The sequence below is a fragment of the Kitasatospora sp. NPDC048296 genome (genome assembly GCF_043201815.1).
Taxonomy (GTDB): Bacteria; Actinomycetota; Actinomycetes; order Streptomycetales; family Streptomycetaceae; genus Kitasatospora.
Genome location: NZ_JBICZB010000007.1, coordinates 1 through 57,671, shown reverse-complemented (window position 1 = coordinate 57,671; position 57,671 = coordinate 1). Strand labels below are relative to the sequence as shown.

General features: G+C 72.4%; 25 protein-coding genes and 4 pseudogenes (1 of these 29 running past the window's edge). 21 read left to right on the top strand and 8 right to left on the bottom strand.

Annotation, left to right across the window (positions count from 1 at the left end; genetic code table 11):
• Window positions 1–543, bottom strand: partial view of an ATP-binding protein gene (locus ACGF12_RS07375; protein ID WP_393026998.1) — the beginning only. It extends 2,364 nt beyond the left edge of the window; 543 of the gene's 2,907 nt are visible here — the first part of the coding sequence; it begins with the start codon at window positions 541–543; the stop codon falls past the left edge of the window.
• Window positions 544–1,164: 621 nt separating this feature from the next.
• On the opposite strand from ACGF12_RS07375, the gene ACGF12_RS07370 reads away from it, so the two are divergent.
• From ACGF12_RS07370 to ACGF12_RS07330, 9 genes are all read left to right on the top strand, one after another.
• Complete coding sequence (locus ACGF12_RS07370; RefSeq protein ID WP_393026829.1) at window positions 1,165–6,651, top strand: SDR family NAD(P)-dependent oxidoreductase; 5,487 nt, start codon at window positions 1,165–1,167, stop codon at window positions 6,649–6,651.
• Window positions 6,651–11,402: a type I polyketide synthase gene (locus ACGF12_RS07365; RefSeq protein ID WP_393026826.1), complete on the top strand. Its 4,752-nt coding sequence runs from the start codon at window positions 6,651–6,653 to the stop codon at window positions 11,400–11,402. Before ACGF12_RS07370 ends, ACGF12_RS07365 begins: the two co-directional genes overlap by 1 nt.
• 72 nt (window positions 11,403–11,474) lie before the next feature.
• Window positions 11,475–26,909: an SDR family NAD(P)-dependent oxidoreductase gene (locus ACGF12_RS07360; protein ID WP_393026823.1), complete on the top strand. Its 15,435-nt coding sequence runs from the start codon at window positions 11,475–11,477 to the stop codon at window positions 26,907–26,909.
• A 14-nt stretch (window positions 26,910–26,923) separates the two neighbouring features.
• Window positions 26,924–30,844 (top strand): type I polyketide synthase, encoded by a 3,921-nt coding sequence (locus tag ACGF12_RS07355; RefSeq protein ID WP_393026820.1) that lies wholly within the window; start codon window positions 26,924–26,926, stop codon window positions 30,842–30,844.
• A 234-nt stretch (window positions 30,845–31,078) separates the two neighbouring features.
• Window positions 31,079–31,879 (top strand): ABC transporter ATP-binding protein, encoded by an 801-nt coding sequence (locus ACGF12_RS07350; RefSeq protein ID WP_393026817.1) that lies wholly within the window; start codon window positions 31,079–31,081, stop codon window positions 31,877–31,879.
• A complete protein-coding gene (locus ACGF12_RS07345; protein WP_393026814.1) occupies window positions 31,879–34,392 on the top strand; it encodes an ABC transporter permease in 2,514 nt (837 codons plus the stop codon). Before ACGF12_RS07350 ends, ACGF12_RS07345 begins: the two co-directional genes overlap by 1 nt.
• Before the next feature lie 338 nt (window positions 34,393–34,730).
• Entirely contained in the window at window positions 34,731–36,038 is a 1,308-nt protein-coding gene (locus tag ACGF12_RS07340; protein WP_393026811.1) for a sensor histidine kinase, read from the top strand.
• Window positions 36,002–36,646: a response regulator gene (locus tag ACGF12_RS07335; RefSeq protein ID WP_393026808.1), complete on the top strand. Its 645-nt coding sequence runs from the start codon at window positions 36,002–36,004 to the stop codon at window positions 36,644–36,646. Before ACGF12_RS07340 ends, ACGF12_RS07335 begins: the two co-directional genes overlap by 37 nt.
• 353 nt (window positions 36,647–36,999) lie before the next feature.
• The gene (locus ACGF12_RS07330; protein ID WP_393026805.1) at window positions 37,000–39,942 is read left to right on the top strand and encodes an amino acid adenylation domain-containing protein; all 2,943 of its coding nucleotides are present in this window, start codon (window positions 37,000–37,002) and stop codon (window positions 39,940–39,942) included.
• A gap of 258 nt (window positions 39,943–40,200) precedes the next feature.
• Here the strand turns inward: ACGF12_RS07330 and ACGF12_RS07325 are convergent, their stop codons facing one another.
• The 3 genes from ACGF12_RS07325 to ACGF12_RS07315 form a co-directional block, all read right to left on the bottom strand.
• Complete coding sequence (locus tag ACGF12_RS07325) at window positions 40,201–40,602, bottom strand: YccF domain-containing protein (protein ID WP_393026802.1); 402 nt, start codon at window positions 40,600–40,602, stop codon at window positions 40,201–40,203.
• A gap of 146 nt (window positions 40,603–40,748) precedes the next feature.
• Window positions 40,749–41,357: a hypothetical protein gene (locus tag ACGF12_RS07320; RefSeq protein ID WP_393026799.1), complete on the bottom strand. Its 609-nt coding sequence runs from the start codon at window positions 41,355–41,357 to the stop codon at window positions 40,749–40,751.
• Window positions 41,358–41,457: 100 nt separating this feature from the next.
• Entirely contained in the window at window positions 41,458–42,504 is a 1,047-nt protein-coding gene (locus ACGF12_RS07315; RefSeq protein ID WP_393026796.1) for a YncE family protein, read from the bottom strand.
• A gap of 135 nt (window positions 42,505–42,639) precedes the next feature.
• On the opposite strand from ACGF12_RS07315, the gene ACGF12_RS07310 reads away from it, so the two are divergent.
• Complete coding sequence (locus ACGF12_RS07310) at window positions 42,640–43,536, top strand: LysR family transcriptional regulator (protein ID WP_393026793.1); 897 nt, start codon at window positions 42,640–42,642, stop codon at window positions 43,534–43,536.
• 147 nt (window positions 43,537–43,683) lie between these two features.
• Here the strand turns inward: ACGF12_RS07310 and ACGF12_RS07305 are convergent, their stop codons facing one another.
• Window positions 43,684–46,101, bottom strand: a complete 2,418-nt coding sequence (locus tag ACGF12_RS07305) for a collagenase (RefSeq protein ID WP_393026790.1) — start codon at window positions 46,099–46,101, stop codon at window positions 43,684–43,686.
• A gap of 250 nt (window positions 46,102–46,351) precedes the next feature.
• Here ACGF12_RS07305 and ACGF12_RS07300 point away from each other — a divergent pair, with 250 nt between their 5' ends.
• Complete coding sequence (locus ACGF12_RS07300) at window positions 46,352–46,531, top strand: hypothetical protein (protein ID WP_393027004.1); 180 nt, start codon at window positions 46,352–46,354, stop codon at window positions 46,529–46,531.
• A 75-nt stretch (window positions 46,532–46,606) separates the two neighbouring features.
• Here the strand turns inward: ACGF12_RS07300 and tnpA are convergent.
• A pseudogene (tnpA, locus tag ACGF12_RS07295) lies at window positions 46,607–46,988 on the bottom strand (IS200/IS605 family transposase); the annotation flags it as partial.
• A 74-nt stretch (window positions 46,989–47,062) separates the two neighbouring features.
• Between tnpA and ACGF12_RS07290 the strand changes: the two are divergent.
• The 3 genes from ACGF12_RS07290 to ACGF12_RS07280 all read left to right on the top strand — a co-directional run bounded on the left by ACGF12_RS07290 (window position 47,063) and on the right by ACGF12_RS07280 (window position 51,650).
• Window positions 47,063–48,235: an RNA-guided endonuclease InsQ/TnpB family protein gene (locus ACGF12_RS07290; protein WP_393026787.1), complete on the top strand. Its 1,173-nt coding sequence runs from the start codon at window positions 47,063–47,065 to the stop codon at window positions 48,233–48,235.
• A gap of 571 nt (window positions 48,236–48,806) precedes the next feature.
• A complete protein-coding gene (locus tag ACGF12_RS07285; RefSeq protein ID WP_393026785.1) occupies window positions 48,807–50,741 on the top strand; it encodes an amino acid transporter in 1,935 nt (644 codons plus the stop codon).
• A gap of 147 nt (window positions 50,742–50,888) precedes the next feature.
• Entirely contained in the window at window positions 50,889–51,650 is a 762-nt protein-coding gene (locus ACGF12_RS07280) for a methyltransferase domain-containing protein (protein ID WP_393026782.1), read from the top strand.
• Window positions 51,651–51,755: 105 nt separating this feature from the next.
• On the opposite strand, the gene ACGF12_RS07275 is transcribed toward ACGF12_RS07280, so the two are convergent.
• A complete protein-coding gene (locus ACGF12_RS07275; RefSeq protein ID WP_393026779.1) occupies window positions 51,756–52,433 on the bottom strand; it encodes a transglycosylase family protein in 678 nt (225 codons plus the stop codon).
• Between the two features lie 223 nt (window positions 52,434–52,656).
• On the opposite strand from ACGF12_RS07275, the pseudogene ACGF12_RS07270 reads away from it, so the two are divergent.
• The 3 genes and pseudogenes from ACGF12_RS07270 to ACGF12_RS07260 all read left to right on the top strand — a co-directional run.
• A pseudogene (locus ACGF12_RS07270) lies at window positions 52,657–52,872 on the top strand (5'-methylthioadenosine phosphorylase); the annotation flags it as partial.
• A 274-nt stretch (window positions 52,873–53,146) separates the two neighbouring features.
• Window positions 53,147–54,529: a rhodanese-like domain-containing protein gene (locus tag ACGF12_RS07265; protein WP_393026776.1), complete on the top strand. Its 1,383-nt coding sequence runs from the start codon at window positions 53,147–53,149 to the stop codon at window positions 54,527–54,529.
• A gap of 274 nt (window positions 54,530–54,803) precedes the next feature.
• Window positions 54,804–55,368: pseudogene (locus ACGF12_RS07260) on the top strand (TetR/AcrR family transcriptional regulator).
• A 3-nt stretch (window positions 55,369–55,371) separates the two neighbouring features.
• Here ACGF12_RS07260 and ACGF12_RS07255 read toward each other — a convergent pair.
• Entirely contained in the window at window positions 55,372–55,698 is a 327-nt protein-coding gene (locus ACGF12_RS07255) for a hypothetical protein (RefSeq protein ID WP_393026773.1), read from the bottom strand.
• Window positions 55,699–55,857: 159 nt separating this feature from the next.
• Between ACGF12_RS07255 and ACGF12_RS07250 the strand changes: the two genes are divergently transcribed.
• From ACGF12_RS07250 to ACGF12_RS07235, 4 genes and pseudogenes are all read left to right on the top strand, one after another.
• Window positions 55,858–56,709, top strand: a complete 852-nt coding sequence (locus tag ACGF12_RS07250) for a helix-turn-helix domain-containing protein (protein ID WP_393026770.1) — start codon at window positions 55,858–55,860, stop codon at window positions 56,707–56,709.
• A 14-nt stretch (window positions 56,710–56,723) separates the two neighbouring features.
• A complete protein-coding gene (locus ACGF12_RS07245; RefSeq protein ID WP_393026767.1) occupies window positions 56,724–56,921 on the top strand; it encodes a DUF397 domain-containing protein in 198 nt (65 codons plus the stop codon).
• A gap of 21 nt (window positions 56,922–56,942) precedes the next feature.
• Window positions 56,943–57,365: pseudogene (locus ACGF12_RS07240) on the top strand (restriction endonuclease); the annotation flags it as partial.
• A 67-nt stretch (window positions 57,366–57,432) separates the two neighbouring features.
• Window positions 57,433–57,671 (top strand): transposase (locus tag ACGF12_RS07235; protein WP_393026765.1); only part of this gene is annotated, 239 nt, incomplete at its 3' end.

The following is a 57,671-nucleotide window of genomic DNA, read 5'->3' as shown; positions in this document are numbered from 1 at the left end:
CTGCTCCCAGCCGGCACAGACCACCGTGATCCGCTTGTTCCTGATCCGCCGCAGGAGGTACAGCAGGGTCTGAAGGGACTGGGTGTCCAGGAGATGGGCGTCGTCGATGAGGATGACCAGAGGCCGTTCTCTGGCCAACTCCAAGATTGATGTGGACACGGCTTGGGGGAGGGTTTCCGGGGCGTATTGTGTGCCGCCGTGGTCCAGTCGACCCGATGCCGTCCGGTATCGGGCACCTGACGCTAAGTTGACTTCGGTATCAGGCTGTAACGAGTCTTCCAGAACATCCGTCGGGAGCTCGCCGCTGTGCAGGAGTTCGCGGATGGCGCTCATCGGCTGGGCCCGCTTCTGAAGGCAGCCGACGGTGGTCAGCAGCCGGGCGCCGGTCCTGCCCGCGGCGTTCGCGAACTCGTGGAGCAGCTCGGTCTTCCCGACCCCCGGGCCGCCGGTGACGATGACAAGCTGCCCTGCTCCGGCGACGCACTCGGCGAACGCGTCGCGTAGGGTCTCAAGCTCTCGATGGCGCTCGAATAGGCGCACCATGACCTCCCCCGTGATGGCCTCCCCCGTGGCCATCATTCTTGGATTGAATCCGCAAAAGACTTTACCGGGGCCGCCCACCCTCACGGATCCCCGGGGGCATTATCTTCGCTGCGCGACGACAAGCCCTGGAAACGCGGAAGTGAAATCTTCTCTACAGCAAAAGGTCGTATGCATGTCATCATTTGAATTGCCCGCCCCCGTCAGCGTTTCACGTGGCGTGGGCGGCGGAGATGGCACTGTTGTCTTGGGATGGTCCAGACCTTCCGGGGTTGGGCCGGCTTGCCGGGACACTCCGGGCCGATCGTGGACTTGTGGCTGTTCAGGGGGTCTCCTCCCGTTCCCCAGAGCCGACTTGACGTTATGTTCGGTTTGCCGACGTTGTCAACATCGACCTCGCCGGATGGTCGGCGGTGGCGATCCGCGCGGGTCCGATGGGGGTGGTCGCCATGTCGGCGGGCCAATCGGCGCGGCATTCGACATGCTTCGGAAAGTGGGGGCCGGTTCACTCCAGGGGGCGGTAGGGGGTGACCCCGACACCCCCTGATCCCTAGCCTCCCAAAGGCGGGGACATGGACCGACGAGCCGGGATCCCGCGTTTCCGAAGGCTTCGATCCCGATCGGATGACTGCGTTGGCGAACAACGAGGACCGACTGCTCGACTATCTCAGGCGAACCACTTCGGATCTGCGCGAGACGCGGCGCAGGCTGCGCGAGTCGGAGTACCGCGCGCACGAGCCGATCGCGATCGTGGGGATGGCCTGCCGGTACCCCGGCGGGGTCGCCACGCCTGAGCAACTGTGGGACCTGGTGGTCGCCGGCGCCGACGCGGTGTCGGACTTCCCGGCCGACCGGGGCTGGGACGTCGAGTCGCTGTACGACCCCGACCCCGCGCGGGCGGGCAAGACCTACGCCCGGACCGGGGCCTTCCTGCACGACGCCGCCGACTTCGACCCGGACTTCTTCGGCATCTCGCCGCGCGAGGCGCTGGCGATGGATCCGCAGCAGCGGCTGCTCCTCGAGATCTCCCACGAGGCCTTCGAGGATGCCGGCATCGCCCCCGCGGCGCTGCGCGGCTCTCGTACCGGCGTCTTCGTCGGCGTCATGTACAACGACTACGCGACCCGGCTGCTCTCGGTGCCGGACGACCTCGACGGCTATCTGGCCAACGGCAGTGCCGCCAGCGTCGCCTCGGGCCGGGTGGCCTACACCTTCGGCCTGGAAGGGCCCGCCGTCACCATCGACACGGCCTGCTCGTCCTCGCTGGTGGCACTGCACTGGGCGGTCAAGGCGCTGCAGTCGGGCGAGTGCACGTTGGCGCTGGCCGGCGGTGTGACCGTGATGTCCACCCCCGAGACCTTCATCGACTTCAGCCGTCAGCGCGGCCTGGCTCCCGACGGCCGCTGCAAGGCCTTCGCCGAGGGTGCCGACGGCACCGGCTGGGGCGAGGGCGCGGGCATGCTGCTGGTCGAGCGGCTCTCCGACGCCCAGCGGCTCGGCCACCGGGTGCTGGCCGTGGTCAAGGGCACCGCGATCAACTCCGACGGAGCCAGCAGCAGGCTCACCGCACCCAACGGCCCCTCCCAGCAGCGGGTGATCAAGCAGGCGTTGGCGAGCGCCGGCGTCTCCCCGGCGGACGTCGACGTGGTCGAGGCGCACGGCACCGGTACCGCGCTGGGCGACCCGATCGAGGCGCAGGCCCTGCTCGCGGCCTACGGTCAGGACCGGCCCGAGGGGCGGCCGCTGTGGCTCGGCTCGATCAAGTCCAACCTCGGGCACACCCAGGCCGCCGCGGGCGTGGCCGGGGTGATCAAGATGGTGCAGGCGATGCGGCACGGCGAACTGCCCAAGACCCTGCACGTGGACCGCCCCTCCACCCAGGTGGACTGGACGGCGGGCGAGGTCCGGCTGCTGACCGAGGCCCAGGAGTGGCCCGAGAGTGGACGGCCCCGGCGAGCGGCGGTCTCCTCGTTCGGGATCAGCGGCACCAACGCGCACGTGGTCCTCGAACAGGCCCCGGCGCTCGAACCGCAGACCGAGGCGGACAGTGAGCCGCGGACCGAGCCGCAGACCGGGGCTCAGGGCGAGGCGGAGACCGCGAAGAGCCAGGCGCAGGTTGCCGAGTCGCAGAGCGCCGACGCCCCGGCGGTGACCCCCGCACCCCGGCTGGACGCCGTGCCGTGGCTCCTGTCGGCACGCACCCCCGAGGCGCTCGCCGAGCAGAAAAGCCGCCTGCGCGCCTGGGTCGAGGCCCGCCCCGAGCTGGACCCGGCCGAGGTGGCCTTCTCGCTGGCCTGCGCCCGCTCCTCCTGGGAGCACCGAGCGGTGGCCGTCGGCAGCTCCACCGAGGAGCTGCTGGCAGCCCTGGCCCTGGCTGCGGGCACCGTGGTCGGTAGCGGGAAGCTGGCGTTCCTCTTCACTGGGCAGGGCTCGCAGCGCCTTGGCATGGGGCGGGAGCTGTACCGGGCGTTCCCGGTCTTCGCGGCCGCCTTCGACGAGGTATCCGCCTTGCTGGATACGGAGTTGGAGACTCCGCTCGCCCGGGTGATCGAGGCGGAGCCGCAGCTGCTGAACCGCACCGACTACGCCCAGGCGGCGATCTTCGCCGTCGAGGTGGCGCTCTTCAGGCTGGTGGAGTCGCTGGGCGTGCGCCCCGACTACCTGGTCGGCCACTCGGTCGGCGAGCTGGCCGCCGCGCACGTCTCCGGCGTGCTGTCGCTGGAGGGCGCGGCCGCCATGGTGCTGGCGCGCGGCGGCCTGATGAGCCGGCTGCCCGCGGGTGGAGCGATGGTGGCGATCCGGGCCGCCGAGGCCGAGGTGCTGCCGCTGCTCTGCGAGCGGGTGGGCCTGGCCGCGGTCAACGGGCCGCGCTCGGTGGTGGTCTCGGGCGAGGAGGAGGCGGTGCTGGCGCTCGCCGCCCGGTTCGAGAAGAGCACCCGCCTGACCGTCTCGCACGCCTTCCACTCCCCGCTGATGGAGCCGATGCAGGCCGAGTTCGCCCTCGTCGCCAAGGCGCAGTCCTACGGCGCGCCGGGCATCCCGATCGTCTCCACCCTGACCGGCGCCCTGGCCGGCGCCGAGGAGCTCGGCTCGCCGGACTACTGGGTCGACCACGTCCGCCGGCCCGTGCGGTTCGAGCCGGCGCTGTGCGCGCTCGGGGCCCTGGGCGTGCGCAGGCTCCTGGAACTGGGACCGGACGCGGTGCTGACCGCCATGGCGCAGGACTGCCTCGACGGTGACCTGGCAGCCGCCGCGACCATGCGCCGCGACTCAGCCGAGACGCGGGAGCTGCTGGGCGGCCTGGGGCGGTTGCACGCCGACGGCGTGCCGGTCGACTGGGCCGCGCTCTTCGAAGGCCGTCGCCCGAACCGGGTCGACCTGCCGCTCTACCCGTTCCAGCGCACCAGGCTCTGGCTGGAGGCCACCGCCGCCGGCGGCGACCCGAGCGGCCTCGGTCAGCTCCCCGTCGAGCACCCGCTGCTGGCCGCGGCGACCGAACTGCCCGACTCGGGCGGGCTGGTGCTGACCGGGAGGCTCTCCCGCTCCGCCCAGCCCTGGCTGGCCGACCACGCCGTGCACGGCACGGTGCTGCTGCCCGGTACGGCCCTGGTGGAGCTGGCGGTCCAGGCCGGCGACCGGGTCGGCTGCGCCCTGCTGGAGGAGTTGACGCTCCAGGCGCCGCTGACCTTGCCGGAGCAGGGCGCGGTGGCGGTGCAGGTCGCGGTCGGCGCTGAGGACGCCGGGCGGCGCACGGTCGCGGTGTACTCCCGGCCCGCGGACGCGCCGGACGCGCCGTGGATTCAGAACGCCGCCGGACTGCTCACCGGCGCCGGCGAGGAGCCGCAGTTCGACCTGCGGGTCTGGCCGCCCGAAGGGGCCGAACCCATCGAGCTGGGCGAGCTCTATCCCAGGCTCATCGGGGTCGGCTACGGCTACGGCGAGGTGTTCCAGGGACTGCGCGCGGCGTGGCGGCGCGGCGAGGACCTGTTCGCCGAGGCCGCCCTGCCCGACCGTGCCCGGGCCGCGGCCGCCGCCTTCGGTCTGCACCCGGCGCTGTTGGACACGGCCCTGCACGTCAACCTGCTCGACCTGGGTGACGGCCAGGCGGTGCTGCCGTTCAGCTGGGGCGGGGTCACCCTGCACGCCGGCGGGGCCGGTGAGTTGCGGCTGCACGTCGCCAAGGCCGGCCAGGACGCAGTCTCGCTGGCGGTCGCGGACGGCACCGGCGCGCCGGTGGCCACCGTCCGCACGCTGGTGGCCCGCCCGGTCTCGGCGGGGCAACTGGCCGCCGGACCAGGGGAGTCGCTCTTCCGCCTGGAGCAGGTTCCGCTCGACCCCACCTCGGCCGAAGCCCTGCCCGCGGACGTCGTGGTCTGCGGCCCCGACGACCTCGCTCTCGGCGTGCCGGTCCACCCGGACCTGGCGTCGATCGAGGCAGCGCCGAGCCTGATCGTCCTGCCGGCGGCCACGGTCGCCGGTGAGGTGCCCGCGGCGGTGCACAGGAGTGTCGGCGAGACCTTCGCCGTCCTCGGGGCCTTCCTCGCCGACCGGCGCTTCGACCACTCCCGGTTGGCGGTGGTGATCCGGGCCGGTGAGCTCGCCCACGCGCCGCTGGCCGGACTGGTGCGGGCCGCCGAGTCGGAGAACCCCGGTCGCTTCCTGCTGGTGGACAGCGACGGCACCGCGGGCCTGGCCGCCGCGCTGGCCTGCGGCGAGCCCGAGGTCGCGGTGCGCGAGGGCGAGCTGTCGGTGCCCAGGCTCGCCAGGGCGAAGCCGGCGCAGCCGCCGCACTTCGACCCCGAGGCGTACGTGCTGATCACCGGCGGCCTCGGCGGCCTGGGGCAGCTGATCGCCCGTCACCTCGCGGGCTCCCACGGCGTCCGGCGGCTGCTGCTGACGAGTCGGCGCGGCGCGGACACCCCCGGCGCGGCCGAGCTGCGGGCCGAGCTCGAAGGGCTCGGCGCCGAGGTCGCGCTGGCGAGCTGCGACGCGGCCGATCGCGGCCAACTCGCGGAGCTGCTGGGCCGCTACCAGGTCGGCGCCGTGGTGCACTCGGCCGGCGTGGTCGACAACGGGATGCTCGCCGCGCTCAGCCCCGAGCAGGTCGAGCGGGTGCTGCGGCCCAAGGTGGACGCCGCCTGGAACCTGCACGAACTCACGCAGGGCCGCGAGCTCAGCGCCTTCGTGCTGTTCTCCTCCACCGCCGGCCTGCTGGTCGGTGGCGGCCAGTCCAACTACGCGGCCGCCAACGCCTTCCTGGACGGCCTCGCGGCCCACCGCAGGGCCGCCGGGCTGCCCGCCGTCTCGATGGCCTGGGGCCTGTGGTCCGAGGTCGGCGGTCTGGCCGACCAGGTGGACGCCGGCGACCTGGAGCGGATGCACCGGATGGGCCTGCCACCGCTGCCCGCCGCCCAGGGCCTGGAGCTGTTCGACGCCGCCCTGGCCGCCGAGGACGCCCTCGTGGTGCCGATGCGCCTGGACGTCGCCGCGGTGCGGGCCAGGACCGACGGCGTCCCGACGCTGCTGCGCGGGCTGGTCCGCGGCGCCTCGCGCCGCGCCGCCGGCGCCGCGGGCACCTCCCGCGCCGATGCGCAGAGCGGATGGCGCGAGCGCCTCGCCCCGCTGCCGGACGCCGACCGCGACCGCCTGCTGCTGGAGTTGGTGCTCACCGGGGTGGCCGCCGTACTCGGCCACACCTCGGCCCAGGCGCTCGACCCGAACAAGGCATTCCAGGAGATGGGCTTCGACTCGCTGGCGGCGGTCGAACTGCGCAACCTGCTCGGGGCGGCCACCGGCCTCTCGCTGCCCGCCACCCTGGTCTTCGACCAGCCGGCACCGGCCGTCCTGACCGCCTACCTCAAGGCCGAACTCGTCCCCGGCCCGGCCGACCAGGCCCGGCTGATGGTCGCCGAGGTCGACCGGCTCGAAGTCGCGCTGACCGCACTGCCGGACCAGGACGGCTCACACGCCCGGATCACCGCGCGCCTCGAAGCGCTGCTGCGGACCTGGCGTGACACCCACAGCACGGGCGGCGAGGCGCCGGACGACTTCGACACCGCCACCGACGAAGAACTCTTCGCGACGATCGACAACGAATCTGGAGTCCAGTGATGGTAGACCCGGCCAACGTCGACAGGCTCCGCGACTACCTGAAGCGGGCCACCAGCGAGCTGGAGCGCACCCGCCGCCGGGTGCGCGAGCTGGAGGAGCTCAACCGCGAGCCGATCGCGATCATCGGGATGGCCTGCCGCTACCCCGGCGGCATCCGCTCGCCCGAGGACCTCTGGCGGATCGTCAGCGAAGGCACCGACGTGATCTCCGGTTTCCCGGTGGACCGCGGGTGGGACGTGGAGAACCTCTACGACCCCGAGGTCGGCAAGCCCGGTAAGAGCTACGTGCGCCAGGGCGGCTTCCTGCACGACGCCGCCGAGTGCGACCCCGCGTTCTTCGGCATCAGCCCCAAGGACGCGCCCGGCACCGACCCGCAGCAGCGGATGCTGCTCGAGACCTCCTGGGAGGCTTTCGAGCGGGCCGGGATCGACCCGCAGTCGATGAAGGGCACCCCGACCGGCGTCTTCGTCGGCCTGATGCACCACGACTACGTGGGCGGCACCATCTCCGGCAGCATCGTCTCGGGCCGGATCGCCTACACGCTGGGCCTCGAGGGACCCGCGGTCACCATGGACACCGCGTGCTCCGCATCGCTGGTGGCCCTGCACCAGGCGACCCAGTCGCTGCGCCGCGGCGAGTGCGAGTTCGCCCTGGTCGGCGGTGCCGCGGTGATGGCCAGCCCCGAGATGTTCATCGAGTTCAGCGAGCGGCGGGCGCTGTCGGCCGACGGGCGCTGCAAGTCCTTCTCCGAGGACGCGGACGGCGCCGCCTGGTCCGAGGGCGCGGGTGTGCTGCTGGTGGAGCGGCTCTCGGACGCCCGGCGCAAGGGGCACCGGGTGCTCGCCGTGATCCGGGGCAGCGCGATCAACCAGGACGGCGCCTCCAACGGCATGACCGCGCCCAGCGGCCCGGCCCAGATCCGGGTGATCCAGTCGGCGCTGGCCGACGCCCAGTTGTCGCCGAACCAGATCGACGTGGTGGAGGCGCACGGCACCGGCACCAAGCTCGGCGACCCGATCGAGGCCCAGGCGGTCATCGCCGCCTACGGGCAGAACCGGCCCGAGGGCCGGCCGATGTGGCTGGGCTCGATCAAGTCCAACATGGGCCACCCACAGGCCGCCGCCGGAGTGGCAGGCGTGATCAAGATGGTCATGGCGATGCGCCACGGGGTGCTGCCCAAGTCGCTGCACTCCGAGCGCCGCACCTCCGCAGTGGACTGGTCGGCGGGCGAAGTCGAGCTGCTGACCAAGGCCCGGACGTGGCAGACCTACGGTCAGCCGCGCCGCGCCGCCGTCTCGGGCTTCGGGATCAGCGGCACCAATGCGCACACCATCCTCGAGGAGGCCCCGGCCGAGGAGGTGGCGGAGCGGGCGCCGCGCGCCGCCCTGCCGGCCGTGCCCTGGGTGCTCTCCGCCAAGACCGCAGAGGCGATCAAGGACCAGGCGAGCCGGCTGATCGCCGCGGCCGATGACCTCGACGTGCTGGACGTCGGCTTCTCGCTGGCCACCACCCGCGCCCTGCTCACCCACCGCGCCGCGGTGGTCGGCCACGACCGCGCCGAACTGCTGGAGGGGCTGCGCGCGCTGGCCGAGGGCCGGGAGCTGCCGCAGGTCGCCGCCGGCCCCGGCAAGCTCGCCATGGTCTTCTCCGGTCAGGGCTCCCAGCGCCCCGGCATGGGACGCGAACTGATCGAGAGCTTCACCGAGTTCGCCCGTGCCTTCGACGAGATCTGCGCCGAGTTCGACCAGCACCTGGAGCGGCCGCTGCGTGAGGTGGTGCTGGACACCGAGTCCGAGCTGCTGAACCAGACCGTCTTCACCCAGGCCGGCATCTTCGCCTTCGAGGTCGCGCTCTACCGCCTGCTGGAGTCCTGGGGCATCCGCCCCGACCTGCTCGGCGGGCACTCGATCGGCGAGGTGGTCGCCGCCCACGTCGCCGGTGTGCTCTCGCTGAGCGACGCCGTCACCCTGGTCGCCGCGCGCGGCCGGCTGATGCAGGCGCTGCCCGCCGGCGGCGCGATGGTCGCCATTCGGGCCGGCGAGGCCGAGGTCGCCCCGCTGCTCACCGAGGGCGCCGACCTCGCCGCGGTCAACGGCGAGCGCGCGGTGGTCGTCTCGGGCGACGAGGAGGCGGTGCTCGCGGTTGCCGCCCGGTTCGAGAAGACCACCAGGCTGAAGGTCTCGCACGCGTTCCACTCGCACCGGATGGACGACATGCTGGAGTCCTTCCGGGCCGTGCTCGACAAGCTGGAGTTCCACCAGCCGCAGCTGCCGGTCGTCTCCAACCTGACCGGATCGCTCGCCGACGAGCTGACCTCGCCCGACTACTGGGTGCGCCACGTACGCGAGGTCGTCCGGTTCCACGACGGTGTGCGCACCCTGGCCGCCGAGGGCGTCACCCGGCTGCTGGAGGTGGGCCCCGACTCGGTGCTCACCGGCATGTCCCAGGACATCGTGGCCGAGGTGGTCGCCACCCAGCGCCGCGACCAGGGCGAGGCCAAGGCGCTGCTGACGGCGCTCGGCCGACTGCACGTCAGCGGCCTGAGCCCGGACTGGTCGGCGATGTTCACCGGCGCCCGCGTCGTGGACCTGCCGACCTACCCCTTCCGGCGCGACCGGCACTGGGAGAACGCCCCGTCCATCACGGCGGCCACCGCCCCGGGCCGCGGCGGCGACGAGGGCGGCGAGTTCTGGGAGCTGGTCCGGGAGCAGGACGTGGCCGCGGTCGCCGCCACCCTCGGCGTGGACGACCAGGCCCCGGTGGCCGCGCTGATTCCGGCGCTGGCCTCCTGGTACGACCAGCGGCAGGCCAACTCCACCGTGGACGGCTGGCGTTACCGCGTCGGCTGGCGGATGCTGCCCGGCTCCGAGGACCGCGCCGCCGTGTTCCGCTGGCTGGCCGTGGTCTCCGAGGCCCTGGCCCAGGACCCGTGGGTCGAGGCCGCGCTGACCGCGCTGCGCGAGCGCGGCCACCAGGTCGAGCTGCTCGCCGTGCCCACTGCCGCGCAGCAGCGCACCGCCCTGGCCGAACTGCTCGACGGTCACGGTGCGGTGGACGGCGTGCTCTCCCTGCTGGCGCTCGACACCCGGACCGCCGTGACCGCCGCGCTGATCCAGGCACTCGGCGACGCCGGGATCGAGGCCGGGCTGTGGGCCGTCACCCGGGACGCGATGGCCCACGAGTCCTCGGCCCGCCCGAGCGGATTCAGCCAGGCCGAGGTCTGGGGCCTGGGCCGGGTGGCCGCGCTGGAGCACCCCGGGCGCTGGGGCGGTCTGCTCGACCTGCCCGCCGAGCTCGGCCCGCTCACCCTGGCCCGACTCGCCACCGCGCTCACCGCCTACGGCGACGAGGACCAGCTGGTCCTGCGCGAGTCCGGCCTGTTCGCCCGCCGCCTGGAGCACGCGCCGGCGCGGCCCGGTACCCCGTGGCAGCCCACCGGCACGGTGCTGGTCACCGGCGCCACCGGCGCGGTCGGTGCCCGGGTGGCGAGCTGGCTGGCCGAGCAGGGTGCGGAGCACCTGCTGCTCACCAGCCGCCGCGGTGAGGCGGCGCCCGGCGCCGCCGAACTGCGGCAGGAGCTGGCCGCGACCGGCACCGAGGTCACCTTCGCGGCCTGCGACGCGGCCGACCGCGAGAGCCTGGCCGCGCTGCTGGCCACCGTCCCGGCCGAGCATCCGCTGACCGCCGTGATCCACCTGGCCGGCGTGCTGGACGACGGCGTGCTGGACGCGCTCACCCCCGAGCGCTTCGCCACGGTGCTTCGGCCCAAGGCGCAGGCCGCCCTGAACCTGCACGAGCTCACCGCGGAGCTGGACCTGTCGGCGTTTATCCTCTTCTCCTCGCTCACCGCCACCGTCGGCGGCGCCGGGCAGGCCAACTACGCGGCCGCCAACGCCTTCCTGGACGCGCTGGCCGAGTACCGGCGCGGCGAGGGCCTGGCGGCCTCCTCGATCGCCTGGGGCCTGTGGGGTGGCGGCGGCATGGCCGACCACGACGCCGTGCGTGACGCGGGCCGCAGCCTCGGCATCTCGGCGATGAACCCCGACCAGGCGCTGATCGCGCTGCGCCGGGCGCTGGAGAGCGGCGAGACCACGCTGACCGTGGCCGACGTGGACTGGACCCGGTTCGCGCCCGCCTTCGGCGCCGCCCGGCCCAGCCCGCTGCTGGCCGACCTGCCCGAGGTCCAGGGCCTGGCGGCGTCCGGCGGCGGTGACAACGCGGTCCCCGACGGCTTCGCCCAGAAGCTGGCCGCCCTGACCGGCGGCGAGCGCAAGCGCGCTCTGGTGGACCTGGTCTGCACCCAGGCCGCCACCGTGCTCGGCTACGGCGCGGCCGGCGGGATCGAGCCCAGCACCGCGTTCCGTGACCTCGGCTTCGACTCGCTGACCTCGGTGGACCTGCGCAACCGGCTCAGCACCGCCGCCGGGGTGGCCCTGCCGGCCACGCTGATCTTCGACTACGCGACGCCCGCCGCGTTGGCCGAGCACCTCGGCACCGAGCTGGGCGAGGGCGAGAGCGGCTCCTCGGCCGACGTGCTGCTGGCCGAACTCGACCGGCTGGAGGCCGCGTTCGGCGGGCTGAAGGTCGAGGAGATCGAGCAGGGCCGGTTCACGGCCCGCCTGCAGGCGATGCTCAACGGGCTGACCGAGACCCTGTCCGCCGCCGGCGGCGAGTCGGTCGCGGGGCGGCTGGAGAACGCCTCCGCTGACGACGTCTTCGCCTTCATCGACAACGAGCTCGGCACGGCGTGACGACGTGAGCACGACCGCCGACCCCGCCCCGCACGCCGGCCTGAATCTTTCGCACAGAAGTGGCGACACTCGATGACCAACGATGACAAGCTGCTCGACTATCTGAAGAGGGTCACCGCTGATCTGGCCCAGACCCGGCAGCGGCTGCGCGACGTGGAGACCGAGGAGAAGGAGCCCATCGCCATCGTGGCGATGAGCTGCCGGTTCCCCGGTGGCGTCAGTACCCCCGAGGAGCTCTGGCGGCTGGTCGACGAGGGCACCGATGCCATCACGGACTTCCCGGACAACCGGGGCTGGGACGGCGCCGCGCTCTACGACCCCGACCCGGACGCCGCCGGCAAGAGCTATGTGCTGCGGGGCGGGTTCCTGCACGAGGCCGCCGACTTCGAGCCGGACTTCTTCGGCATCTCGCCGCGCGAGGCGCTGCTGATGGACCCCCAGCAGCGGCTGCTCCTCGAGGTGGCCTGGGAGGCGCTGGAACGCGGCGGCATCGCGCCGGACTCGGTACGCGGCGCCCGGATCGGGGTGTTCGCGGGCACCAACGGCCAGGACTACCGCGACGTGCTGGCGAAGCTGCCGAAGGACCCCGAGGCGGCGCTCGGCACCGGCGTGCTGGCGGCGGTGATGGCCGGCCGGATCTCCTACACCCTCGGCACCGAGGGGCCCGCGGTCACCATCGACACCGCGTGCTCCTCGGCCCTGGTCGCGCTGCACCTGGCGGTGCAGGCGCTGCGCCAGCGCGAGTGCACGCTGGCGATGGCCGGCGGTGTCTCGGTGATGTCCACCCCGGGCGCGTTCATCGCCTTCAGCCGTCAGCGCGGGCTCTCCCCGGACGGCCGGTGCAAGTCCTTCGCCGATGAGGCGGACGGCACCGGCTGGGGCGAGGGCGCCGGGATGCTGCTGCTGGAGCGCCTCTCGGACGCCCGGCGCAACGGGCACCAGGTGCTGGCCGTGGTCCGTGGTTCCGCGGTGAACCAGGACGGTGCCTCCAACGGGCTGACCGCGCCCAACGGGCCGTCCCAGCAGCGGGTGATCCGTCAGGCGCTGGCGAGCGCGGGGCTCTCGGCGAGCGATGTCGACGTGGTGGAGGCGCACGGCACCGGTACCACGTTGGGTGACCCGATCGAGGCGCAGGCGCTGCTGGCCACCTACGGCCAGGGCCGGTCGGCGGACCGGCCGTTGTGGTTGGGGTCGATCAAGTCGAACATCGGTCACACCCAGGCGGCCGCCGGTGTGGCCGGGGTGATCAAGATGGTGCAGGCGATGCGCCACGGCGTGCTGCCCAAGACCCTGCACGTGGACGGGCCCTCCAGCAAGGTGGACTGGTCGGCGGGCGAGGTCCGGTTGCTGACCGAGGCCAGGGCCTGGCCCGAGGTCGAGCGGCCGCGCCGGGCCGGGATCTCCTCCTTCGGCGCGAGCGGCACCAACGCGCACACCATCATCGAGCAGGCCCCCCTCGAGGAGGCCGCCGAGCGCGAGCCGCGCAGTGCGCCCTCGACCATCCCGTGGCTGCTCTCCGGGCGCACCCCAGCGGCCCTGCGCGAGCAGGCGCGGCGGCTGGCCGCCGTGGCGGACACGCTGGACCCGGTGGACGCCGGTTTCTCGCTGGCCACCACCAGGACCGCCCAGCAGTACCGGGCCGTGGTGCTCGGCCAGGACCGCGAACAACTGCGCGGCGGCCTGAACGCGCTGGCCGAAGGCGTGCCCGGGGTGCTCCAGGGCCGTACCGTCAAGGGGCTGACGGCCTTCCTGTTCACCGGGCAGGGCGCGCAACGCCCGGGTATGGGCCGGGAGTTGTACCAGGAGTTCGAGACGTTCCGGCAGGCCTTCGACGAGGTCTGCACCCACTTCGACGGCGGCCTCAAGGACCTGGTCTTCGGCGCCGACGCCGAGCCGCTGAACCGGACCGCCATCACCCAGGCCGCCCTCTTCGCTTTCGAGGTGGCGCTGTTCCGGTTGTTGGAGTCCTGGGGTGTGGTGCCGGACTTCCTGGCGGGGCATTCGATCGGTGAGGTGGCGGCCGCGCATGTGGCCGGGGTGCTGTCGCTGGTGGACGCGTGCCGGTTGGTGGCGGCTCGGGGTCGGTTGATGCAGGCGCTGCCGGTCGGTGGGGCGATGGTGGCGGTGCGGGCGAGTGAGGCCGAGGTGCTGCCGCTGCTGACCGAGGGGGTCGGCATCGCGGCGGTCAACGGGCCGCGGGCGGTGGTGGTCTCGGGTGTCGAGGCGGAGGTGTTGCGGGTCGCGGAGTCGTTCGCGAAGTCGAAGCGGTTGAAGGTCAGCCATGCCTTCCATTCGCCGTTGATGGAGCCGATGCTCGCTGAGTTCCGTGAGGTGGCGGCCGGTCTGACGTACGGCCGGGCGACCGTGCCGGTGGTCTCCAACCTCACGGGTGAGCTCGCCGGCGAGGAGTTGGCCGATCCGGAGTACTGGGTGCGTCACGTGCGCGAAGCCGTCCGCTTCGAGGCCGGGATCCGCACGCTGGCCGAGGCCGGGGTCACCCGTTTCGTGGAGCTGGGCCCCGACGCGGTGCTGACCGCGATGGCCCGCGAGTGCCTGGACTCCGAGGAGGCCGTGCTCGCCGCCGCCACCCGGCGCGAGCGCCCCGAGCCGGACACCCTGCTCACCGCGCTGGCCCAACTGCACATCGGCGGCTGCTCGCCCGACTGGGGCACCCTGTTCCCGGGGGCCGCCCGGGTTGACCTGCCCACCACTGCCTTCCAGCGCAGCCGATTCTGGGTCGAGGTCCCGGCCTCGGTCGGCGACGTCGCCTCCGCCGGCCTGGACTCCACCGAGCACCCGCTGCTCGGCGCGGCCACCATGCTGGCGGACTCGGACGGCGCGGTGCTCACCGGGCGGCTCTCGGTGCGCACCCACCCGTGGCTGGCAGACCACGTGGTCGGCGACCGGGTCGTGGTGCCCGGCACCGCCATGGTCGAACTGGCCATCAGGGCCGGCGACCAGGTCGGCTGCGGCCACCTGGAGGAGCTCACCCTTGAGGTGCCGCTGGTCCTGCCCGAGCAGGACGGCATCCGGGTGCAGGTCACCGTCAGCGCCACCGACGCCGCCGGCAGCCGTACGGTGTGCGTCTACTCGCGCGCCGAGAGCGCGGCCGCCGAAGTCCCGTGGACCCTGCACGCCTCCGGCCTGCTCGGCCAGGTGCCCGCGCGCACGGGTGAACGCCTCACCGAGTGGCCGCCGGCCGGTGCCGAGGCGCTGGAGACCGCCGGCCTCTACGAGCGGCACGCCGCCTCAGGCCTGCACTACGGTCCGACCTTCCAGGCCCTGCACGCCGCCTGGCAGCGCGGTGACGAGTTGTTCGCCGAGGTCCGCCTGGCCGATCGCCCGGCCGCCGACGCGGGCCGGTTCGGCCTGCACCCGGCCGCCTTTGACGCCGCACTGCACGCGCTCGCCCTGCTCGGTGACGGCTCCGACGACGAGACCGCCCGCCTGCCCTTCATGTTCTCCGGCGTCTCGCTGCACGCGGTCGGCGCCTCGGTGCTGCGGGTGCGGCTGCTCGCCACCGGAGCGCACTCCTTCGCCGTCGACCTGGCCGACGCCACCGGCGCCCCGGTCGCCTCGGTGACCTCGCTGGCCTCCCGCCCGCTGACCAACCTGCGCCAGGAGCAGGGCGTTTCGAGCGACGCGCTGTTCCGGCTCGGCTGGAGCCCGATCCAACTGGCCGAGACGGCAGGCGAGGCCGACTACCGCCTCCTGCACAGCGTGGCGGGCAACGATGCCGAGGCCGTCCGGGTGGCCGTCCACGTGGCGCTGGCCGCGGCGCAGGACGAGGACCCGCGCCCGCTGATCGTGGTCACCCGCGGCGCGCTCTCGCTCGCCGGGGAGGAGGTGGCCGACCTGGCGGGCGCCGCGGTGTGGGGCCTGCTGCGCTCGGCGCAGTCGGAGAACCCCGACCGTTTCGTGCTGCTGGACCTCGATGCGGACGCCGACGCCAAGGCGCTCGCCGCCTCCGTACTGGCCAGTGGTGAGCCGCAGGTGGCGATCCGTGCCGGCGCGGCCCACGCCGCCCGGCTGACCGCCGCCGAGCTCACCGCCGAGGCCGCGCCGGAGCTCGCCCCCGAGGGCACCGTCCTGCTGACCGGCGCGACCGGGGGCCTTGGCCCGGTGCTCGCCCGGCACCTGATCACTGCCCTCGGCGCGCGCCACCTGCTGCTGCTCAGCCGGCGCGGCGGCGGGGACGAGCTGACCGCCGAACTCACCGAGCTCGGCGCGCAGGTCACCGTCCGGGCCTGCGACGTGGCCGACCGCGCCGCGCTCGCCGAGGTGCTGGCCGAGATCCCGGCCGAGCATCCGCTCACCGCCGTGGTACACGCCGCCGGGCTGCTCGACGACGGCGTGGTCGCCTCGCTGACCCCCGAGCGGATCGACGCCGTGCTGCGGCCCAAGGTGGACGGCGCGCTCAACCTGCACGAGCTCACCGCGGACGCGCCGCTGCGCGCCTTCGTGCTGTTCTCCTCGGTCGCCGGGCTGGTGGGCGCACCGGGTCAGGGCAACTACGCGGCCGCCAACGCCTTCCTGGACGCGCTGGCCGCCGGGCGACACGCGCTCGGCCTGCCCGCCCTCTCGCTGGCCTGGGGGCCCTGGGCCCCGGTCGGCGGCATGACCAGCTCCCTGGAGGAGGCCGACCGGGCGAGGATCTCGCGCGGCGGCATGACCGAGCTGTCCGCCGAGGACGGCGTGGCGCTCTTCGACCTGGCCCGGGCCACCGGGCTGGCGGCCCTGGCCCCGGTGCGGCTGAACCTGGCGGCGCTGCGTCGCCAGGGCGCCGCGCTCGCCCCGGTGTTCCGCTCCCTGGTGGGCCGTACGGTGCGCCGCGAGGCGGTGGCGGTCGAGGGCTCGGAGTTCTCCTTCGCCGACCGGATGGCCGAACTCGGCGAGCGGGAGCGCGCGGACGCGCTGCTCCAGCTGGTCCGGGTCCAGGTCGCGGCCGTGCTCGGGCACGCCTCCGCGGAGGCGATCGACCCGGGCCGGGCCTTCCAGGACCTCGGCTTCGACTCGCTGGCCGCCGTCGAACTGCGCAACGCCCTGACCACCGAGACCGGCCACCGGCTGCCCGCCACCCTGGTCTTCGACTACCCGTCACCCGAGGCGCTGGCCGGCAACCTGGTCACCCGGTTCAGCGGCGTCAAGTCCGGCCCGCGCAAGGCCGCCCGGGCGAGCGCCGCCCGTACCGACGAGCCGATCGCCATCGTCGGCATGGCCTGCCGCTATCCGGGCGGGGTGACCTCGCCGCAGGAGCTGTGGGACCTGGTGATCGGCGAGAGCGACGCGATCAGCGCCTTCCCGGACAACCGGGGCTGGGACATCGACCGGATCTACGACCCGACCCGCGAGCGCCCCGACACCAGCTACGTCCACGAGGGCGGGTTCCTGCATGACGCCGGCGCGTTCGACGCCGAGTTCTTCGGGATCTCGCCGCGTGAGGCGCTGTTGATGGATCCGCAGCAGCGGTTGCTGCTGGAGAGTTCCTGGGAGGCGTTGGAGGGCGCCGGGATCGATCCGGTCTCGCTGAAGGGCAGCCGCACCGGTGTGTTCGCCGGGGTGATGTACCACGACTACTTCGGCGCGTTCGGTAGTGGCAGCATCGTGTCGGGCCGGGTGGCTTACACCCTCGGGCTCGAGGGGCCGACGCTGTCGATCGACACGGCGTGCTCCTCCTCGCTGGTGGCGCTGCACCTGGCGGCGCAGTCGCTGCGCGGCGGCGAGTCCACCCTCGCCCTGGTGGGCGGCGTCGCGGTGATGTCGACCCCGGACCCGTTCGTGGAGTTCAGCCGCCAGGGCGCGCTCGCCCCCGACGCGCAGTGCCGCCCGTTCGCCACCGGCGCCGGCGGCACGGTCTGGGGTGAGGGCGTCGGTGTCCTGGTCCTGGAGCGCCTGTCGGACGCCCGGCGCAACGGGCACCAGGTACTGGCCGTGGTCCGCGGCACCGCCGTCAACCAGGACGGTGCCTCCAACGGGCTGACCGCGCCCAACGGGCCCTCCCAGCAGCGGGTGATCGAGCAGGCCCTGGCCAACGCCGGGCTGTCGGCCGCCGACGTCGACGTGGTCGAGGCGCACGGCACCGGTACCACGCTGGGCGACCCGATCGAGGCGCAGGCCCTGCTGGCCACCTACGGCCAGGACCGTGGTGAGGACCGACCGCTCTGGTTGGGCTCGATCAAGTCGAACATCGGTCACACCCAGGCGGCCGCCGGTGTGGCCGGGGTGATCAAGATGGTGCAGGCGATGCGCCACGGCGTGCTGCCCAAGACCCTGCACGTGGACGAGCCCTCCACTCACGTGGACTGGACGGCCGGCGAGGTCCGGTTGCTGACCGAGGCCCGGGCCTGGCCCGAGGTCGAGCGGCCGCGCCGGGCCGGGATCTCCTCCTTCGGGATCAGCGGCACCAACGCCCACACCATCATCGAACAGGCCCCGGCCGCGGCCGAGCAGCCGGAGACGAGCGCGGCGCCGACCACGGCCCCGTGGCTGCTCTCCGCGAAGTCCCGAGCGGCGCTGCCCGCCCAGGCCGAACGGCTGCTGGCCTTCGTGGACGCCAACCCGCGGCTCGCGCCCGCGGACCTGGCCCACGCACTGGCCACCACCCGTGCCCACTTCGAGCACCGCGCGGCCATCGCCGGCGCGGACCGCGCCGAACTGCGCGACTCGCTGGCCGCGTTGGCCGCCGGGCGCACCGCTCCCGGGCTGGTCGAGGGCACCGCCACCGGCTCCCGCCCGGTCTTCGTGTTCCCGGGCCAGGGCTCCCAGTGGCAGGGCATGGCCACCGAACTGCTGGTCTCCTCGCCGGTGTTCGCGGCCGCGATGGCCGAGTGCGCCGCCGCCTGCGCGCCGTTCACCGACTGGGACCTGCTGGCCGAGCTGAACGGCCCGCTCGACCGGGTGGACGTCGTCCAGCCGCTGCTCTGGGCCGTCATGGTCTCGCTGGCGCGGACCTGGATCTCGTACGGGGTGCGCCCCGCCGCGGTGATCGGGCACTCCCAGGGCGAGATCGCGGCGGCCGTGGTGGCCGGTGCGCTGTCGCTGGAGGACGGCGCCCGGATCGTCACCCTGCGCAGCCAGGCCATCGCCCAGGACCTGTCCGGCGGGGGCGGCATGATGTCGGTCGCGCTGCCCGTCGACCAGGTGGAGGAACGACTGGCGGCCTTCGACGGCCGGCTCTCCGTCGCCGCGCGCAACGGGTCGGGATCGGTCGTGGTCGCCGGCTTCGTGGACGCCCTGGACCTCCTGCAGGCCCAGCTCAAGGACGAGGGCGTGCGGGTCAAGCGGCTGCCGGTGGACTACGCCTCGCACTCCGCGCAGGTCGAGGCGATCCGGACCAGGTTGCTGGAGACCCTGGCGGAGGTCTCGCCGCTCCCCGCCGAGGTGCCGTTCTACTCGACCGTCACCGGCGAGCTCGTCGACACCACCGAGCTGAACGCCGAGTACTGGTACACCAACCTGCGCCGGACCGTGCTCTTCGAGCAGGCCGCCGGGGCCGCGGTCGGCAAGGGCCACGGAGTGTTCATCGAGTGCAGCCCGCACCCGGTGCTCACCGTCGGCCTCCAGGAGACCTTCGACGGCGTGCGGGCGCTGGGCTCGCTGCGCCGCGAGGAGGGCGGCCCGGCCCGGTTCGCCGCCGCGCTCGGCGAGGCCTTCGCGCACGGCGTCGCGGTCGACTGGCGACAGGTCTTCGATGGCCTGCGCCCGCGCCGCGTCGAGCTGCCGACCTATGCCTTCCGGCACGAGCAGTTCTGGCTGGACAGCGTCTCCGGCAACGCCGACGTCACCTCGGCCGGTCTCACCCGGACCGACCATCCGATCCTGAGTGCGGCGATGACCCGCGCCGACACCGACGGCACCGTCCTCACCGGCCGTCTCTCGCTCGGCACCCACCCGTGGCTGGCCGACCACGTGGTCGGCGGGGAGTTGCTGTTCCCCGGCACCGGCTACCTCGAGCTGGCCCTCCAGGCCGCCGATCAGGTGGGCCTGGGCCGGGTCGCCGACCTCACCCTGCACGCCCCGCTGGTCTTCCCCGAGCACGGTGCGGTGCAGCTGCAGGTCGTGGTCGGCGCGGTGGAGGAGTCCAGCCGCCCGGTCGGCATCTACTCGCGCCCCGAGAGCGAGGCCGACGACGAGCCCTGGATCCGGCACGCCGACGGTGTGCTCGCCCCGGGCGGCGCGCCCGCCGAGCCGGAGCTCACCCTCTGGCCGCCCACCGGCGCCGAGCCGATCGATCTCGACGGGGTGTACGAGCAGCTCGCCGAGGCCGGACTCGCCTACGGGCCCGCCTTCCAGGGCCTGCGCGCCGCCTGGCGCCTGGGCCAGGAGGTCTACGCCGAGGTGGCCTTCGCCCAGCAGGTGGACGGCTACGGCCTGCACCCGGCCCTGGCGGACGCCGCCCTGCACACGGTCGGCCTGACCGGCGTCGCCGAGGACGAGGCGCTGCTGCCGTTCGCCTGGTCCGAGGTGCACCTGCACGCGACCGGCGCCAGGGAACTGCGGGTCCGGGTCAAGCCCTTGGGCCAGAGCGGCGCGGTGGAGCTGACGTTCGCCGACGCCGGCGGCGCGCCGGTGGCGAGCGTCGGCTCGCTCGCCCTGCGCCCGATCCCGGCCGAACAGCTCGCCGCCGCCGCCAAGTCGGCGCGGGCGGGCGCGCTCTACCAGGTGGAGTGGATTACCGCGCCGAGCCCGGCCGTCGACCCCGCCCACGACCCGGTGGTGCTGCGCAGCCCGGCGGGCACCAGCGCAGACGAGGTACGGGCAGCCGTGCACACCGTCCTCGACCAGCTGCGTGAGCAACTGGCGGGCGAGGCCACCGTGCTGGTGGCCACCGGCGCCGACCTGGCCGGTGCGGCGGTGGCCGGACTGGTCCGCTCGGCGCAGTCGGAGAACCCGGAGCGGATCGTCCTGGTCGAGCTCGACCAGGACCCGGCCTCCGAGGCGCTGCTGCCCACCGCCTCGGCCGTGGGCGAGCCGCACCTGGCGATCCGGGGCGGCGCCATCCAGCTGCCCCGGCTGGTCCGGGCCGAACCGGCCGCCGACCAGGAACGGTTGGAGCTCGACCCCGCGGGCACCGTGCTGCTGACCGGCGCGAGCGGCGCACTGGGCACCCTGATCGCCCGACAGCTGGTCACCGAGTGGGGGGTGCGGCACCTGCTGCTGCTCAGCCGCCGCGGCGCGGCCCCCGAGCTCGTCACCGAGCTCACCGAACTCGGCGCCGAGGTCACCGCCGCCGCCTGCGACGTGGCGGACCGCGCGGCGCTGGCCGAGGTGTTGGCACAGGTCCCGGCCGAGCATCCGCTGACCGCGGTGGTGCACGCGGCCGGGGTGCTCGCCGACGGCGTGCTCTCCTCGCTCACCGCCGAGCGGCTGGACGCCGTGCTGCGCCCCAAGGTGGACGCGGCCTGGTACCTGCACGAGCTGACCGCCGGTCTCGACCTCAAGGCGTTCGTCCTGTTCTCCTCGGCCGCCGCCACCCTCGGCTCGCCGGGGCAGGCCAACTACGCCGCGGCCAACGCCTTCCTGGACGCGCTGGCCGGCCACCGCCGGGGGCTCGGCCTGCCGGGCCAGTCGCTGGCCTGGGGCCTGTGGGCGCAGGCCAGCGGGATGACCGGCACGCTGGACGACACCGACCTGTCCCGGATCTCCCGGGGCGGCGTGGCGGCCCTGGCCACCGATGAGGGCTTGGCGCTCTTCGACGAGGCGCTGCACTCCCGGCACCCCGCCGTGCTGCCGATGAAGCTGGAACCGGCCGGACTGCGGGCCCAAGGTGACGTCCTGTCACCGCTCTTCCGCGCCTTGGTGCGCTCCCGGCGCCAGGCCGTCTCCGGTCAGCCGGCCGCCGGCGCCGACTCGCTGCGCGGCCGGCTGGCCGCCCTCGCCGAGGTCGAACGCAAGCCCTTCCTGGTGGAGTTGGTCCGCACCCAAGCCGCCTCGGTGCTCGGGCACCGCTCGGCGGAGGCGGTCGAAGCGCACAAGGCTTTCCGCGAGCTGGGCTTCGACTCGCTGGCCGCGGTCGAGTTGCGCAACGGCCTGGCGGCGGCCACCGGGCTGCGCCTGCCGGCCACCTTGGTGTTCGACTACCCCAACCCCCTCGAACTGGCCGGCTACCTGCTCGAGCAGCTGGTCGGCAACCTGGCGGCCGTGCCGGTGCAGGCCGCGCCCGCCGGCTCGGAGGAGCCGGTCGCGATCATCGGGATGAGCTGCCGCTACCCCGGCGGCGTGAACTCGCCCGAGGACCTGTGGAAGCTGGTCGTCGGCGAGGTGGACGCCATCGGCGAGTTCCCCACCGACCGAGGCTGGGACCTGGAGTCGCTCTACGACCCGACCCTGGACCGCCCCGGCACCAGCTACGCCAAGCACGGCGCGTTCCTGTACGACGCGGGCGACTTCGACGCCGACTTCTTCGGCATGGATCCGGAGGAGGCGCTGGTCACCGACCCGCAGCAGCGGGTGCTGCTGGAGACCGCCTGGGAGGCGCTGGAGCGGGCCGCCATCGACCCGGTCTCGCTGCGCGGCAGCGCGACCGGGGTGTTCGCCGGCGTGATGTACCACGACTACTTCGAGAGCTACGGCTCCGGCAGTGTGGTCTCGGGCCGGGTCGCCTACACGCTCGGTCTGGAGGGGCCGACGCTGACGGTGGACACCGCCTGCTCCTCCTCGCTGGTCGCGTTGCACCTCGCGGTGCAGTCGCTGCGCCAGGGTGACTGCACCCTGGCACTGGCCGGCGGGGTGACGGTGATGGCCACCCCGGGGACCTTCGTCGAGTTCAGCCGGCAGCGCGGCCTGTCGCGCGACGGGCGCTGCCGCCCGTTCGCGGACGCCGCCAACGGCACCGGTTTCGGCGAGGGCGCGGGCGTCCTGCTGCTGGAGCGGCTCTCGGACGCCCGCCGCAACGGCCACCAGGTGCTGGCCGTGGTGCGCGGCACCGCGATGAACCAGGACGGTGCCTCCAACGGCATCACCGCCCCCAACGGCCCCGCCCAGCAGCGGGTGATCCGCCGCGCGCTGGCGGCGGCGGGTGTGCCCGGCGGCGAGGTCGACCTGGTCGAGGCGCACGGCACCGGCACCACGCTGGGCGACCCGATCGAGGCGCAGGCCCTGATCGCGACCTACGGCAGCGAGCACACCGAGGAGCGCCCGCTCTGGCTCGGCTCGATCAAGTCGAACATCGGTCACACCCAGGCCGCGGCCGGGGTGGCCGGCGTGATCAAGATGGTGCAGGCGATCCGCCACGGGGTGCTGCCCAAGACCCTGCACGTGGACGAGCCGTCCCGGCACGTCGACTGGACGGACAGCCACGTCCGGCTGCTCACCGAGTCGCTGGCATGGCCCGAGTACGACCACCCGCGCCGGGCCGGGATCTCCTCGTTCGGGATCAGCGGCACCAACGCGCACGTGGTGATCGAGGCCGCGCCCAGCGCTCCCGGTGAGGAGGCTGCCGCGCTGGTGGCGCGGCAGCCGCAGGCCCCGCTGCTGCTTTCGGGCCACAGCCCGCAGGCGCTGCGCGAGCAGGCCGAGCGGCTGCTGAGCCACCTGGGCGAGCGGGCCGAGCTCGATCCGCGCCAGGTCGCGGCGGTGTTGGCGAGTGCCCGCGGCCACCACGCCCACCGGGCGGCGGTGAGCGGCGGTGACTGGGACGAACTCCTGCGCGGCCTGCGGTCGTTGGCCGAGGGTCAGGCCTCGCCGAGCGTGGCGCTCGGCACTGCGGCAGCGGGTCGCACCGCGTTCCTGTTCTCCGGCCAGGGCTCGCAACTGGTCGGTATGGGCGAGGAGTTGATCGAGACGTTCCCGGCCTTCGCGGCCGCCTTCGAGGAGGTGTGCGAGCGGCTGGACCCGCTGCTCGACCAGCCGCTGCGCGAGGCGCTGTCCTCGGCCGAGCTGCTGGACCGCACCGAGTACACCCAGCCCGCCCTGTTCGCGCTCGAAGTCGCGCTCTTCAGGCTGCTGGAGTCCTGGGGCATCCGCCCCGACCTGCTGGCCGGGCACTCCATCGGCGAGTTCGCCGCCGCTCACGTGGCCGGGGTCTGGTCGCTGGCGGACGCCGCCCGACTGGTCGCCGCGCGCGGCCGGCTGATGCAGGCGCTGCCCGCCGGCGGTGCGATGGTGGCGATCAAGGCCACCGAGGCCGAGATCGAGCCGCTGCTGACCGAGCGGGTGAGCATCGCGGCGGTCAACGGGCCGAGCTCCGTGGTGATCTCGGGCGAGGCGATGGCGGTGCGCGCGATCGCCGAGCGGTTCGAGCGGGCCAGGGAGCTGACGGTCAGCCACGCCTTCCACTCGCCGCTGATGGAGCCGATGCTCGCCGAGTTCCGCGAGGTCGCCGCCGGGCTGGAGTACCACCCGCCGCGGATCGCCGTCGTCTCCACCCTGACCGGAGCGCAGGCTGCCGCGCAGGAGCTGTGCTCACCGGAGTACTGGGTGCGCCACGTGCGCGAGGCGGTGCGCTTCGCGGACGGCGTGCGGGCGCTGGAGGAGGCCGGCGCGCGCCGGTTCGTCGAGATCGGTCCGGGCGGGGTGCTGACCGCGCTGGCCGCCGAGAACCTGGCCGAGGGTCCGAGCGGTGACGCCGCGCTGATCCCGCTGCTGCGCAAGGACCGGCAGGAGTCGGCGGCGGTGCTCACCGCCCTGGGCGCCTTCCACGTCCACGGCGGCGCGGTGGACTGGGCGCGGCTGCTGCCGGCCGGTGCCGCGGTCGAGTTGCCGACGTACGCCTTCCAGCGCCGCCGGTACTGGATGGCGAGCGAGCCCGCGGGCTACCGGGCGACGGCGGACCACCCGCTGCTGGGCAGCGCCGTGGACCTCGCGGGAGGCGAGGGCACGCTGTTCACCGGACGGCTCTCGTTGCAGAGCCACCCCTGGCTGGCCGATCACGCGGTCGGCGGGGTGGTGCTGCTGCCCGGCACGGCGTTCGTCGAGATGGCGCTGGCGGCCGGCGCGGACCTCGGGGCCGGCGCGGTCGAGGAACTGACCATTGCCGAACCCCTGCTGCTGCCCGAGCAGGGCACGGTCCGGCTGCAGTGCACGGTGCGTCCGGCCGATGCCGGGACCTGGACGTTCCAGGTGTACTCCCGCACGGCGGACGAGTTGGGGGCACCTCCCGGTCACCAGGCCGGGGGACCGTGGACCTCGCACGCCACCGGGCTGCTGCGGGCCGCTTCGGCCCCGGCGCCCGGCATGCCGCAGGCCTGGCCGCCGGTCGGCGCCGAGGCGCTCGACCTGGCGGGGACCTATGAGCGCCTGGCCGAGCTCGGCGCCGAGTACGGCCCGCTGTTCCAGGGGCTGCGGGCCGCCTGGCGGCTGGCTGACGAGGTCTTCGCCGAGGTCGAACTCCCGCTGGAGACCGATCGGTTCGGCATTCATCCGGCGCTGTTCGACGCCTCGCTGCACGCGATCGGACTGCGGGCGGGTGCGGCGCAGCGGATGAGCCTGCCGTTCGCCTGGAACGGGGTCGAGCTGTACGCCGTGGGCGCGCGGACGCTGCGGGTGCGGATCAGCCCGGCCGGCTCGGACGCGGTGCGGATCGAGCTCGCGGACGGGGCCGGTGCCCCGGTGGCCCGGGTGGAGTCGCTGGTGCTGCGCGAGGTCGCGGTGGACCGGCTGGCAACGGCCGGCGGCAACGACTCGCTCTTCGCCCTGGAGTGGACCAGGCTCACCGGCGGCGCAGTGCCCTCGGGCGGACACTGGGCGGTGCTCGGTACGCGCCGTCGGCGGCTGCTGGACGCCTTGGCGGTGCAGGTCGCCACGGTCAGTACGGTCGCCGACCTCGACGAGCTCGCGGCGCTGGCCGACCCGGTGGACGTCCTGGTGCTGCCCTGGGCGGGCGGTGACGATCCGCGGGCGGTCCACGAGGGCCTGGCCGCGCTGCTCGGCCGCCTGCAGTCCTGGCTGGCCGACGAGCGGTTCGCGCAGGCGACCGTGGTCGTGGCGACCAGTGGCGCGGTCTCGCCTACCGGTGAGGACGTCACCGACCTGGCCGCCGCGGCGGCCTGGGGGCTGATCCGTACGGCGCAGTCGGAGAACCCCGACCGGATCGTGCTGATCGACCTGGACGACCACGATGCCGACGACGAGGCGGCCCCGGGTTGGCACCTGCTGCCGGCCGCCGTCGCCTGCGGCGAGGCGCAGCTCGCGGTGCGTTCGGGTGCGCTCAACGCGCCGCGGCTCACCAGGGCGGCGAAGGCCGTACCGGACGCCCCCGTCGAGTGGAGCGGCCGGGTGCTGCTCACCGGCGGCACCGGGGCGCTGGGGCGCCTGGTGGCCCGTCACCTGGTCACCGAGCACCAGGTGTCGAGTCTGCTGCTGCTCAGCCGACGCGGCGAGGCGGCGCCCGGCGCCGCCGAGCTGCACGCCGAACTCACCGGCCTGGGCGCCGAAGTGACCATCCTGGCCTGTGACCTGGCCGACCGGGAGGAGCTGGCCGCAGTACTGGCGCGCTACCCGGTCTCCGCGGTGGTGCACTCCGCGGGCGTGCTGGACGACGGGACGCTCGCCTCGCTGACGCCCGAGCGGCTGTCCGCCGTGCTGCGACCCAAGGTGGACGCGGCCTGGCACCTGCACGAGCTGACCAAGGACCGACAGCTGTCGGCGTTCGTCCTGTTCTCCTCGGCGGCCGGTCTGCTCGGCAGCCCCGGGCAGGCGAGTTACGCCGCCGCCAACGCGTTCCTCGACGGCCTGGCCCTGCACCGCAGGGCGGTCGGCCTGCCGGCCACCTCACTGGCCTGGGGCGCGTGGTCGGGCAACGGCGGCATGGCCGACCGGCTCAGCGAGGCCGACAGCCGCCGGATGGCCCAGTCGGGGGTGGGCAGCCTCAGCGAGGAGGCTGGTCTGGCCCTGTTCGACGCCGCGGTCGGCCGGGCGGAAGCCGTCCTGATGCCCGCACACCTCGACCTGGCCGCACTGGCCCGGGGCAACCGGGTCCCGCCGCTGTTGAGTCGGCTGGTGCGCTCCTCGTCCGCGCGGCGGGTGGCGCAGGCAGCCTCCACGGCCTCGGCCGCGCTGCGGCGCAGCCTGGCCGGGCTGGTCGGCCAGGAGCGGATCGCGCTCCTGCTCGAACTGGTCGGCACCCAGGCGGCCGGGGTGCTCGGGGTCACCGAGGTGGCCCTGGACCGGGCGTTCAGCGAACTCGGCTTCGACTCGCTGACGGCGGTGGAGTTCCGCAACCAGCTCAACGAGGCCACCGGGCTGCGGCTCTCGGCCACGTTGATCTTCGACTACCCGAACCCGATGGTGCTGGCCCGGCACCTGGAAGCCGAACTGGCCCCGGCCGAGGGCTCGGCCGGGGAAGTGCAGGAGGCCGCCGTGCGCCAGGCGCTGGGCGCGATCCCGCTGGCCCGGCTGCGCGACGCCGGCCTGCTGGACAGCCTGCTCGAACTGGCTGGGCTCAAGGCCGAGTCCGCCGCCGAGTCGAAGGACGACGACGGCGAGAGCGGCGAGTCGATCGACACGATGGACATCGAGAGCCTGATGAACCTGGCCCTTGACGACCTCGGCGGACAGGAGGAGCTGTGACAGGGGGTACTCCGGTGGCGAAGAGTGAGAGCAAGGAACAGCCGCAGAACCCGGGCACCAGGATGGTCGACGCCCTGCGGGCCTCGCTGAAGGAGACCGAACGGCTGCGGGAGCAGAACCGCAAGCTGACCGCGACCCTGCGCGAGCCGATCGCGATCGTGGGCATGGCCTGCCGCTATCCGGGCGGGGTGACCTCGCCGCAGCAGCTCTGGGAGCTGGTGACCGAGGGCGGGGACGGCATCACGCCGTTCCCCACCGACCGGGGGTGGGACGCCGACCTCTACGATCCGCGGCCGGGTCTGGAGGGCAGGTCCTACACCGCCGAGGGTGGGTTCCTGCACGAGGCCGGCGCGTTCGATGCGGGGTTCTTCGGGATCTCGCCGCGTGAGGCGCTGTTGATGGATCCGCAGCAGCGGTTGCTGCTGGAGAGTTCCTGGGAGGCGTTGGAGGGGGCCGGGATCGATCCGGTCTCGCTGAAGGGCAGTCGTACCGGTGTGTTCGCCGGGGTGATGTACCACGACTACTTCGGTGCGTTCGGTAGTGGCAGCATCGTGTCGGGCCGGGTGGCTTACACCCTCGGGCTCGAGGGGCCGACGCTGTCGATCGACACGGCGTGCTCCTCCTCGCTGGTGGCGCTGCACCTGGCGGCGCAGTCGCTGCGCGGCGGCGAGTGCACCCTCGCGCTGGCCGGCGGTGTGACGGTGATGGCCTCGCCCGGCACCTTCGTGGAGTTCAGCCGTCAGCGCGGGCTCTCCCCGGACGGCCGCTGCAAGGCGTTCGCGGAGGGCGCGGACGGCACCGGCTTCGCCGAGGGCGTCGGTGTCCTGGTGCTGGAGCGGCTCTCGGACGCCCGGCGCAACGGGCACCAGGTGCTGGCCGTGGTCCGTGGTTCCGCGGTGAACCAGGACGGTGCCTCCAACGGGCTGACCGCGCCCAACGGGCCGTCCCAGCAGCGGGTGATCCGTCAGGCGCTGGCCGGTGCCCGGCTGTCGGCCGCCGATGTCGACGTGGTCGAGGCGCACGGCACCGGTACCACGCTGGGCGACCCGATCGAGGCGCAGGCCCTGCTGGCCACCTACGGCCAGGACCGTGGTGAGGACCGGCCGCTCTGGTTGGGCTCGGTCAAGTCGAACATCGGTCACACCCAGGCGGCCGCCGGTGTGGCCGGGGTGATCAAGATGGTGCAGGCGATGCGCCACGGCGTGCTGCCCAAGACCCTGCACGTGGACGGGCCCTCCAGCAAGGTGGACTGGTCGGCGGGCGAGGTCCGGTTGCTGACCGAGGCCCGGGCCTGGCCCGAGGTCGAGCGGCCGCGCCGGGCCGGGATCTCCTCCTTCGGGATCAGCGGCACCAACGCCCACGTCATCCTCGAACAGGCCCCGGCCGCGGCCGAGCAGCCCGAACCCGACCCGGCACCGCCGATGGCCCTGTGGCCGCTCTCCGCCCGCACCCCGCAGGCACTGTCGGCCCAGGGCGAGCGGCTGCGCGCCTTCGCCGCCGACCGCCCTGAGCTGAAGGCGGGCGCGGTGGCCAGGTCGCTCGGCACCGAACGCGCCGTCTTCGAGCACCGGGCCGCCGTCCTCGGCCCGGACCGCGACCGACTCCTCGACGGGCTGGCGCTGTTGGGCGCCTCGGACGACTCGCCGTCGGTGCTGCGCGGCCGGGCCCGCACGGGGGTCAAGACCGCCTTCCTGTTCACCGGGCAGGGCGCCCAGCGGCTCGGGATGGGCGCGGAACTGCGGGCCCACTACCCGGTGTTCGCCGAGGCCTTCGACGAGCTGAACGAACACCTCGGGGTCGGCACCGCCGAGGTCCTCTTCGGCACCGACCCCGACCAGGTCGATCGGACCCTGTACGCGCAGACCGGTCTCTTCGCTTTCGAGGTGGCGCTGTTCCGGTTGTTGGAGTCCTGGGGTGTGGTGCCGGACTTCCTGGCGGGGCATTCGATCGGTGAGGTGGCGGCCGCGCATGTGGCCGGGGTGCTGTCGCTGGTGGACGCGTGCCGGTTGGTGGCGGCTCGGGGTCGGTTGATGCAGGCGCTGCCGGTCGGTGGGGCGATGGTGGCGGTGCGGGCGAGTGAGGCCGAGGTGCTGCCGCTGCTGACCGAGGGGGTCGGCATCGCGGCGGTCAACGGGCCGCGGGCGGTGGTGGTCTCGGGTGTCGAGGCGGAGGTGTTGTGGGTCGCGGAGTCGTTCGCGAAGTCGAAGCGGTTGAAGGTCAGCCATGCCTTCCATTCGCCGTTGATGGAGCCGATGCTCGCTGAGTTCCGTGAGGTGGCGGCCGGTCTGACGTACGGCCGGGCGACCGTGCCGGTGGTCTCCAACCTCACGGGTGAGCTCGTCGGCGAGGAGTTGGCCGATCCGGAGTACTGGGTGCGCCACGTGCGCGAAGCCGTCCGCTTCGAGGCCGGGATCCGCACGCTGGCCGAGGCCGGGGTCACCCGTTTCGTGGAGCTGGGCCCCGACGCGGTGCTGACCGGGCTGGCCAGGGAGAGCGCCCAGGCGCCGAACACGGCGTTCGTCCCGCTCGGCCGCCGGCTCGGCTCGGAGAGCGCCACCCTGCTGACGGGGCTGGCCCAGCTCTACGTGGACGGCCTGTCTCCCGACTGGCAGGCGGTTTTCCCCGGCGCCGGGCGGGCGGAGCTGCCGACGTACGCCTTCCAGCACCAGCGGTACTGGCTGGCGGCGGACGTCCCGCTGATCGTCGGCGCGCTCGACACCCCCGACCAGCAGGCCGGGGCGGGGGAGGTGGCGCCGCTTCGCGCGCGCCTCGCCGGGGTCGGCGAGTCCGAACAGCAGGAGCTGCTGGTCGAGTTGGTCCGCGCGCAGAGCGCCGCCATCCTCGGCCACTCCTCCGTGGAGGCGATCGAGCCGGAGGTCGGCTTCCTGGAGGCCGGGATGGACTCGGTCTCCGGCACCGAACTGCGCATCGCACTCTCCGCGGCCACCGGGCTGGCCCTGTCCGCCGGCGTGGTCTTCGACCACCGCACCCCGGCCGACCTGGCCGCCCACCTGCGAACCGAGCTGGCCCACGGCGGGGCCGGGCTCGCCGGGGCGGGCGCCGACGGCGCTGTCGACGGCGGCGCCGAGGACGCCGCCGAGGACCTGGAGTCGATCAGCGGGCTGCTGCGCCGGGCCGCCGCCGAGGGCCGGATGACGAAGGGGATGGCGCTGCTCGACGCGGTCGCCGAGATCCTGCCCGACTTCTCCTCGGCGGCCGAACTGGAGCGCCTGGCCGAGCCGGTCCGCCTTGCCCAGGGGGAGCAGGGACCCAAGCTGATCTGCTTCCCCTCCCCGATGGCGCTCGGCGGCGCCCACCAGTACGCCCGGTTCGCCTCGCACTTCCGTGGCCGCCGCGAGGTGGTGGTGCCGCCGGTGCCGGGGTTCGGCCCGGGGGAGGCGCTGCCGCGCTCGGTGGACGCCGTGCTCGAGGTCTTCGTCGAAGGCGTGCCGGCCGTGGCGGCGGGGGAGCCCTTCGTCCTGGTCGGCTACTCCTCCGGCGGCCAGTTCGCGCACGCCACCGCCGAGGCGTTGGAGAAGGCGGGCACCCCGGCGGCCGGGGTCGTCCTGCTGGACACCTACCTGCCCGACGGCGAGGGTCAGGACGAACTCTGGCCGCAGATGTTCCGGGGCATGCTGGACCGGGAGTCCTCCTTCGGCCGGTTCAGCGCCGCCAGGCTCGCCGCGATGAGCCGCTACAGCGACCTGATCGTGGACTGCCTGCCGGGAGCGCTGTCGGCCCCGGTGCTCTTCGTCCGCCCGGCGCAGTCCTTCACCGACGCGCCCGGCACCGAGGACTGGCGAGCCTCGTGGAGCGGCGAGCACCTGCTGCGGGAGGTGCCCGGCACCCACTTCACCATCCTGGAGGAGTCGGCCCCGGTGGTGGCAGAGGCGGTCGACGACTGGCTCTCGACCCTCGGAACCCTCGAAAGCTGACCGCTACTCGCCGGCCCTGCCGTCAGGGGCCCGGTGATCAGGGGCGCGGGCCACCGGTTCCGCGCCCTTGGTGTTTCCGGAAGCGGCCTTGCGGTGGTGGTGGAACATCCGCCACCGAGGGAGAGAAAGTTCTACCTCGGATACGCCAAACAATGCCAATGTGCCGAACCGCCGCCGCTTCTACCGTTGACACCAGTTCGCGTGAGGTTCGTGATCAACCGGGTGGGAGTTCCAGTGCAGACTCAGGAGAGCGGTCAGCAGGCAGTGGCCGTCCGGCTGGAAGCGGTCGAGAAGATCTACGGCAAAGGTGACAACGAGGTGGCCGCGCTCAAGAGACTGAGCATGACCTTCGATACCGGCAGCTTCACGGCCGTGATGGGACCCTCGGGATCGGGCAAGAGCACTTTCCTGCACTGCGCCGCCGGTCTGGTCCAGCCCACTTCGGGCAAGGTGCTGATCGGTGACACCAACCTCGCGGACCTGGACGAGGTGCGGCTCACCAAGCTGCGCCGCGACCGGATCGGCTTCATCTTCCAGTCGTTCAACCTGCTTCCGGCCCTGACGGTGATGCAGAACATCGTGCTGCCGCTCCAGCTGGCCGGCAAGCGTCCGAACAAGAGCCAGATCCTGATGGTGGTCAACCGGGTCGGTCTGGCCGACCGGCTCGACCACCTGCCCGGCCAGCTCTCCGGCGGCCAGCAGCAGCGCGTGGCGATCGCGCGCGCCTTGGTGACCCGGCCCGCCGTGGTCTTCGCCGACGAGCCGACCGGCGCCCTGGACACCCGTACCGCCGCGGCCGTGCTCGGCCTGCTGCGCGAGTCGGTGACCGCCGGCGGGCAGACCCTGGTCATGGTCACCCACGACCCGGTGGCCGCCTCCTACGCCGACCGCGTGGTCTTCCTCGCGGACGGCCGCTTCGTCGGCGAGCTGTACCAGCCGACCGCCGAGGCCGTCGCCGCGCGGATGACCCGGCTCGGCGCCTGGGACGACGAGAACTTCGAGCCCTCCTCCACCCTGTCGGGGGGTGGCCGCTGATGCTGCTGCTGGCTCTGCGCACACTGAAGTTCCGTAAGACCGGGTTCATCGCCACCTTCGTGGCGATGTTCCTGGGCGCCGCGATCGTGATGGCCTGCGGTGGCCTGATGGAGACCGGCGTCCGGATGGCGGCCCCGCCGCAGCGCCTGGTCGGGGTGCCGATCGTGGTGACCGGTCAGCAGACCCACGACGACACCGCGCTGACCGAGCGCAACCGGATCGACCCGAGTGTGCTCGACACGGTCAAGACGGTTCCCGGCGTCGGCAGCGCGATCACCGACCTGTCCTTCCCCGCGACCGTGGTGGTGGGCGGCAAGGCGGTCGACGCCGGCTCGAAGGGCCACAACTGGTCCAGCGCCGGGCTGACCCCGTTCACGCTGACCCAGGGCGTGGCCCCGGGCAACGGCCAGGTGGTCCTCGACGCGAAGCTGTCGGCCGATTCGGGCGCCGGGGTCGGCTCCAGCGTGCAGCTGACCGTGCACGGCGCCGCCCGGACCTTCACGGTCTCCGGCATCGCCCACCAGACCACCGGCGAGACGATCCAGCCGAGCCTGTTCTTCTCCGACGCCCAGGCGCAGCAACTGGCCGGTTCCGAGGGAAAGTTCGACTCCATCGGGGTGCAGCCGGCGGCCGGTGCCGACGTCGCGACGCTGGAGCAGGCCGTGAGTTCGGCGGTCAGCGGCAAGGCGATGGTGCTCACCGGCGAGCGGCGCGGCCTGGCCGACCTGCCGGGCACGCTCTCCAGCCAGCAGACCGTGACCATCCTGGCGGCGATTTTCGGCAGCTGGGCGGTCCTGATCGTGATGTTCGGTGTCGCCTCCACGCTCGGGCTCTCGCTCCAGCAGCGGGCGCACGAGATGGCCCTGCTGCGGGCGATCGGCACCACCTCCCGGCAGGTGCGCCGGATGATCCTCGGTGAGACCGCCGTGCTGTCGGTGCTCGCCACCGCCCTGGCGATCGCCCCCGGCTTCGTTGTCGGCAAGCTGCTGTACGGGCAGCTGACCGGCAACGGCGTGGTGTCCAAGGAGATCATCTTCCACGAGGGCTGGATCCCGATCACGGTCGGCGCCTTCGCGGCGGTCGCGGCCGCCATGGGCGCGGCGCTGTTCGCGGGGCGCAAGGCCGCGAAGACCAAGCCGGTCGCGGCGCTGGCCGAGAGCACCCTGCAGACCAAGTGGCTCACCACCACCCGCCTGCTGCTGGCGCTGTTCTTCATGCTCAACGGCGTCACGCTGTCGGTCGTCACGGCCACGGTGATGACCGACGGTCCGACCCTGGCGAGCACCGCGGGACCGGCCTCGGTCCTGTTCGCGATCGGCGTGGCGCTGCTCGCCCCGGGGATCACCAAGGCGATCGTGGTGGCGCTCCGTTGGCCCGTCCGCGCGTTCTCCGGACTGTCCGGGTACATGGCGCTGCGCAACGCCACCACCAACAACGTCCGGATGGCGGGCGCGGTGGCCCCGATCATCCTGCTGATCGGCATCGCCAACGGCACCCTGTACATGCAGGCCACCGAGGACACCGTCTCCGCCAAGAGCTACGAGAACAACGTGCTGGCCGACTACGTGCTCGACTCCTCGACCGGCGGCTTCGCGCCGGGCGTGGCCGGCTCGGTCCGCTCCATCCCGGGCGTGTCCGGCGTCTCCGAACTGGTCAGCTCCATCGGCTTCGTGGACGCCGCGGGCAGCGGCAACACCATGGACCTGCGCGGCGTATCGGCCAACGGCGTCCAGCAGACCATCGCGCTCGACTCGCTGAACGGGTCGATCGGCGACCTGAAGGGCAACACGGTTGCCCTGTCGGACAAGCAGGCGAAGGACTTCGGCGTCCGCATCGGGGACAACCTGAAGATCCACTTCGGTGACGGCACGGCCGCCGACCCCAAGGTCGTGGCCACCTACGCCGACAACCCCCAGGAGCAGTACCTCCTGCTGCCCTCCGACGTGCTGGCCCCGCACACCACCACCGGCCTGCCGACCAAGATCCTGGTCAAGGCGGACGGCAGCGCCGACCACGCCCGGATCCAGTCCCGCCTCGACGGCGTGGCGGCCACGGTGCCCGGCACCGCGATCGCCGACCGTTCCACGCTGACCAGCTCCAACAACCAGATCCAGCAGATCCTGGTCTCCTCGAACTACACCATCGTCGCCATGATCGTCGGCTACGCGGCGATCACCGTGATCAACAGCCTGGTGGCGGTGACCCGCAAGCGCCAGGGCGAGTTCGGCCTCCAGCGCCTGACCGGCTCCACCAAGGCCCAGGTGCTGGGCATGCTGAGCGTCGAAGGCGCCCTGGTCGCCGTCATCGCCACCATCCTGGGCACCATCTCCTCGGCGACCACGATCGTCCCGTACAGCCTGGTGAAGGCCGACTCGATCCTGCCGAAGGGCTCGATCGGCATCTACCTCGCGATCATCGGCGGCGCGCTCGCCCTGATCTTCGGCGCGACCCTGTTCCCCTCCTGGAGGGGCATGCGGACGCCGCCGATCGAAACGGCCAGGTCTCCCGCCTGACCGGCACGCCGGGGCCGCTCTTCCGTCACCCCCGGACGGAGGAGCGGCCCCGCAGCCGTTTTCCGGCCAGCCGCCGGCCGGTCAACTCGTCACGGCTCGTTGAGTTTTAGTAACGTGGCGCTGATCGGAAAAACCCGCGAGCACGACCGACAGGTACGTCCTGTACGTACTTGTCGGACAGGCTCGCGGGATCGGCGCTGTCACGGATGGACGATCGCTCAGGTGTACTTCGCTTACCGCCCTTCCTTCGACCCATCCATCGACCGGGCCGCGGATCCGGTGGCTTCGCCCATATCCCGCCGGGCCTTATCCCCCTGCGCGGGCCCGAGCGAGACCTGGTGAACATCAGGAACGGCCTGCACGAGTTCCCCGCCCGACTCCGCCGGGCCGGCGGCGACCTGGTGGTCGGGGTGCTGATCGCGCTGGGCGCCATGCTCTCGGTCTGCCTGTTCCTGATCACCGCCTATTTCGTGATCCTCTTCGTCATCGGTATCGGCGCGGTGATGCTGCCGATCGTGACCAAGTGGGTCCGCTGGCTGTGCAACGCCAACCGGCGGGTGGCCGCCCGATCGGGAATCGAGATCGCCGTTCCCTACCGGCCGGAGCCCCAGGAGTTCGAGAAGGACATCGTCGGCTGGATCCGCCGCTGCAAATGGATTCTGACCGATCCGGCGAGCTGGCGGGACCTGCTCTGGCTGCTGCTCAACTCGGTCGTCGGCATGATCGGTTTCCTGCCCGCCGCGGTGCTCTACTACGTCCTCGAAGGGTTCGCGCTGGCCTGCGGCCTGTGGCGGCCCATCCTGCGGGCGCAGGGCAGCGGGCGCGAGTACTTCTTCGTCCCGATCCAGAGCCAACCCACCGCCGCCCTGGGCGCGCTGGCGGCAGCGGCGCTCTTCGTCGTCTGGGTGTGGTACAGCCCGGTCTTCCTCACCGCGCACGCGTACTTCACCCGCCTGCTGCTCGGCCCCACCGAGCGCTCCCAACTCACCGTCCGGGTCCAGCACCTGGCCGAGACCCGATCCGGTGCCCTGGACGCGGCGGCCGCCGAACTGCGCCGGATCGAACGCGACCTGCACGACGGTGCCCAGGCCAGGCTGGTCAGCCTCGGCATGACCCTCGGGGCGCTCGAACGCCACCTCGGCAGCGAATCGGACGAGGCCCGCAGGCTGCTGCGCGACGCCCGCACCTCCTCCATCTCGGCCCTGCGTGAGCTGCGCGACCTGGTGCGCGGCATCCACCCGCCGATCCTCGCCGAACGCGGCCTGGCCGACGCGCTGCGCGCACTCGGCCTGGCCAGCCCGCTCCGGGTCGAGGTGACGGTGAGCATCCCGGGCGAGATGCCGCCACCGCTCGAATCCGCCCTGTACTTCGCGGTGTCCGAGCTGCTGGCCAACGCCCTGAAGTACTCCGGCGCCGAGCACGTCGAGGTCAGCGCCTGGCACGACGGCGCCGTGCTGCACGCCCGGGTCACCGACGACGGCCGCGGCGGTGCCGACGCCACCAAGGGAACCGGTCTGCACGGCATCCGGCGGCGGCTGGCGACCTTCGACGGAACCCTCGACATCAGTAGCCCGCTGGGCGGTCCGACCGCAATCAAGATGGAGATACCGTGCGTGTTGTCCTCGCTGAAGACCTCTTCCTCCTGAGGCAGGGGCTGATCCAACTCCTGGACGCCTACGGCTTCGAGACCGTGGCGGCCGTCGACAACGGTCCCGACCTGCTCGAAGCCGCCGCCAGGCATCGTCCCGACATCCTGATCGTCGACGTCCGGCTGCCGCCGACCTTCACCACCGAAGGCCTCAAGGCCGCCCTGCAGGCCAGGCGTGAGATCCCCAAACTCCCGATCCTCGTGCTCTCCCAGCACGTCGAGCAGATGTACGCCAGGGAGCTGCTCGCCGACGGCACCGGCGGCATCGGCTACCTGCTCAAGGACAGCGTCTTCGACAACGAGCAGTTCATCGACGCGATCCGCCGGGTTGCCGCCGGCGGTACCGCCATGGACCCCTCCGTGGTCTCCCAACTGATGGTGAGCCACGCACGCGACGAACCGCTCGCCGCACTCACGGCACGAGAGCGCAGCGTCCTGGAGCTGATGGCCGAGGGCTGCTCCAACACCGCCATCGCACAACGCCTCGTCATCACCGAGGGTTCGGCGGCCAAGCACATCTCGAACATCTTCGTCAAGCTCATGCTGCCCCCGGACAGCGACAGCAACCGGCGCGTCCTGGCGGTCCTCGCCTACCTCAACGCCTGAGTGGACGCACGAGGCCCTGTCCGGCCGGTCGCGCCGGGCGATCGCGTCGGACAGGGCCCGGGTAGCGACATGAACACCAGCCGTACGTAGGGGGGGTAAGGGGTACTCGAGCCGGGTGCGAGGTTCTAGCGTCCGAGGGAGCCGAGCGAGGCGGAGCCCCACGTCCTTCGGGTGCCGACACTGCCACGCGTGGCTATCAGCACGCTACTTGGCCAAGCGCGGTTTTGTTGACCGAGCCATGAAAATGAGCGGGATCAATTTTGAGTACTCAATCCGCTGGTAGCTCAATGCCAAGGTCACCGCAAGCCCACACCCCCTCCGCGGCCCAGCCCTACGCTCGTGAGGTATCGCCCATGGAGTGGGTGTTCCTGGGCATGGGGCCGGGCCACTGCGTGGCCCATGTGGTCGAAGGCGAGGGAGAACTGACGTCCAATCAGCTGACCCGGGCGGTCGAGGTCGCCGCGCGGGCGTCCCCCGGGATGCGGCTGGTCCGCCAGGGCAAGCGCTGGGTGGACGGTGGGACGGCGCCGTCCGTGGTGGTGCTCGACGACGCCGGCGGCCTGCTCGACTCGCCCGCCCTGCAGCGCCCGCTGGACGCGAGAGGCCGGACCTGCGAGGTGCTGCTGGTGCCCGGAACACGTTCCACCGTGGTGTTCCGCGCCTTCCACGGCATCACCGACGGGCGCGGCCTGCTGCAGTGGGCGGGCGACGTCTTCCGGGTGCTGCGCGGCGAGGAGCCGTTGGGCGCGGACTCCCGGCTCAACGACAGCGAGCTGATCCTGGGGCTCGACCGGCAAGGTGGCCTGCCGCCGGCCCAGCCCAACCCGAAGCTGGAGTGGCCGCCGCTGCTCGGTCGCCGCTCACCGGGCTCCTCCGGCGTGCTCTGGCGCCGCCGTACCGTCGACGGCCGCCACCCGGCGGCGACGGCCAAGGTGGCCGCGGCCCTGGCGCGGACGTACGGCTCCGGGCGCGGACGGTTCTTCGTCCCCGTCGACCTGCGCCGGCACCGTCCGGAGCTGCGCTCCACGGCCTCGCTGGCCCGTGCGGTGCAGCTGCAGGTCGAGGTCGGCGACGGCTGGCAGGAGGTGCAGCAGCGGCTGCTCACCCTGCTCGCCGCGGACGCGGAGCTGGCCCCGCAGTTCGCCGACTCGATCCTGCGCACGCCGCTGCCGGTGATGCGCCTCGTCAACGCCGGGATCGACTACCTCGCGGCCAGGAAGAACCAGTACAACAGCCTGGCCTACGTCTCCCACGCGGGCAACGTCGCACTGGCCGACTTCTGCGCCGGGGACTTCCAGGCGGATGCGGTCTATCCGCTGGGCACCACAGGACCCGGCGGCCCGCTCGAGGTCAACCTGCTGGAGAGCGCGGGCCGCACCGAGATCACCGTGGCCTGGCACAACGGCCCCGGCCTGGCGAAGCGGGCCGAAGCCGTGCTGGACACCATCGAGGAAGCACTCTCCCCGCGCGAGCACCGGCAGTGGGAGGGAAACCGCACCGAGCGCCCACTGCCCTCCCAGCGCTCGGTGGTCGAACTCTTCCGGGAGCAGGTCGAGCGCACGCCGGAGCGGATCGCGCTCAGCGGCCCCGAGGGCGAGGTCAGCTACGCGCAACTGAGCCGCCGCGCGGACGCGGTCGCCGCAGAGCTGCGCGCGCGGGGCGTCGGCCCAGGCGACGTGGTCGGGCTGCTCGCGGGCCGCACGGCGGCCGCGATTGCCGCGGTGTGGGGCGTGCTGCGGGCCGGGGCCTGCTACCTCCCGCTGGACGCCCGGCACCCGGACGCGCGCATCTCCGGCCTACTGGCCGACGCCGACTGCACCTACTGCCTGGTGGAGAAGCCCTACGACACCCGCGAGTGCGTCAAGTCGGGCTGCAAGCCGCTGATCCTGGACGACCTCGCCGTGGACGGCGCCGCGCCGCAGGACTGGCAGGACGTCGTCGTCGCCCCCGAGGACCTGGCCTACACCATCTACACCTCGGGCTCGACCGGGCGGCCGAAGGGCGTGCAGATCGAGCACCGGAACCTGGTCAACTACGTCCACTGGGGGATCCGCGCCTTCGACGTGGACGCCGACACCCGGCTGCCGCTGCTGACCTCGCCCTCCTTCGACGTCACGGGCACCTCCGTCTTCCTGCCGCTGCTGGCGGGCGGCCAGGTGATCCTGATGCCGGAGGACCCCAACCACCTCTCGTTGCGCCGACTCCTGGAGGAGTCGGGCGCCAACGCGCTCAACCTGACCCCCTCCCACCTCGACCTGATCGGACAGCTCGACCTGTCACCCACCGGGTACCGCACGGTGATCGTGATCGGCGAGCAGCTGCGGGTGGAGGTCGCCGCCCGAGCCCAGCAGATGTTCGGGCCCAACTGCCGGATCATCAACGAGTACGGGCCGACCGAGGCCACCATCGGGTGCATCGCGCACACCTTCGATGCCGAACTGGACGGCGGCATCGCCGTGGTGCCGATCGGGCTGCCCGCGGACAACACCACGGTGCACCTGCTCGACCCGGACGGCCGGTTCGTCGCCCCCGGCGAGACCGGCGAGATGTACCTGGGTGGCGTACAGGTCGCTCGCGGCTACCTCGGCCGCCCCGAGCTCACCCGCGAGCGCTTCGTCCACCTCGCCGACGGCAGCCGCGTCTACCGCACCGGCGACCTGGCACGGATCCTGCCGTCGGGCGAGATCGAGTGCGTGGGACGGGTCGACGACCAGGTCAAGGTGCGCGGTCACCGGGTGGAGCCGGCCGAGGTGGCCCAGGCCCTGGAAGAGCACCCGGCCGTGGACCGGGCCGTGGTGGTCGCCCGTAGCCGGGCCGGGCAGTCGGGCAAGGCCCTGTACGGCTACGCCCTGACCAACTCGGCGGTCACACCGGATGAGTTGACCGAGCACCTGGCTGCAGTGCTGCCCTCGTACATGCTCCCCGCCGCCATCACGATGGTGTCGGAACTGCCCTACACGGTGAGCGGCAAGGTCGACACGAAGGCCCTGCCCGACCCGTTCGCCGACGAGTCGCCCACCGGCGCGGCGCCGCTCACCCCGATGGACCCGACCGAGGAGGCGGTGGCCGACATCTGGGCACGCACCCTGGGGACGGAGCGTTCCCGGCTGGAGGCCCAGTCCGACTTCCACCACCTCGGCGGGGACTCCGTGTCGCTGCTCGGCATGCTCGCGGCCGTCTGCCGCGAGGTGCTGACCTCGGACCAGGAGGCCGCCTTCATGGCCGAGTTGCCCGAGATCCTCGCCGAGCCCACCGTGGAACGCGTAGCCGCCCTGGCCCGCGACGCCCGCGGCTAGGCCTACCGCGGACCGGCGCCGTCCGGCCCCCGGGGACAGGTCGGCGGTGCCCTGACAGCGCAAACACTGATGGTCGACGAGGGTTTCTGCCCTTGTCGACCATCAGTGTTCAATGGCGGCTGGTGGCCTGAGCCAGAGATCCGGTGGCAGTTGGCGGCGACTTTGTCGAGGATCTCGTCGGTCACCGGCAATGGAAGGATCTTCCATCCAGGGCAACCCATGCCCATCAAGCGACAAATCTCCGACTCAGGTCACTGGCTAGTAGGTGCCCCACTCCCGGTCGGTGGAGACGATCTCGCGGCCGAGTGGCATCAGCGAGATCGGGATCATCTTGAGGTTGGCCCACCCGAAGGGGATCCCGATGATCGAGAGGAACAGCGGGATGCTGGTGGCCAGGTGCGCGAGGGCCAGCCACCATCCGGCGAAGACGAACCAGATCACGTTGCCGATACAGGACGCGGCCCCGGCGTCCCGCCGCTCGACGGTCGTCCGCCCGAACGGCCACAGTATGAACCCGGCGATCCGAAAGGAAGCAATGCCAAATGGGATGGTGATAATGAGCAGGCAGCAGATAATTCCGGCGAGCGTGTAGGCAAGTGCCATCCAAATGCCACAGAAAACCAGCCAGATGACATTGAGGATGAATTTCACTGCGTTCATGGCTGGTGCCTTCTCACGACTGGTGGCCTTGCTCTACCACCCTGCCATGCCCGCCCCCGCGCGTGTCTACGCCCCTAGGGGTCCTTCCTCGGGGTCGGTTCAGGGGCGCAGCCCTGCCCGGGAACCGCTCATGGACATCCTCACCGTCAGTGGGCGTCGCGGCAGGAGCCGGTGGGGGTGCAGAGGGTGATGGAGAGGGGCCGGCCGGTCGGGGGGATCCGGTAGTGGTATTCGGCGAAGGTGACGAGGTCGCCGGCACCGAGGTCGATGGTGCTGTGGTGGACGGGGCTGACGATGTGGGCGGTGTCGCCGGAGACGGTGATGTCGTCCACCTGGCCGCGGTAGGCCGTGAAGGCGTAGGCGTCCACGCCTGCCGTGGTGTCGGTCGGCATGGGGGTGCGGGGGATGAGGTCCTTGATGGCGGTGAACCAGATGGTCGTGGGTGCCTCGCCCGCGTGGTTGATGATGGCGTAGCAGACGTCGAGGTTGTCCACCAGCCAGAACGCCATCGCCCGGTACCGGCCGTCGGTGTCGAGGACCACCAGGGTCGGTCGTGTCGGTTTCGGGCACTGGGGTGGTGTGTTGAGCGACGCGATGAGGTCCACGATCCACTGCGCGGACGGCGGGGCGGGTTCGGGGAGAAGGACGGGGTGGCGGAACGGGCCGGGGGCGGGGATCGGTTCGCACGCGGCGGCCGCGGTCAGGGCCGTCACCAGTGCCGCCGTCGAACAGAGCGCACCGAAGCTGCGTTTCATCGTTTCTCCCCCGGAACGACGGGTGCGCCCCAGGATGCGTCCCCGACTCGGGCGGCGGCAAGACTCCGGGCGCGGGCCGCGCCCGGAGTCCGGTGCTGCGTCAGGAGGGGCGGGGGAGGTAGGCGAGGCCGTGGGCGCCGGGCTCGGCGAGCTTGGGGAGGGTGAGGCGGGAGACGGGGGTGAGGGTGTCGAGGTCGATGATGTCGACGGTGGAGGAGACGACGCTGGAGACGTAGGCGAGGCGGCCGTCGGGGGAGGAGGTGATGGTGAGGGGGAAGAGGCCGATGTCGACGGAGCCGAGGTGCCGGTGGGTGTCGGCGGAGAAGACGGTGAGGAGGCCTGGGGCCTGGCGGCCGAGGGGGGAGTCGGGGGCGGGGATCGCGCGGGTCTCGCCGGCCAGGAGCTTGCCGGTGGAGGTCAGGTGGACCGGGATCACGGGGTGCTCGGTGGGGAGGGTGGCGGTCACCGAGGCCGAGCGGGCGTCGATGACGCGGATGCCGGGGGCGGAGTCGGGCTTCGTGGCGAAGCCGAGGTAGGGGGCGGCGACGTAGGCGCGGGTGCCGTCGTGGGAGACGGCGAGGCCCTCGCTGCCGGGGACCTCGACCTTGGCGGTCAGGACGCCGCGGTCGAGGTCCACGATGGACACGAACGGGGCCTCCTTGTTGGTGGCGAAGCCGGTGCGGCCGTCCGGGGAGATTGCGAACCAGTGCGGGCCGGGGGCGTCGGTGTCGATCCGGCCGATCGGGCGGCGGGTCTCGGTGTCGATGACCACGACGCCGCCGGGGCGGTCCGCCGAGGCCTCGACGCTGACGTAGAGGCGGCGGCGCGCCGGGTCCAGGGCCAGGCCGTGCGGGCCGTGCTCGGGGGCGAGGTCGATCACCTCGACGATCCGGCGGGTGTCGGCGTCGATGACGGTCAGCTTGGTGCAGTGGCCGCTGTGGGCGTTGTAGTAGCCGGAGTGGTACGCGCTGCTGCACCAGAGCAGGCGCTGGGTCGGGTCGAAGCACAACTCGTGCGGCTGGGCGGTGACTTCGATGCTGTCGAGGAGGTCGTCGGTGGCGGCGTCGAAGAAGGAGACGGTCGGCCCGCTCTGGCTGACGGCGGCGAGGACGTCGCCGGCGAGGTGGGACCGAGGGTTGTTCGGCACGGGTGCTCCTTGGAACGGATGTCGAGTGGACGGTGCGGACGGGTTCCACTCTCGGCGGCCCGGGGCGGCGGAACAATGCAAGGATTGGCACCACATTGTTGACGTGGACGCAAAAGGCCAGTTCAGGAGCCTCGAATGGATCTCAACCTGCTGCGGGCCCTGGACGCCCTGCTCCAGGAGAACAGCGTGACCCGGGCCGCCGAGCGGCTCGGCACCTCGCCGGCGGCGGTGAGCCGGATGCTGGCCCGGCTGCGCCGGGCGATTGGCGATCCGCTGCTGGTGCGGGCCGGTCAGGGCCTGGTGCCGACACCGCGGGCGGTCGAACTGCGGGAGGAGGTGGGAGAGTTGCTGCGCGGCTGCGAGAACGTGCTGCGGCCCGGGGCGGGCTTCGATCCCGTGCACCTGGAGCGGACCTTCACCGTACAGACCAGCGATCTGGTGCTGGTCCGGGTGGCCGGACCGCTGACCGAGCGGATCCGCGCGGAGGCGCCGAACGTCGACGTGGTGTTCCTGCCGGAGGCGCTGGAGGGCGGGCCGGCGCTGCGCCAGGGGATGGTGGACGTCGAGGTGGGCGTGCTCGGGCAGTTGGACCCGGAGATCCGCACCCGGCCGCTGGTCAGTGCGCCGGTGGTGGCCGTGGCGCGCGACGGCCACCCGCTGTTCGAGGGGCGGATCACCGCTCGGCGCTTCGCCGCCGCCGATCACATCGGTGTCTCCCGGCGGGGCAAGCGGCTCGGGCCGATCGACGCCGCGCTGGCCGAGCGTGGGCTGCGGCGCCGGGTGGCGGTGGTGGCGCCCAGCCACACCGGTGCGATGCTGCTGGCCCGGGACAGCGACCTGGTCTCGCTCGGCCTGGCGGACTGGCTGCCGGAGACCCTCGCCGCGCTGGGCCTGCGCACCTTCCCGATCCCGCTCCAACTCGCTCCGCTGGAGCTGGGGATGGCCTGGCACCCGCGCAACTCGGCGGATCCGGGCCACCGTTGGTTCCGCGAGCACCTGGCAGCCGCCGTCCGGCAGGCGCGGGCGGAGTGAGACAGCGGAGTGAGACAGCGGAGGGAGACGGCGGAGTGAGACGGCGGAATGGCGCGGCGGAGTGACACGGCGGAGGGGATGGCGGGGAACGGCAAGGGGCGCGGTACGGACCCCACCGTCCGTACCGCGCCGCTCAGTTGAGCTGCGTCACCGGCGCAGCGGGCCCTCGCAGGTGTAGTCGGCGGTGCCCGCCTTGCCGTTGGTCCAGACGTCGACCTTGCCGAAGGCGCAGTTCATGTCGTTGAGGTTGTTGGCGTCCTCCACGTCCTTGGTGCGGCTGAGGATGAAGTAGTCCACGGTGTCGGACATGTCCTTGAAGACCTTGTCCGGGTTGGCGGAGTCGGAGAGGTTGGCGGTGATCCTGCCGGTGCAGATGAAGCGCATCGGCTTGTTGGCCCAGTCCCCGTTGTCCTTGCAGTTCGGCGTGGCGCCGGTGGCGCCGGCGAACGCGTCCTGGACGTCGGCGGCCTCGGCGAGGTCCAGCGAGCCGTTGTCGATGAAGGAGGTCGACGGCACGTACAGGTTGTCGACGTTCTTGATCTGCGCGTCCAGGAAGGCGTAGTACTCGGTCTGCAGGGCGGCGTCGGCGCCCATCCGGTCGCGCCAGGCGTCGAAGCCGGCCGGGTCGTCGGCGCGCTGGTAGCCGTACATCTCGCGGATCAGCGAGGGGTGCTTCTGCCAGAGGAACTCGAAGAAGGTGCCGGCGTAGTTGTAGAAGTGGAACGCCGGGGTGTCGTTGTAACTGGAGTGCAGGATCTGGGCGATGGTCATCCGGGGGATGCCGGAGGCCTCGTCCGAGGCGAGCTTGCGGACCAGCGACTTGCGCACCAGGATGCCCTGGTCGCGGGTGGAGCCGTCGAAGAACTCGGCGGTGCCCTCGTCCATCGCGGTGACCTTGTCGTTGGCGTACCAGCGCTGGTCGCCGAAGTAACCGGGCACCGCCCAGCGGCCGTTGAGGTAGTGCACGTACTCGTGGCGGAACAGTTCCTCCAGCGTGAGGGTGGAGTCCTGCGGGACGCGCCGCTGGTACGTGTAGAAGGTGGCGCCGCGCTCGATGTAGATGCCGCCGTTGTTGGTGCTGTAGCCGGTGAGGATCGGGTGGTACACCTCGTAGTCGGCGCGCGAGGCGTACAGGTGGATGTGCAGGGTGGTGTTGATGTCGTCGGCGAGCGGCTGGTCGGTGCCGAGGACGCGGAAGTACTGGCTCTTCACCTGTTTGCTGGCGTAGTACATCTGGTCGACGGTGGCCTTGTCGAGGGCGGTGCGGACCTCGACGGCGCCGTTGTCGTAGGTGTACGTGTGCGGGAAGAGCCTGGCCTCCAGGTCGGATATGCAGACGCCGTACTGCTGGCAGACGCCGTAGGTGTTGGCCCAGCCGATGGCCTTGGCCCACGGGTCGGACCACTCGCCGAAGGCGGTCCTGGTGGCGTCGATCAGCGGGCCGAGGTCGGCGACGGTGGCGTCGTGCAGGGCCGGGACCTGGCCGAAGCGGCCGTACTCGCCGACGGCGTCGCGGGCGGCCCAGGCGTTCCGGGTGCCCTTGAGGTGGCTCCAGGAGGCGTACGCGCGGAACGCGGCCCGGTAGTCGGCGTCGGAGGCGACGGCGGCGAGGAAGGCCGGGTCCTGGTTGTAGATCCCCAGGTAGTTGAGGTTGAGCGCCTGCAGGACGGTGTTGCCCCAGTGGGTGTTGTCGGCGAGGGCGGTACCGGGGGCGAGCACGGCGAGGATGCGCTTGGCGAGGCCCAGGTTGTGCTGGCGCAGGCCGTCGGCGCCGGCGGTGATGGCGGTCTCGCGCAGGATGTCGGCGGCCAGGTCGGTGCCGTCGAAGGCGTGCGCGCTGCCCGCGTACGTCGTGACGGCCTGCTGGATCGCGGCGAGCGTGGCCGGGTCGCCGACGTTCAGCTCGTGGTGGCCGAAGGCGTGGTAGACGGTCGCGTGCAGGTACGTCCACAGCTCGTAGAGGTGGGAGGCCCCGGTGCCGTCGTCGGTGGCGGACAGCTGGGTGATCCGGTGGGCGACGGCCTGGACGTGGGCGTTGTCCATGGTGGTGGTGAACCGGGCGTCCCAGGTCCAGATGACCGAGCGCAGGCAGCCGTCGGCGGTGACGGCCGGGTCGGCGAGGAAGGCGACCAGCTGGTCCGGGTTGAGGCCGGTGAAGCCGTCGACGGTGCAGGGCACCCCGGCGCTGGTGCGGGGTGCGGTGCCGGCGGGGGTGGCGGCGAGCTGGTCGGCGGTCGGGGCGGGCGCGCCGACGTGGTCGGGCAGCAGGCCGGGGATCAGGGTGCCGCCGAGCGAGCCGCCGCCGGGGGCCGGGGCGGGGGCGCCGGGCTTGGCGGTGGCGGTGCCGAGGTGGTCGGCGTCGTCGTAGGCGGTGCGCTGGTCGGGGTCGGTCTGGGCGGGCGTGGTCTGGGTGGGCGTGGTCCGGGCGGGTCCGGCCTTGGTGGCCGTCGCCGACGGGGCGGGGGTGGGTGCGGCGGCCTGGGCGCTCTGCAGGGTGGGCAGTGTGAGGGTCGCGGCCGTCGCGGCGGCGAGCAGGACTCGCTTGGCAACGCGGGAAGTTGACACCGATTCTCCTGGAGGGGGGAGTGGCAGTGCGGTGTGAGGCGGCAGTGCGGTGGGTTTTCGGCTCGGGACTGCCGGGGGAGACCGGGGCGGACGCTGTGGGGTCGACCGCCCTCGGGTGAGCCGTAACATAGCAATGTGAAATTGCACCTGCCAAGAGGGTGAACAGGGTTGACCCCGGCTCGGCGTCCAGTCGCAGTTCGGGATACCCTGCGGGGGTACGCGGCAGCCGGAGACGGTCGGGAGGCGAACCATGGCGCGGCAGCGGCCGAACGGTGCGCCGGTCCCGTCGGTGCTGCGTCTGCTGCTCCTCGCCGCCCTGCTGTTGGGCGTCGTGACGATGCACACCCTCGGCCACCCGACCGGCGGCCACGGCGGGCATGAGGGCCACCCGGAAAGCGGGCGGGTGCCTCGGGTTTCAGTCCGAGGGTGAAGCCCGTTGTCTGTGGAGCAGGACGGGAAGCGGAGTTTCGCCGTCGAGGCGGACCGCCGTCCACCCCGATCGGACGGGCCGGTTCTGCTGCTCGATGTATCGGCGCAGGATGCTGATCGGTGCGCCGCCGATCGATCCGGCGAAGTAGGCGCCGGGTCATAGGTATTGTGCTCGCCGGTAGTGCTGTACGAGGTCTGGGAATTCTCCCCCGGAGGAGGCGCCTCCAGGCGCAGGCGGCGGGAGCTGACGCCTTTGAGGCTGTTGACCAGCTCGGATATGGCGAGACTCGACGGGAGGTTCACCAAAGGGTGGCCGTGGCCGTTCTCGCTGTTGAACTCGACCGGCTCGGTTCGAAGTCGGCGCACACTGTCCGCGTGATCTCCTCCACGCGCTTGAGGTGCGTGCCGTTGAACACCCGGTGCCGGTGCTTCGTCACGAAAACCAAGCGGGCGTGCACGGCGAATGCGCAGCGTCTACCCGAATCTCCTGATACCCGGCCACAAACGGACCCTAGTTAGTACAGTGATTGTTATGCAGCTCCGGTACTCCTTCCGTATCCACCCGACGGCGGGCCAGTGCAAGTCGCTGGCCCGTGCGTTCGGGTGTGCGCGGGTGGTGTGGAACGATGCGCTGCGCCTGCGGCAGGATGCGCACGCGGCGGGGCTGCCGTTCCCGAGGTCTGCCGACCTGTCCAAGTCCCTGATCACGCAGGCGAAGAAGACCGCCGAGCGTGAGTGGCTTTCCGGCGCACCTGTGGGTGTGCTGCAACAGTCCCTGCGCGACCAGGACCAGGCATGGCGGAACTTCTTCGACAGTGTCAAGGGCAAGCGGCCCGGCCTGAAGGTCGAGCCGCCCCGGTTCAAGACGCGCAGGGACAACCGGCAGAGTGCCCGCTACACCCGCTCGGACCGCTGGTCGGTCACCGAAGCCGATCGGCTGCGCCTTCCGAAGGTCGGAGACATCAAGGTCACGTGGTCTCGGCGGCTGCCGTCCGAGCCGTCGTCCGTGACGGTGGTCAAGGACCCGGCGGGACGGTACTGGGCATCGTTCGTGGTTGAGACCGATCCCGCCGCCGATCTCCTTCCCGAGATCGGAGCGGACTGCGGGATAGACCTCGGGCTTACGCACTTCGCGATCACCGACCAGGGTGTGAAGATCGACAGTCCCCGGTTCCTGCGCCGTGCCGAGAAGAAACTCAAGAAGGCGCAGCGGGAGCTGTCCCGCAAGGTCAGGGGGTCGAGGAACCGGGAGAAGGCCCGGGTCAAGGTCGCGCGGGCGCATGCCCGGGTGGCGAACGCGCGTAAGGACTGGCAGCACAAGCTCTCCACCCGACTGATCAGCGAGAACCAAGCTGTGTACGTCGAGACGCTGAGCGTCGCCGGTCTCGGGCGGACCCGCCTGGCCAAGTCCGTGCACGATGCCGGATGGGCACAATTCGTCGGCATGCTGGAGTACAAGGCCGCCCGTTACGGGCGCACTGTGATTCGGGTGGACAGGGGATTCCCCTCCTCCCGGCTGTGTTCCGCCTGTGGACACAACACCGGAGCGAAGCCGCTCAGCGTCCGGGAGTGGGGGTGCCCGCACTGCGGCACCCGGCACGATCGGGACGTGAACGCGGCCCGCAACATCCGAACCGAGGGCCGCCGCATCCGTGCGGTCCGACAGCACCACATACCGGGGGACGTACCGGCCCTCACCGGGTGACCGAGTGAGGTAAACGCCTGCGGATCGCCAGAAGACCACCCGGTCGGAAATCGGGAGGCACGCGAGCAACCCCCACCAGGGGAGGAAGCAGGAACCAACCATCACGCCCAGGCGCAGCGGTACCGCGCGAAGCGTGGTCGGGATCCTCAGCGCGCACGCGGGGGAGTTTGGGAGTCAAAACGTCTACCACTCGGAGGCCGGCATGATGACCGTCCTCGGTTACCAGGCGTAACCCCGGTCCACGTTCTGAGACGCCGGGCCGGGGGCCACCCCCTCGCCCCGGTCCACGTTCTGAGACGCCGGGCCGGGGGCCACCTCCCCCGCCCCGGCGCCCGCCCCGCCACACCGTGCCACCCGCCCCGACCTGCGCAGCCATGACGTTTTCTTAACGCGGGCCGATGACGACTCCTTAACGGCTGTCGCATAGCCTGGCGCACTGCCGTCGCCCGACGGCGCTTTTACGGGGTCTTTAAACAAGAGGTGCAAGGTGGTTTCGTCGGGTTCGACGGAGACGGCGACGGAGGATCCGTCGTCGGCTCGAATACGGCTCCGCAGCTGGCTGCTGGAGGACATGTCCCCGGACAAGTCCGCCCACAAGGCCGGCACGGAGGCGCCGGAAGGCGGTGCGGAGCCGGGGGACTCCGCCGCCGACGCCGCGCACGGTGCGCACGCGGGCCAGCCGTGGTGGCGCGTGATGTGCCTGACCGGCCTGGACTACTTCTCCACGCTCGGTTACCAGCCGGGCATCGCCGCCCTCGCGGCCGGCCTGCTGTCGCCGATCGCCACGATCGTGCTCGTGCTCGTCACCCTGCTGGGCGCACTGCCGGTCTACCGGCGGGTCGCCCAGGAGAGCCCGCGCGGCGAGGGCTCGATCGCGATGCTGGAGCGGCTGCTGTCGTTCTGGAAGGGCAAGCTGTTCGTCCTCGCCCTGCTCGGCTTCGCGGCGACGGACTTCATCATCACGATCACGCTCTCGGCCGCCGACGCCAGCGCGCACCTGGTCGAGAACCCGCACCTGACCAGCGTGCTCGGCGGCAAGCAGATGATCATCACGCTGATCCTGGTCGCCCTGCTCGGCGCGGTCTTCCTCAAGGGCTTCAGCGAGGCCATCGGTCTGGCCGTGGCGCTCGTCGCGGTCTACCTGACGCTCAACGTGGTCGTCGTCGCGGTCGGCATCTGGAAGATCATCCAGGCGCCGCACGTCGTCGCCGACTGGTCCAACGCGCTGACCGCCGAGCACGGCAACGTGTTCGTCATGATCGGCGTCTCGCTCGTCGTCTTCCCGAAGCTCGCGCTCGGCATGTCCGGCTTCGAGACCGGCGTCGCCGTGATGCCGCACATCAAGGGCGACGCCGGCGACACCGCCGCGAACCCGGCCGGCCGGATCCGCGGCACCCGCAGGCTGCTCACCACCGCGGCCGTGATCATGAGCGCCTTCCTGATCGCCACCAGCTTCATCTGCACGCTGCTCATCCCGGCCAAGGAGTTCGAGGACGGCGGCCAGGCCAACGGCCGCGCCCTCGCCTACCTGGCGCACGAGTACCTGGGCGGCACCTTCGGCAGCGTCTACGACCTGTCGACCATCGCCATCCTGTGGTTCGCCGGCGCCTCCGCCATGGCGGGCATGCTCAACCTCCTGCCCCGCTACCTGCCGCGCTACGGCATGGCCCCGCACTGGGCCCGCGCCGTCCGCCCGATGGTGATCGTCCTGACGATCGTCGGCTTCCTGATCACCTGGCTGTTCGACGCGAACGTCGACGCCCAGGGCGGTGCCTACGCCACCGGTGTGCTGGTCCTGATCAGCTCGGCGGCCATCGCCGTCACCATCGCCGCCTACAAGAAGCGCCAGCGCGGCTGGACCATCGCCTTCGGGATCATCTCGGCGGTGTTCCTGTACACCACCGTGCTGAACACCATGGAGCGCCCGGACGGCGTCAAGATCGGTGCCTGCTTCATCGCCGGCATCATCCTGGTCTCGCTGCTCTCCCGTCTGAAGCGAGCCTTCGAGCTGCGGGTCACGGACGTCGTGCTGGACGAGACGGCCGAGCGCTTCATCCGCGACTACGCCCACCGCCCGCTGCGCCTGATCGCCAACGAGCCGACCAACCGGGACGTCGCCGAGTACCGCGACAAGATCCGGCAGATCCGCGCCGACAACGACATCCCGGGCGAGGACGACCTGGTCTTCGTCGAGGTGACGGTCCGCGACGCGTCGGACTTCGAGTCCGAGCTGACCGTGCGCGGCGAGGTGCTGCACGGCCGCTACCGGGTGCTCGCCCTGGAGAGCTCCAGCATCCCGAACGCGATCGCCGCGCTGGCGCTCACCGTCCGGGACCGCACCGGGCAGCGGCCGCACCTGTACTTCGAGTGGACCGAGGGCAACCCCTTCGCCCAGTTCCTGCGGTTCTTCCTGTTCGGTCAGGGCGAGGTCGCGCCGGTCACCCGAGAGGTGCTGCGCGAGGCGGAGCCGGACCGGACCAAGCGTCCGCGCGTCCACGTCGGCTGACCCGCGCCCCGCGCCGCAACGGCCCGTCCGGTCCTCCACGACCGGGCGGGCCGTCGCCGTTCCCGTAGGCACCCTTAGAGTGCGATCGGACCAACACCCCGTTGGTCGAGCACAGCGCCGGACACCGCGAGAAAGGGCCCAGCCCGCATGAGTACCGCACCCGAGCACTACGACCGTCTCCTCGCCGCCCACTACACCTGGATGCTCGGCGGCGACATCCCCGCGCTCGCCGAGGCGCAGGCCGAACTGCTGGCCGGGCTGGGGGTCGCGCCCGAGGCCGGTTCCGGCACCGCGGTGGACCTCGGCGCCGGCCCGGGCACCCAGACCCTGGCGCTGGCCGCGCTCGGCTTCGGGCCCGTCCTCGCGGTCGACACCAGCGCGCCGCTGCTGGCCGAGCTGACCGAGTCGGCGGCGAAGGCCGGGCACGCCGAGGCGGTCCGGACCGTACGGGCCGACCTGCGCGGCGCGCTGCCGCAGCACACCGAGCCGGGTTCGGTGGCGGCGGTGGTCTGCATGGGCGACACCATCACCCACCTGCCGTCCCGCGCGGACGTGGCCGCACTGCTGCGCGACGCCGCCGCCGCGCTCGCCCCGGGCGGGCGGCTGGTGCTCACCTTCCGCGACCTCACCCGCCCGCTGGCCGGCACCGAGCGCTTCCTGCCGGTGCGCTCCACCCCGGACCGGATCATGACCTGCTTCCTGGAGTACCCGGACGAGGACACCGCGCTGGTGCACGACCTGATCCACACCCGCGCCGGCGAGGGCTGGACCCAGCAGGTCAGCAGCTACCCGAAGCTGCGGCTGGCGGTCGGCTGGGTGGAGGACCAGGTGCGCGCGGCGGGCCTGGAGGTGCGCCACAGCGAGACCAACGCGCGGGGACTGCACGTGCTGGCGGCGGTGCGGCCGTAGCCCGGTCGTAGCGCTGGGGCGCCTCGCGGAGAACCCCTCGGGGGACGACCGCAGGGCGCCGCCCACGCCGGAGGGGGGCGTGGGCGGCGGGTCGGTGGGGCGCGGTCAGGACGGCAGGCGCAGCACCAGGCCGGGCTCGATGAGGTCCGGGTCCTCGCCCACGACGGAGCGGTTGAGCGCGTAGAGGGCGGGCCAGCCGCCGGGGACGCGCAGCTCGGTGGCGATCTGGTCCAGGGTGTCGTCCTCGCGGACGGTCCACTGGCCGTCGTCGGCGGAATCGGAGGTGGACGTGGACGCGGGGGCCGACGTGGAGGCCGGCGGCGGCGCCACGGGGGCGTGCCCGTGGTCACGGGCGGCCCCGTGGCCGTGGCCCTGGCCCTGGCCGTGACCGTTGCCGCGGCCGTTGACGGCGCGGGCGCCGCAGACCGGCCACGGGGAGAGGCCGCGACGGTCGGCGAGGTGCTGGGCGACCGCCATCTGTTCCTCGCGGCTGGCGAGGTCGGGGCGCGGGGCGTAGGCGAGGCCGCCGTTCGCCCGCCAGGTGGACTGGTCGAACTGGAGGCCGCCGAAGTAGCCGTTGCCGCTGTTGACGTGCCAGTTGCCGCTGCTCTCGCAGGCCGCCACGCGCTCCCAGTCGTACTTCCCGGCGTCCGGCCTCCGGGCGGGATCGGTCCCGGTCTCCCCGCCTGGGGGTGCGGCGTGGGCCGCGGAGGAGGCGAGGGCCACGGCGAGGGCGCAGAGCGCGGTGGGGACGAGGCGGCGGAGACGAGCGGTGGGAGGCATGGGCGACTCTCAGATCCGGGGACAGGGCGTGCACCGCCCGGAGACGGCGCCCTCCAACCGACGCATGCCGAGTGGGGCGTACGGTCGGCGACACGTCCGACAGGTCACCCGCTCGGCCCCCCGGGACCACCCCGGCGGCCCCCGGACATCCGGCCGTACCCCTGCTGAAGGTCCGACTCCTGGAGTGGCCGGGATGCCTCTCGACGAAGGGTACGGACGAACGATGACGATCGATCAGGGCACCGTACGGGCCGAGCTGGGGGTGATCGGCGGTTCGGGGCTGTACGCGCTGCTGGACGACGTGGCGGAGGTGCGGGTCGACACGCCGTACGGTCCGCCCAGTGACGCGCTGTTCGTGGGTGAGGTGGCGGGGCGGCGGGTGGCGTTCGTGCCCCGGCACGGGCGTGGCCACAGGCTGCCGCCGCACCGGTGCTCGCACGCCCTGGACGGGGTCGTCACCGGGCTGCCGGGGGTGGTCGCCGGCTGAGCCGGGACGCCCGCCGTCCGCGCGCTGAGCCCCCGGGAGGAGTCGTACGCGAGCACGCAGTACTCGCCGCAGCAGTGGACGACCACCTCGGTGTCGGCGGGCAGCTCGTCCGGGCGGTCGGCGAGCTCGTCGACCGGGATGTCGACCGGCTGGAGAGCGCGCCCCGGATGTGCCCGCGGTTGCTGCATCCGGACGCAGACGGCACTGTCAAACCAGGAGGACCGAGATGCGCTTCGCCGACGAACACCTGATACCGCTGGTCGACGAGGGACTGGGCAACAGCGCCTACCTGGTCGACCTGGGCGACGGCCGCGCCCTGGCCGTGGACGCCAGCCGGGACCTGCGCGCCCTGCGGGCCGCCGCCGATCGGCGCGGGCTGACCGTGGCCTTCGCCGCCGACACCCACCTGCACGCCGACTTCCTCTCCGGCGCCGTCCAGCTCGGCCACGACGACGGCGCCACCGTGCTCGCCTCCGCCGCCGGCCACCGAGCCTTTCCGCACACCCCGCTCGCCGACGGCGACGAGGTCGACCTCGGCGGGCTCGCGCTGCGCGCCCTCGCCACCCCCGGGCACACCGACGAGCACCTCTCCTTCCTGCTCCTCGACGGCGCCGGAGCCGGTGCCACCGAGCTCGGCGTCTTCACCGGCGGCTCGCTGATCGTCGACTCCGCCGCCCGCCCCGATCTGCTCGGCCCCGAGCGCACCGAGGAACTCGCCCGCGCCCAGTACCGCTCGCTGCGCCGCCTCGCAACCCTCCCCGACCACCTCCCGGTCTGGCCCACCCACGGCGTCGGCTCCTTCTGCTCCGCCCCGCCCGGCGCCGCCCGCACCACCACCGTCGGCGCCCAGAAGCAGTCCAACCCGCTGCTCGCCGCGCCCACCGAGGACGCCTTCGTCGCCGAACTGCTCGCGAGCCTCGGCAGCTATCCCGCCTACTTCGCCCGCCTCGGCGAACTCAACCGCACCGGGCCCCGGGTGCTCGGCGGCACGCCGCGGCTCCCGCTGCTCGACGCGGCCCAGCTCGGCCGACTGCTCGCGAGCGGCGGCCAGGTCGTGGACGTCCGCCCGGCCGCCGACTACGCCGCCGGGCACATCCCCGGCGCCCTCTCCATCCCGCTGCGCGGCCAGTTCGCCACCTGGCTCGGCTGGCTGCTGCCCGACACCGCCCCGCTGGCCTTCGTCACCGGCGAGGACCAGGACCTCGACGAACTGGTCTGGCAGGCCCACAAGATCGGCTACGAGCGCGTGGCCGGCCGACTGGCGGGCGGCATGCGGGCCTGGCGCGAGGCGGAAGGAGCCGTCGCCGCAACCGAGTTCGTCACCCCGGAGGAGGCCGGGCAGCGCCCGTACCTGGACGTCCGGCAGGAGTCCGAGTTCGCCGCCGGGCACGTCCCGGGCGCCACCCACATCGAACTGGGCTCGCTGACCGGCCGCGCCGCAGACGCCCCGCAGGGTGCGCTGGTCGCCTGCGGCCGCGGCGAACGCGCGATGACCGCCGCCAGCATCCTGGAACGCGCCGGGCACACCGGACTGGCCGTTTTGCGCGGCGGGTTCGCCGAGTACGCCGCCGCCCGCGGTGTCCGCCTGGTCGAGGGAACGGCGGTGTGAGGCTGGGGGCCCGCAGCGCTTGACGCGCGGCGGGCTCATTGTCGCTCCCTGCCGCGACACGAGGAAGTGGACCTCGCGGGGCCTGATCTCCAGGCCGCTGATGCCGTCGGGCGTCGCGCCCAACTGGCGGGCGCCGAGGGCCGTCGCCTGGAAGGCCTCCTTGGATGCGAACGCGCCCGTGGTGACGACGGCGTTGCCGTCCGGGGTGACCCAGACCCCGACGGACTCGAAGCCGGGTTGCGTCCCATCGGATGGAAGCGTGAGGTGGGTCATCGTGGGCGCGTTGCGCACCCCGCGGGAGAAATGGGTCGAGGAGGGGCCGCGGGCGCTGGCTGTGGGTGGTGTGGACGCGGTGCGGATCGAGGCGCTCGCCAAGGTGCTGGGGGGTGACCGAGGGAGGGTTCTACGGCTACTTCGCCGACCGCGACGCACTGCTGGCCGAGATGCTGGACGCCTGGGAGCGCGAGGGCGTCGACGATGTGATCGACCGGGTCGAGCGGGGGTGCGACGACCCGAGGGAAAGGGTCCGCCTGGCCGGGCAGCTCATCTTCTCCGGCGACCGCCTGCTGCTCATCGACCTGGCCATCCGCGAATGGGCCCGCCGTGACCAGGCCGTCGCCGAGCGCCTGCGCCGCGTGGACAACAGGCGCATCCAGCTGATCCGCGACGTGCTGGGCCCCTCGTGTGCCGACCCCGAAGAGGTCGAGGCCCGTGCTCTGCTTGCCTTCTGTCTGGCCGTCGGCAACCACTTCCTCGCCGCCGACCACCCCGGCGGCATTCGCAGGGCGGTCATCACCCGCGCCGCCGACATCATCCTCGAGCTGCCGCCGGCAAGTTGAGGGTCAGGCGGCTTCGGCCCGGTCCATCGCGGCGGCGGCCGGCTGGGCGAGCCAGACCAGGCGGGTGCTGATCCCCGGCTGCTCGGGGTAGTGGCGCAGGGCGCGCTCGGGCGAGGCGAGGGTCAGGCGTGCCCGCCCGTCGATGCTGATCACGTGCGTCGACCCGGCGTGGTCGGCGAGCCCCCAGGCCACGACCCACCCGTCGGCGTCCGCGCGGCCTTCGTCGCACACCTGGACGACGGCGAAGAGCCGGGGTGCGGTGTCGAGCACGAGACCGTACAGCTCCTGGTCGAAGGGCGGCTGGGGGTTTGGCGAGGGCGCAGCAGTCATGGAAGTCTCCTACCTGAACGGGAGTTGGACGCCCCGGTGGGGCGAACCTGACGCAGAATCAAAAGTAGCCAGTCGGTAGTATGTAGTCCACCACTCTTGGAGAATTCATGGCACTACCACTCCATGGAGTGAAGGGCGAGTAGGGAAAGGGGGCAGCGGATGCCACCCAGCAAGATCCCGCCGAGCATCCGGCAGCGACGACTCGGCGCGGAGCTGCGCCGGTTGCGCGAGCAGGCAGGCCTGTCGGTCACGCGGGCCGGGGAGCTGCACGGCACTCAGCAGTCCCGGATCAGCAACATCGAATCCGGCGGATACCCGGTGAGCGCGGATCGGGTACGGAGCCTGGCGCGCCTCTACGGCTGCGCGGATGAGGCCCTCATCGAGGCGCTGACCCGCATGACCGGTGGCCGCACGCGGGGTTGGTGGGACGAGTACCGCGAGATCCTCCCGGCCGGAGCGCTCGACCTGGCGGAGGTCGAGCACCATTCGCAATCGATGCGGATTGCCACGGTGATTCACATCCCCGGCCTGCTCCAGACCCCTGAGCATGCTCGTGCGCTCTTCCGTGATGTAGTCCCTCCCTTGTCGCCGCCCGAAGTGGAACACCTTGTTTCTCATCGCATCAAGCGGCAGGCGGTGCTGTACGGGGAGCAGCCGATCCCGTTGTCGACCGTTGTCCATGAGACCGCCTTGCGGATGGGATTCGGTGGTCCGGAGGTCGCCCGGGATCAGCTGGAATACCTGCTGACTGTGAGCGAGTACCCGCACATCGACCTGCGGGTGATCCCGTTCGGCACCGGCAGCTTCCCCGGCTCCGGTGCTGGGATCGTGTACTTCGCCGCCGAGGTCGCACGGTTGGACTGCGTCCAGGTCGATGGGGACCGGTACGAGTTCATTGACACCGAGCCGCAGCTGATCAAGTATCGAGCCGTGTTGGATCGGTTGGAGGCGAGTGCGCTCAAGCCTGACGCGTCCCGCGACCTCATCCGCCGTGTTGCCCAAAGCATTTGAGATGGAAAACAAACATGGCCGTTCAGACCTGGCAGAAGTCCTCATTCAGCGGCGACACCGCCAACTGCATCTACCTAGCAGCGGCCCCGGACGGCGCCGTCAAGATCCGGGAGAGCGACGACCCTGACGTCATCCTCACCACATCGCCTGACAAGCTCCGCGCCTTCCTGCGCGGTGTCAAGGCAGGAGAGTTTGACCGCCTGGCAATGTAATCCAGAACTACCCTGACGGGCATGGATTGGCTCGAACGGGTGGCGGGGTTGCGGCGTTGGGTTCGCGATGGGGTGCGGGCTCCGCACAAGCCGTTGTTGCTGCTGTACGCGCTTGGCAGTTACCAGCGGGACGCGGACGGGGAGTTGCGCTACAGCGCGGTAGAGGCGGAGCTCAGTCGGCTGCTCGTTGAGTATGGGCCGTCGCATGCGACGACTCCCGCCTACCCGTTCCACTATCTGGTCAACGACGGTGTGTGGGAGGTGCGGACCGATCGGGGGCCGGGGAGCCCCGGTGCCGGGGTCGGAGTTCTTCGGTCGAGCGGGGCCACCGGCAGGCTCGCGTCCGGACTGCGGGTGGCGCTCGGGGAGGAGCCGGCGCTGTTGGGGCGGATGGCCCGGGTGTTGCTGGACGCGCACTTCCCGTCGTCCCTGCACGCCGACCTGAAGTTGCCCCGGTTTGATGGACAACCTTCCGCTTTGGGACACTGGGTCCCGCAAGGAGGAGTTCATCGTGCCAAGGACGCGTCCGGCCTACCCGCCGGAGTTCCGTCGCCAGATAGTCGAGCTGGTCAGGGCCGGCCGGTCGCCGGAGGAGCTGGCGAAGGAGTTCGAGCCGTCCGCCCAGACCATTCGCACCTGGGCCAACCAGGACCGGGTGGATGCCGGGGAGCGCCCCGGGCTGACCAGCGACGAGAAGGAGGAACTCGCCCAACTGCGCCGCGAGGTGAAGCAGTTGCGCGAGGAGAAGGA

Coding starts and splice junctions, on each gene's coding strand:
- ACGF12_RS07345 (WP_393026814.1), top strand. CDS start 31,879: ATGCTGCTGCTGGCTCTGCGCACACTGAAGTTCCGTAAGACCGGGTTC.
- ACGF12_RS07310 (WP_393026793.1), top strand. CDS start 42,640: ATGGATCTCAACCTGCTGCGGGCCCTGGACGCCCTGCTCCAGGAGAAC.
- ACGF12_RS07300 (WP_393027004.1), top strand. CDS start 46,352: ATGGCGCGGCAGCGGCCGAACGGTGCGCCGGTCCCGTCGGTGCTGCGT.
- ACGF12_RS07265 (WP_393026776.1), top strand. CDS start 53,147: ATGCGCTTCGCCGACGAACACCTGATACCGCTGGTCGACGAGGGACTG.
- ACGF12_RS07275 (WP_393026779.1), bottom strand. CDS start 52,433: ATGCCTCCCACCGCTCGTCTCCGCCGCCTCGTCCCCACCGCGCTCTGC.
- ACGF12_RS07285 (WP_393026785.1), top strand. CDS start 48,807: ATGTCCCCGGACAAGTCCGCCCACAAGGCCGGCACGGAGGCGCCGGAA.
- ACGF12_RS07245 (WP_393026767.1), top strand. CDS start 56,724: ATGGCCGTTCAGACCTGGCAGAAGTCCTCATTCAGCGGCGACACCGCC.
- ACGF12_RS07360 (WP_393026823.1), top strand. CDS start 11,475: ATGACCAACGATGACAAGCTGCTCGACTATCTGAAGAGGGTCACCGCT.
- ACGF12_RS07330 (WP_393026805.1), top strand. CDS start 37,000: ATGGAGTGGGTGTTCCTGGGCATGGGGCCGGGCCACTGCGTGGCCCAT.
- ACGF12_RS07290 (WP_393026787.1), top strand. CDS start 47,063: ATGCAGCTCCGGTACTCCTTCCGTATCCACCCGACGGCGGGCCAGTGC.
- ACGF12_RS07255 (WP_393026773.1), bottom strand. CDS start 55,698: ATGACTGCTGCGCCCTCGCCAAACCCCCAGCCGCCCTTCGACCAGGAG.
- ACGF12_RS07370 (WP_393026829.1), top strand. CDS start 1,165: ATGACTGCGTTGGCGAACAACGAGGACCGACTGCTCGACTATCTCAGG.
- ACGF12_RS07325 (WP_393026802.1), bottom strand. CDS start 40,602: ATGAACGCAGTGAAATTCATCCTCAATGTCATCTGGCTGGTTTTCTGT.
- ACGF12_RS07320 (WP_393026799.1), bottom strand. CDS start 41,357: ATGAAACGCAGCTTCGGTGCGCTCTGTTCGACGGCGGCACTGGTGACG.
- ACGF12_RS07280 (WP_393026782.1), top strand. CDS start 50,889: ATGAGTACCGCACCCGAGCACTACGACCGTCTCCTCGCCGCCCACTAC.
- ACGF12_RS07365 (WP_393026826.1), top strand. CDS start 6,651: ATGGTAGACCCGGCCAACGTCGACAGGCTCCGCGACTACCTGAAGCGG.
- ACGF12_RS07250 (WP_393026770.1), top strand. CDS start 55,858: ATGCCACCCAGCAAGATCCCGCCGAGCATCCGGCAGCGACGACTCGGC.